The 55,912-nt window shown below is 65.4% G+C and carries 54 protein-coding genes and 1 pseudogene (2 of these 55 cut by a window edge); 23 read left to right on the top strand and 32 right to left on the bottom strand.

What is annotated here, in order from left to right; genetic code table 11:
* The 6 genes from ACZ1JS_RS05125 to ACZ1JS_RS05100 form a co-directional block, all read right to left on the bottom strand.
* Positions 1 to 361: the beginning of an SMP-30/gluconolactonase/LRE family protein gene (locus ACZ1JS_RS05125; protein ID WP_465167997.1), read on the bottom strand. The gene continues 530 nt to the left of window position 1, outside the view; 361 of the gene's 891 nt are visible here — the first part of the coding sequence; the start codon lies at positions 359 to 361; its stop codon lies off the left edge, out of view.
* A gap of 1 nt (position 362) precedes the next feature.
* Positions 363 to 1,157: an SDR family NAD(P)-dependent oxidoreductase gene (locus ACZ1JS_RS05120; protein WP_465167996.1), complete on the bottom strand. Its 795-nt coding sequence runs from the start codon at positions 1,155 to 1,157 to the stop codon at positions 363 to 365.
* A gap of 22 nt (positions 1,158 to 1,179) precedes the next feature.
* The gene (locus ACZ1JS_RS05115; protein ID WP_465167995.1) at positions 1,180 to 2,319 is read right to left on the bottom strand and encodes a fumarylacetoacetate hydrolase family protein; all 1,140 of its coding nucleotides are present in this window, start codon (positions 2,317 to 2,319) and stop codon (positions 1,180 to 1,182) included.
* 10 nt (positions 2,320 to 2,329) lie between these two features.
* Complete coding sequence (locus ACZ1JS_RS05110) at positions 2,330 to 4,111, bottom strand: IlvD/Edd family dehydratase (RefSeq protein ID WP_465167994.1); 1,782 nt, start codon at positions 4,109 to 4,111, stop codon at positions 2,330 to 2,332.
* Between the two features lie 70 nt (positions 4,112 to 4,181).
* Positions 4,182 to 5,591, bottom strand: coding sequence for a sugar porter family MFS transporter (locus tag ACZ1JS_RS05105; RefSeq protein ID WP_465167993.1), 1,410 nt, complete (start codon positions 5,589 to 5,591; stop codon positions 4,182 to 4,184).
* A gap of 105 nt (positions 5,592 to 5,696) precedes the next feature.
* The gene (locus tag ACZ1JS_RS05100; protein ID WP_465167992.1) at positions 5,697 to 6,788 is read right to left on the bottom strand and encodes a LacI family DNA-binding transcriptional regulator; all 1,092 of its coding nucleotides are present in this window, start codon (positions 6,786 to 6,788) and stop codon (positions 5,697 to 5,699) included.
* Positions 6,789 to 7,060: 272 nt separating this feature from the next.
* Here ACZ1JS_RS05100 and ACZ1JS_RS05095 point away from each other — a divergent pair, with 272 nt between their 5' ends.
* The gene (locus tag ACZ1JS_RS05095) at positions 7,061 to 9,355 is read left to right on the top strand and encodes a glycoside hydrolase family 3 N-terminal domain-containing protein (RefSeq protein ID WP_465168634.1); all 2,295 of its coding nucleotides are present in this window, start codon (positions 7,061 to 7,063) and stop codon (positions 9,353 to 9,355) included.
* Positions 9,356 to 9,392: 37 nt separating this feature from the next.
* Here ACZ1JS_RS05095 and ACZ1JS_RS05090 read toward each other — a convergent pair whose 3' ends face one another.
* Positions 9,393 to 10,904, bottom strand: coding sequence for a tryptophan halogenase family protein (locus ACZ1JS_RS05090; RefSeq protein WP_465167991.1), 1,512 nt, complete (start codon positions 10,902 to 10,904; stop codon positions 9,393 to 9,395).
* Positions 10,905 to 11,171: 267 nt separating this feature from the next.
* On the opposite strand from ACZ1JS_RS05090, the gene ACZ1JS_RS05085 reads away from it, so the two are divergent.
* Positions 11,172 to 14,537, top strand: coding sequence for a TonB-dependent receptor (locus ACZ1JS_RS05085; protein WP_465167990.1), 3,366 nt, complete (start codon positions 11,172 to 11,174; stop codon positions 14,535 to 14,537).
* A gap of 127 nt (positions 14,538 to 14,664) precedes the next feature.
* Here ACZ1JS_RS05085 and ACZ1JS_RS05080 read toward each other — a convergent pair whose 3' ends face one another.
* From ACZ1JS_RS05080 to ACZ1JS_RS05060, 5 genes are all read right to left on the bottom strand, one after another.
* Positions 14,665 to 15,036, bottom strand: a complete 372-nt coding sequence (locus ACZ1JS_RS05080; protein WP_465167989.1) for a tetratricopeptide repeat protein — start codon at positions 15,034 to 15,036, stop codon at positions 14,665 to 14,667.
* Between the two features lie 126 nt (positions 15,037 to 15,162).
* A complete protein-coding gene (locus tag ACZ1JS_RS05075; protein ID WP_242115616.1) occupies positions 15,163 to 15,591 on the bottom strand; it encodes an ExbD/TolR family protein in 429 nt (142 codons plus the stop codon).
* A 12-nt stretch (positions 15,592 to 15,603) separates the two neighbouring features.
* Positions 15,604 to 16,089 carry an ExbD/TolR family protein gene (locus ACZ1JS_RS05070; protein ID WP_242115617.1) on the bottom strand — a complete coding sequence of 162 codons (486 nt, stop codon included), beginning with the start codon at positions 16,087 to 16,089 and terminating at the stop codon, positions 15,604 to 15,606.
* 73 nt (positions 16,090 to 16,162) lie between these two features.
* Positions 16,163 to 16,954, bottom strand: coding sequence for a MotA/TolQ/ExbB proton channel family protein (locus ACZ1JS_RS05065; RefSeq protein ID WP_345876007.1), 792 nt, complete (start codon positions 16,952 to 16,954; stop codon positions 16,163 to 16,165).
* 85 nt (positions 16,955 to 17,039) lie between these two features.
* The gene (locus tag ACZ1JS_RS05060; RefSeq protein WP_465167988.1) at positions 17,040 to 17,732 is read right to left on the bottom strand and encodes an energy transducer TonB; all 693 of its coding nucleotides are present in this window, start codon (positions 17,730 to 17,732) and stop codon (positions 17,040 to 17,042) included.
* A gap of 222 nt (positions 17,733 to 17,954) precedes the next feature.
* On the opposite strand from ACZ1JS_RS05060, the gene ACZ1JS_RS05055 reads away from it, so the two are divergent.
* On the top strand, positions 17,955 to 18,812 hold the full coding sequence (locus tag ACZ1JS_RS05055; RefSeq protein WP_465167987.1) for a hypothetical protein: 858 nt from the start codon (positions 17,955 to 17,957) through the stop codon (positions 18,810 to 18,812).
* A gap of 4 nt (positions 18,813 to 18,816) precedes the next feature.
* Here ACZ1JS_RS05055 and ACZ1JS_RS05050 read toward each other — a convergent pair whose 3' ends face one another.
* Both ACZ1JS_RS05050 and ACZ1JS_RS05045 read right to left on the bottom strand, forming a co-directional pair.
* Positions 18,817 to 19,560 carry an SDR family oxidoreductase gene (locus ACZ1JS_RS05050; RefSeq protein ID WP_465167986.1) on the bottom strand — a complete coding sequence of 248 codons (744 nt, stop codon included), beginning with the start codon at positions 19,558 to 19,560 and terminating at the stop codon, positions 18,817 to 18,819.
* Entirely contained in the window at positions 19,557 to 19,928 is a 372-nt protein-coding gene (locus ACZ1JS_RS05045) for a dihydroneopterin aldolase (RefSeq protein ID WP_465167985.1), read from the bottom strand. The genes ACZ1JS_RS05050 and ACZ1JS_RS05045 overlap by 4 nt, the downstream gene beginning before the upstream one ends.
* A gap of 142 nt (positions 19,929 to 20,070) precedes the next feature.
* On the opposite strand from ACZ1JS_RS05045, the gene ACZ1JS_RS05040 reads away from it, so the two are divergent.
* Genes ACZ1JS_RS05040 through ACZ1JS_RS05025 form a run of 4 tightly spaced genes read left to right on the top strand, consistent with a single transcriptional unit; the run spans position 20,071 to position 22,955 of the window.
* Positions 20,071 to 20,568, top strand: a complete 498-nt coding sequence (locus ACZ1JS_RS05040; protein ID WP_465167984.1) for a GNAT family N-acetyltransferase — start codon at positions 20,071 to 20,073, stop codon at positions 20,566 to 20,568.
* A gap of 40 nt (positions 20,569 to 20,608) precedes the next feature.
* Positions 20,609 to 21,172 carry a DUF1285 domain-containing protein gene (locus ACZ1JS_RS05035; protein WP_465167983.1) on the top strand — a complete coding sequence of 188 codons (564 nt, stop codon included), beginning with the start codon at positions 20,609 to 20,611 and terminating at the stop codon, positions 21,170 to 21,172.
* On the top strand, positions 21,169 to 21,759 hold the full coding sequence (locus ACZ1JS_RS05030; protein ID WP_465167982.1) for a CoA pyrophosphatase: 591 nt from the start codon (positions 21,169 to 21,171) through the stop codon (positions 21,757 to 21,759). The genes ACZ1JS_RS05035 and ACZ1JS_RS05030 overlap by 4 nt, the downstream gene beginning before the upstream one ends.
* Positions 21,750 to 22,955: a CCA tRNA nucleotidyltransferase gene (locus tag ACZ1JS_RS05025; protein ID WP_465167981.1), complete on the top strand. Its 1,206-nt coding sequence runs from the start codon at positions 21,750 to 21,752 to the stop codon at positions 22,953 to 22,955. Before ACZ1JS_RS05030 ends, ACZ1JS_RS05025 begins: the two co-directional genes overlap by 10 nt.
* Here ACZ1JS_RS05025 and ACZ1JS_RS05020 read toward each other — a convergent pair.
* The 3 genes from ACZ1JS_RS05020 to ACZ1JS_RS05010 form a co-directional block, all read right to left on the bottom strand.
* Positions 22,925 to 24,658, bottom strand: coding sequence for a putative bifunctional diguanylate cyclase/phosphodiesterase (locus ACZ1JS_RS05020; RefSeq protein WP_465167980.1), 1,734 nt, complete (start codon positions 24,656 to 24,658; stop codon positions 22,925 to 22,927). The two genes, ACZ1JS_RS05025 and ACZ1JS_RS05020, sit on opposite strands and share 31 nt — an antisense overlap.
* 123 nt (positions 24,659 to 24,781) lie before the next feature.
* Positions 24,782 to 27,034 carry a DNA topoisomerase IV subunit A gene (gene parC, locus ACZ1JS_RS05015; protein WP_465167979.1) on the bottom strand — a complete coding sequence of 751 codons (2,253 nt, stop codon included), beginning with the start codon at positions 27,032 to 27,034 and terminating at the stop codon, positions 24,782 to 24,784.
* A gap of 60 nt (positions 27,035 to 27,094) precedes the next feature.
* Positions 27,095 to 27,676 (bottom strand): TetR/AcrR family transcriptional regulator, encoded by a 582-nt coding sequence (locus ACZ1JS_RS05010; RefSeq protein ID WP_465167978.1) that lies wholly within the window; start codon positions 27,674 to 27,676, stop codon positions 27,095 to 27,097.
* 145 nt (positions 27,677 to 27,821) lie between these two features.
* Between ACZ1JS_RS05010 and ACZ1JS_RS05005 the strand changes: the two genes are divergently transcribed.
* The 3 genes from ACZ1JS_RS05005 (at position 27,822) to purC (ending at position 30,455) form a co-directional block, all read left to right on the top strand.
* Entirely contained in the window at positions 27,822 to 28,688 is an 867-nt protein-coding gene (locus ACZ1JS_RS05005; RefSeq protein ID WP_465167977.1) for an alpha/beta hydrolase, read from the top strand.
* A 62-nt stretch (positions 28,689 to 28,750) separates the two neighbouring features.
* Positions 28,751 to 29,584, top strand: coding sequence for a hypothetical protein (locus ACZ1JS_RS05000; RefSeq protein WP_465167976.1), 834 nt, complete (start codon positions 28,751 to 28,753; stop codon positions 29,582 to 29,584).
* Between the two features lie 91 nt (positions 29,585 to 29,675).
* Positions 29,676 to 30,455, top strand: a complete 780-nt coding sequence (purC, locus tag ACZ1JS_RS04995) for a phosphoribosylaminoimidazolesuccinocarboxamide synthase (RefSeq protein WP_055755990.1) — start codon at positions 29,676 to 29,678, stop codon at positions 30,453 to 30,455.
* A 123-nt stretch (positions 30,456 to 30,578) separates the two neighbouring features.
* Here purC and ACZ1JS_RS04990 read toward each other — a convergent pair whose 3' ends face one another.
* From ACZ1JS_RS04990 to ACZ1JS_RS04975, 4 genes are read right to left on the bottom strand one after another with little or no spacing between them, the layout of a single operon-like run.
* On the bottom strand, positions 30,579 to 32,381 hold the full coding sequence (locus ACZ1JS_RS04990) for an acyl-CoA dehydrogenase C-terminal domain-containing protein (RefSeq protein WP_465167975.1): 1,803 nt from the start codon (positions 32,379 to 32,381) through the stop codon (positions 30,579 to 30,581).
* Positions 32,382 to 32,385: 4 nt separating this feature from the next.
* The gene (locus tag ACZ1JS_RS04985; protein ID WP_465167974.1) at positions 32,386 to 32,832 is read right to left on the bottom strand and encodes a MerR family transcriptional regulator; all 447 of its coding nucleotides are present in this window, start codon (positions 32,830 to 32,832) and stop codon (positions 32,386 to 32,388) included.
* A 32-nt stretch (positions 32,833 to 32,864) separates the two neighbouring features.
* On the bottom strand, positions 32,865 to 33,326 hold the full coding sequence (locus tag ACZ1JS_RS04980) for an EF-hand domain-containing protein (protein WP_465167973.1): 462 nt from the start codon (positions 33,324 to 33,326) through the stop codon (positions 32,865 to 32,867).
* 41 nt (positions 33,327 to 33,367) lie between these two features.
* Entirely contained in the window at positions 33,368 to 34,006 is a 639-nt protein-coding gene (locus tag ACZ1JS_RS04975; RefSeq protein ID WP_465167972.1) for a squalene/phytoene synthase family protein, read from the bottom strand.
* Between ACZ1JS_RS04975 and ACZ1JS_RS04970 the strand changes: the two genes are divergently transcribed.
* The 3 genes from ACZ1JS_RS04970 (at position 34,005) to ACZ1JS_RS04960 (ending at position 37,338) form a co-directional block, all read left to right on the top strand.
* On the top strand, positions 34,005 to 36,020 hold the full coding sequence (locus ACZ1JS_RS04970) for a pilus assembly protein TadG-related protein (protein WP_465167971.1): 2,016 nt from the start codon (positions 34,005 to 34,007) through the stop codon (positions 36,018 to 36,020). The two genes, ACZ1JS_RS04975 and ACZ1JS_RS04970, sit on opposite strands and share 2 nt — an antisense overlap.
* Complete coding sequence (locus tag ACZ1JS_RS04965; protein WP_465167970.1) at positions 36,017 to 36,610, top strand: TadE/TadG family type IV pilus assembly protein; 594 nt, start codon at positions 36,017 to 36,019, stop codon at positions 36,608 to 36,610. Before ACZ1JS_RS04970 ends, ACZ1JS_RS04965 begins: the two co-directional genes overlap by 4 nt.
* A 68-nt stretch (positions 36,611 to 36,678) precedes the next feature.
* Positions 36,679 to 37,338: a TadE/TadG family type IV pilus assembly protein gene (locus tag ACZ1JS_RS04960; RefSeq protein ID WP_465167969.1), complete on the top strand. Its 660-nt coding sequence runs from the start codon at positions 36,679 to 36,681 to the stop codon at positions 37,336 to 37,338.
* A gap of 15 nt (positions 37,339 to 37,353) precedes the next feature.
* Here the strand turns inward: ACZ1JS_RS04960 and ACZ1JS_RS04955 are convergent, their stop codons facing one another.
* The 3 genes from ACZ1JS_RS04955 to ACZ1JS_RS04945 all read right to left on the bottom strand — a co-directional run bounded on the left by ACZ1JS_RS04955 (position 37,354) and on the right by ACZ1JS_RS04945 (position 40,302).
* Positions 37,354 to 38,796, bottom strand: coding sequence for a pyruvate dehydrogenase complex E1 component subunit beta (locus ACZ1JS_RS04955; RefSeq protein ID WP_465167968.1), 1,443 nt, complete (start codon positions 38,794 to 38,796; stop codon positions 37,354 to 37,356).
* Between the two features lies 1 nt (position 38,797).
* Positions 38,798 to 39,847, bottom strand: coding sequence for a pyruvate dehydrogenase (acetyl-transferring) E1 component subunit alpha (gene pdhA / locus ACZ1JS_RS04950; RefSeq protein WP_465167967.1), 1,050 nt, complete (start codon positions 39,845 to 39,847; stop codon positions 38,798 to 38,800).
* Between the two features lie 98 nt (positions 39,848 to 39,945).
* On the bottom strand, positions 39,946 to 40,302 hold the full coding sequence (locus tag ACZ1JS_RS04945; RefSeq protein ID WP_465167966.1) for an FtsB family cell division protein: 357 nt from the start codon (positions 40,300 to 40,302) through the stop codon (positions 39,946 to 39,948).
* 61 nt (positions 40,303 to 40,363) lie between these two features.
* Between ACZ1JS_RS04945 and ACZ1JS_RS04940 the strand changes: the two genes are divergently transcribed.
* A complete protein-coding gene (locus ACZ1JS_RS04940; RefSeq protein WP_465167965.1) occupies positions 40,364 to 40,732 on the top strand; it encodes a tRNA-binding protein in 369 nt (122 codons plus the stop codon).
* Positions 40,733 to 40,877: 145 nt separating this feature from the next.
* A complete protein-coding gene (locus ACZ1JS_RS04935) occupies positions 40,878 to 43,340 on the top strand; it encodes a TonB-dependent receptor domain-containing protein (protein WP_465167964.1) in 2,463 nt (820 codons plus the stop codon).
* Between the two features lie 156 nt (positions 43,341 to 43,496).
* Here the strand turns inward: ACZ1JS_RS04935 and ACZ1JS_RS04930 are convergent.
* A pseudogene (locus tag ACZ1JS_RS04930) lies at positions 43,497 to 43,595 on the bottom strand (winged helix-turn-helix transcriptional regulator); the annotation flags it as partial.
* A 10-nt stretch (positions 43,596 to 43,605) separates the two neighbouring features.
* On the opposite strand from ACZ1JS_RS04930, the gene ACZ1JS_RS04925 reads away from it, so the two are divergent.
* A complete protein-coding gene (locus tag ACZ1JS_RS04925) occupies positions 43,606 to 43,884 on the top strand; it encodes a tRNA-binding protein (protein WP_465168633.1) in 279 nt (92 codons plus the stop codon).
* Positions 43,885 to 43,891: 7 nt separating this feature from the next.
* On the opposite strand, the gene ACZ1JS_RS04920 is transcribed toward ACZ1JS_RS04925, so the two are convergent.
* Positions 43,892 to 45,136: a hypothetical protein gene (locus ACZ1JS_RS04920; protein ID WP_465167963.1), complete on the bottom strand. Its 1,245-nt coding sequence runs from the start codon at positions 45,134 to 45,136 to the stop codon at positions 43,892 to 43,894.
* Positions 45,137 to 45,344: 208 nt separating this feature from the next.
* Complete coding sequence (gene eno, locus ACZ1JS_RS04915; protein WP_465167962.1) at positions 45,345 to 46,619, bottom strand: phosphopyruvate hydratase; 1,275 nt, start codon at positions 46,617 to 46,619, stop codon at positions 45,345 to 45,347.
* Between the two features lie 144 nt (positions 46,620 to 46,763).
* Here eno and ACZ1JS_RS04910 point away from each other — a divergent pair, with 144 nt between their 5' ends.
* The 5 genes from ACZ1JS_RS04910 to ACZ1JS_RS04890 all read left to right on the top strand — a co-directional run bounded on the left by ACZ1JS_RS04910 (position 46,764) and on the right by ACZ1JS_RS04890 (position 48,714).
* Positions 46,764 to 47,297 carry a hypothetical protein gene (locus ACZ1JS_RS04910; protein WP_465167961.1) on the top strand — a complete coding sequence of 178 codons (534 nt, stop codon included), beginning with the start codon at positions 46,764 to 46,766 and terminating at the stop codon, positions 47,295 to 47,297.
* 8 nt (positions 47,298 to 47,305) lie between these two features.
* Positions 47,306 to 47,641, top strand: a complete 336-nt coding sequence (locus ACZ1JS_RS04905) for a phage holin family protein (RefSeq protein ID WP_345876052.1) — start codon at positions 47,306 to 47,308, stop codon at positions 47,639 to 47,641.
* Positions 47,638 to 47,949 (top strand): hypothetical protein, encoded by a 312-nt coding sequence (locus tag ACZ1JS_RS04900; RefSeq protein WP_465167960.1) that lies wholly within the window; start codon positions 47,638 to 47,640, stop codon positions 47,947 to 47,949. Before ACZ1JS_RS04905 ends, ACZ1JS_RS04900 begins: the two co-directional genes overlap by 4 nt.
* 4 nt (positions 47,950 to 47,953) lie before the next feature.
* Complete coding sequence (locus ACZ1JS_RS04895) at positions 47,954 to 48,400, top strand: hypothetical protein (RefSeq protein WP_465167959.1); 447 nt, start codon at positions 47,954 to 47,956, stop codon at positions 48,398 to 48,400.
* 92 nt (positions 48,401 to 48,492) lie between these two features.
* A complete protein-coding gene (locus ACZ1JS_RS04890) occupies positions 48,493 to 48,714 on the top strand; it encodes a DUF4170 domain-containing protein (RefSeq protein WP_066687371.1) in 222 nt (73 codons plus the stop codon).
* Positions 48,715 to 48,850: 136 nt separating this feature from the next.
* Here the strand turns inward: ACZ1JS_RS04890 and ACZ1JS_RS04885 are convergent, their stop codons facing one another.
* From ACZ1JS_RS04885 to carA, 5 genes are all read right to left on the bottom strand, one after another.
* Entirely contained in the window at positions 48,851 to 49,510 is a 660-nt protein-coding gene (locus ACZ1JS_RS04885) for a rhomboid family intramembrane serine protease (RefSeq protein ID WP_465167958.1), read from the bottom strand.
* A 6-nt stretch (positions 49,511 to 49,516) separates the two neighbouring features.
* Positions 49,517 to 49,993, bottom strand: a complete 477-nt coding sequence (greA, locus tag ACZ1JS_RS04880; protein ID WP_242115654.1) for a transcription elongation factor GreA — start codon at positions 49,991 to 49,993, stop codon at positions 49,517 to 49,519.
* An 84-nt stretch (positions 49,994 to 50,077) separates the two neighbouring features.
* A complete protein-coding gene (gene carB / locus ACZ1JS_RS04875) occupies positions 50,078 to 53,410 on the bottom strand; it encodes a carbamoyl-phosphate synthase large subunit (protein WP_465167957.1) in 3,333 nt (1,110 codons plus the stop codon).
* Positions 53,410 to 53,694: a hypothetical protein gene (locus ACZ1JS_RS04870; protein ID WP_465167956.1), complete on the bottom strand. Its 285-nt coding sequence runs from the start codon at positions 53,692 to 53,694 to the stop codon at positions 53,410 to 53,412. Before ACZ1JS_RS04870 ends, carB begins: the two co-directional genes overlap by 1 nt.
* Positions 53,695 to 54,891, bottom strand: a complete 1,197-nt coding sequence (gene carA, locus ACZ1JS_RS04865) for a glutamine-hydrolyzing carbamoyl-phosphate synthase small subunit (protein WP_465167955.1) — start codon at positions 54,889 to 54,891, stop codon at positions 53,695 to 53,697.
* A 145-nt stretch (positions 54,892 to 55,036) separates the two neighbouring features.
* Between carA and ACZ1JS_RS04860 the strand changes: the two genes are divergently transcribed.
* Both ACZ1JS_RS04860 and dnaG read left to right on the top strand, forming a co-directional pair.
* Complete coding sequence (locus ACZ1JS_RS04860) at positions 55,037 to 55,489, top strand: GatB/YqeY domain-containing protein (RefSeq protein WP_465167954.1); 453 nt, start codon at positions 55,037 to 55,039, stop codon at positions 55,487 to 55,489.
* 38 nt (positions 55,490 to 55,527) lie between these two features.
* Positions 55,528 to 55,912 carry the 5' end (the start) of a DNA primase gene (gene dnaG / locus ACZ1JS_RS04855; RefSeq protein ID WP_465167953.1) on the top strand. 1,421 nt of this gene lie beyond the right edge of the window, so 385 of the gene's 1,806 nt are visible here — the first part of the coding sequence; the start codon lies at positions 55,528 to 55,530; its stop codon lies off the right edge, out of view.

Raw genomic sequence — 55,912 nt, 5'->3', positions numbered from 1 at the left:
TCGTCCCGAACCAGAGCTGGCCATTCGGCGCGACGGTCGCGTCGTTCAGCCGGTTGCCGGGCAGGTTCGGCTCCGGGTCGACCAACAATGTGAACGCGCCGGTCGTCGGGTCGAACCGGTGCAACCCGCTCTGCAGCCCGGCGATGAACTTGCCATCGGCCGAGGGCAGCACGAAACCGCATTGGCCCGGCGCGGCCCAGCTCCGCCGCTCGCCGTTCGCCGGATCGTAACGGTGGATGCGCGGCGTCTTGATACAGACGAACCACAGCGCGTTGTCGCGGTCGACCCAGTTGGGTCCTTCCAGCAACGGTGCCGACAGGTCCCAGACGCTGACCGGTTCGGACTTCTGTACCTTCGTCATTTCACCGCCACCCTGCATCCACGAAGAAGCTGTGCCCGGTTACCAGCCGCGCATCGTCGGAGGCAAGGAACAGGATCATCGCGGCAATGTCGCCTGCGACCAGGCGTCCGTTCAGGCACTGCGCCTTGACGATCTCCGCCTCCCCTTCAAGCGTGTACCATTTCAGCTGACGCGGGGTGCGGACATTGCCGGGGATGACGCAGACCGAGCGGATACCGTCGCCACCCAGTTCGCGCGCGAAGCTGCGGGTCAGCCCCTCGATCGCCGCCTTCGCGGTCTGATAAAGTGTCAGTTCCTCCAGCGCGAGGTGCCACGAGATCGACCCCATGTTGACGATCACGCCCTTGCCCCGCGCCTTCATCCCCGGGATCACCGCTTGCGCCGCGAAGAACAGGTGGCGCAGGTTCACGCCCATGCGGTTATCCCAATAGGCTTCGTCGACCTGCTCGATCGAATGGCGATCATCGCTGGCGGCATTGTTGACCAACACGTCAAACTCGCCGCCCTCCGCAATCGCCTGTTCGATCGCGGCCTTCAGCGCGGCGATGTCGGTCAGATCGACCCGCTGGAACGCCGGGGTCGGGCCGACGCCCGCCAGTTCCTCGATCAGTTGCAGCGAGTCCGCCTCGGCAATGTCGAAGAAGGTGACGTGCGCGCCCTGCCGGACGAACCCTTCGACCACGCCCGCGCCGATCCCCGACCCGCCGCCGGTGATGAGCACGCGCTTGCCGGCGAGCGAGGGATAGGAAGCGCGGACTTCGGGCGCGATCGGGTAGGCGAAATCGTCAGGCGACATGGGTGTTTCCAGCAAAGAGGTGTCAGGCGGCGATCAGGCCGCGGCGCGCGAGGTTGCGCATCAGGTCGCGAATGCCGAAACGCCACGGGTCGGCAGCCTTGGAGGTGGTGACGGTGTTCGCCAGTTCGCCGAGCGACGGGGTCGAGATCCGCACCACATCCCCCGGCTTGTGGGTGAAGCCGCGGCCCGGTTCGTCGCGGTCCTGCACCGGCGCGAAGAGCGTGCCGAGGAACAGGACGAAGCCGTCGGGATATTGATGCTCCGACAGCGCCTGCCGTACCAGATCCTCCGGATCGCGGCTGATTTCGCGCATGGTGCTGGTGCCGGTCAGGACATAGCCTTCGGGACCGTCGATGCGCAGATCGACGACCGCGTCGCGCACCGTGTCCATGGTGAAGTCGCCGTCGAACAGGCGGATGAACGGGCCGATCCCGGTCGAGGCGTTGTTATCCTTCGCCTTGCCAAGCAGCAGTGCCGAGCGCCCTTCGAAATCGCGCAGGTTGACGTCGTTGCCGAGCGTCGCGCCGACGACCTTGCCGTCGCTGGTCGCGACGACGACGATCTCCGGCTCGGGATTGTTCCACGACGAGTCCGAGCGGATGCCGACATCGGCGCCCCAGCCGACGGTCGACAGCACCGGCGCCTTGGTGAACACCTCCGCATCGGGGCCGATCGCGACCTCGAGATATTGCGACCACATGCCCGCCTCGATCAGCGCGGCCTTTAGTTCGGCGGCTTCGCTCGATCCCGGCTTCACCGAACGGATACCCCCGCCGATGCGCGCTTCGAGGTCGCCGCGAATGCCCTGCGCCGCATCGGCGTCACCGCGTGCGCGTTCCTCGATCACCCGCTCCAGCGCCGACACGGCAAAGGTCACGCCCGCCGCCTTCACGCATTGCAGGTCGATCGGCGACAGGATCGGCGGCTGATCGCCCGCCGCATCGGCCAGCGCGGCGGTGTCGCACACCACCGGACCGTCGAGCGCGGCGATATCGCTCCGCTCCAGCAAATCGGCGACGGTCGCGGCATGGGCCGACACATCGATGACCTTGCCGCCCTTCACCACCACCGGCGTCGGGCCGTCGGCCAGTTGCATCCGCCCGACCAGCAGCGCCTTGTCATGATCGGCCGGCAGCATCCGCGCGGCATGTTCGCTCTTCATGTCCGTTTCCTCAGTGATTGTGGCGCGGCGTCGTTTCCGACGTCCGGCGATATTTGAGTGCGAGGTCGAGCACGCCGCCTTCGCCAAGCTGGCCGACCTTTTCGCGGTAAATCTCTTCCCACGGCGTCTGGCTGGCCGGGACCGGCGGAATACCCTCGCCCTTGCGCCGCGCGATCTCGGCATCGTCGACCAGCATGTCGCAGCGGCCATGGTTCAGGTCGATGCGGATCGTGTCGCCGGTGCGCAGCCAAGCGAGGCCGCCACCCACCGCACTTTCGGGCGAGGCGTTGAGGATCGACGGGCTGTCCGACGTCCCCGATTGCCGCCCGTCGCCGATCGTCGGCAGGCTCTGGATACCGCGTTGGAGCAGCGCGGCGGGCGGCTGCATGTTGGTGACCTCGGCCGATCCGGGCCAGCCGATCACGCCCGCGCCACGGATGACGAGGATGCAATTCTCGTCGATGTCGAGCGCCGGATCGTCGATGCGGTGGTGGTAATCGTCCGATCCGTCGAACACGATCGCCCGCCCTTCGAAACAGCCTTCGTTGCCGGGCTGCGACAGATAGCGTGCGCGGAAATCGGGACCGATGACGCTGGTCTTCATGATCGCGACGTCGAATAGATTGCCCGACAGCACGAGGAAGCCGGCCTGTTCCTTGAGCGGCTGATCATAGGGCCGGATGACCTCGCGATCGGTGGCGACGCGGTTGGCCACATTCTCGCCGAGCGTCCGGCCGGTGACGGTCGCGACATTGCCGTCGACCTTGCCCACCGCGATCAGTTCGCTCAGCACCGCCGGCACGCCGCCGGCGCGGTGGAAGCGTTCGCCGAGGAAGCGTCCGGCGGGCTGTACGTCGACCAGCAGCGGCAGGTCATAGCCATAGTCCATCCAGTCGGACGGCTTCAGTTCGATATCGGCATGGCGCGCCATGGCGTGTAGATGCGGATGCGCGTTCGACGATCCGCCGATCGCGGTGATCAGCGCAATGGCGTTCAGGAACGACTGGCGGGTCAGGATCTTCGACGGGCGCAGATCGTCATAGGCCATGTCGACGATACGGCGGCCGGTTTCATAGGCGATCTGGCCGCGTTCGCGATAGGGTGCCGGGATCGCCGCGCAGCCGGGCAGCGACATGCCCAACCCCTCGGCGATGGCATTCATCGTCGATGCGGTGCCCATGGTGTTGCAATGGCCCGCCGACGGCGCCGAGGCGGTGGCGGCTTCGAGGAACTCCTCCTCGGTGATCTCGCCCGCCGCCAGCTTGCGCCGCGAGCGCCAGATCACCGTGCCCGACCCGACCAGATCGCCGTCATGCCAGCCGTCGAGCATCGGCCCGCCCGACAAGACGATTGCGGGGATATCGACCGTCGAGGCCGCCATGATCGCCGATGGCGTGGTCTTGTCGCAGCCGGTGGTCAGCACCACCGCGTCGATCGGATAGCCGTTCAGGATTTCGACCAGCCCGAGATAGGCGAGGTTGCGGTCGATCGCCGCGGTCGGGCGGCGGCAATTCTCGAAGATCGGATGGGTCGGGAATTCCATCGGAATGCCGCCCGCCGCCTCGATCCCGGCCTTGACCCGCTTGACCGTTTCCAGATGGATGCGGTTGCACGGCGTCAGATCCGATCCCGACTGGGCGATGCCGATGATCGGCCGTCCGCTGGTCAGTTCCTTGGGCGTGATGCCGTAGTTCATGAACCGTTCGAGATAGAGCGCGGCCATGTCGAGGCGGCCGGGCGCAGCGAACCATTCGCGCGATCGGAACGGACGGGCGGGGGTACGGGTCATCATGGCTACTCGGTCGAGAGGCCCCGCGATGCGCGGGGCCGAAGGTGGCGAAGGTTACACGTAACGCAGATTCTCAGCCCTGCATGTCCTCCAGTTCCTTGCCCTTGGTTTCATGGATGAATTTCTGGACGAGGAAGAAGCTGATGACCGCACAGGCACCATAGAAGCTGTAGGTGATCGTCAGGCCGAGGCCCGCCGCCATGACCGGAAAACTCTGCGCGATCAGATAGTTAGCGAACCACTGGGCGAAGCCGCAGATCGCCAGCGCCGAACCGCGCATCTGGTTCGGGAACATCTCGCCGAGCATGACCCACATGATCGGCCCCCAGCTGACGTTGAAGAACACGACGTAGAGGTTCGCTGCCCATAGCGCGAGCGTGCCGAGTTCGGCCGACAGCTGCAGCTTGCCCGCCGCGTCCAACGTGCCGTTGTGGAAGCAATAGACCAGCGCCCACAACGTCACCGCCATGCCCGCCGAACCGATCAGCAGCAGCGGCTTACGCCCGATCTTGTCGACCAGCGCGATGGTCACGAAGCACGCCGCGATCGACACGACACCCGACAGGATGTTGATCTGCAGCGACTGGTCTTCGGTGAAGCCGGCGAGCTGCCACAGCGTCGCGCCATAATAGAAGATCACGTTGATGCCGACCAACTGCTGGAACACCGCCAGCACGAGGCCCGCCCACACGATCGGACGGATGCCGCCCTTTACCGGGTCGAGAATGTCGCGCAGCGCCGGACGATGGTCCTTGCTGAACGAGGCTTCGATATCGCGGATCTTGATCGCGGCGGCGGCCGGACCGAACAGGCGCGTCAGCACGATGCGGGCTTCGTCCAGGCGGCCCTTCTGCACCAGATAACGCGGGCTTTCCGGGATGAAGAGCAGCGCGACGAGGAACACGGCGGCCGGGATCGCCTGCATCCAGTACATCCAGCGCCACGCCTCATAGCCGCCCCACCAGATCGAAGTGGACGCACCGGCGGCGGCGGCCAGATAATAGTTCACGACGAACGCGGCGGTCAGGCCGGTAATGATCATGATCTGCTGGATGGTGGTCATCCGCCCGCGGATGTTGGCGGGGGCGACTTCGGAGATATAGGCGGGCGACAGCACCGACGCCGCGCCGACCGCCATGCCGCCCATGAAACGGGCGATCACGAACAGCATCTGGACGTGGCTGAACCCCTGGATCAGCGCGCCGATCAGGAACAGGATCGCGGCGAGCATCATCACCTTGCGGCGACCCATCGCGTCGGCCAGCTTGCCGGCGAGGAACGCGCCGACGAAACAGCCGATCAACAGCGATCCGACCGTGAAGCCGAGCCCGGCCTCGCTCAACCCGAACGCGGTCTTCAGCCCTTCCTGCGTGCCGTTTACCGCCCCGCTGTCATATCCGAACAACAGCCCCCCGATCGTCGCCACTGCAACGATCGCGATGACGAGCGCGATGTTCACGCGCTCCCCCGTCGCCTCTACCATCCCCATCCACTCCATGTTCACCGCCGTTCGAAACGGCGTGTTAGCGGTAACGGTGGCGAATTATTACGACAAAAGCAAGCGTCCGCTATGAAAGGACCGTGCCTTTCACGCGGCCGGGCGCCGTGTCGTTCCAGGACGGCCGGCCGCCGCCGGCGCCGGTCCCGATGATTCGCGCACGATCAGTTCGTGGTCGAGCACGCGGTCCTCGCCCGCGCCCTCGTGGCCCATGCGACGGTCGCGAATCTCGGCGAGCAACATTTCCACCGCCGCCTCCGCCATCGCCGCGATCGGCTGGCGGATCGTCGTGATTTCGGGCCAGGTGGTGGTCGCCAGCGAGGTGTCGTCGAACCCGACGATGCTCAAGTCCTCGGGCACATGCAGTCCGCGACGATGCGCGACGCTGATCGCCGCTGCGGCCATGTCGTCGTTGCAGGCGAAGATCGCGGTGGGGCGGTCGTCGCGGTCGATCAGCTTCTCGCCGGCATCGATCCCCGACCGGAAGGTGAAATAGCCCTGTTCGACCGGCATGTCGGCTAGGTCGAGTCCCGCCGCCTCGATCGCCGCCACGAAGCCACGCCAGCGCTCGGCGCTCGAACCGTTATTGGGATCGCCGCGCACGAACCCGATCCGGCGATGGCCGAGGTCGATCAGATGCTGGGTCATCGCCTGCGCCGCCGTGCAATCGTCGATCCGCACCGAGGCGCGCCCCGGTTGCGCCACCCCGACCGCGACCGCGACCGATGGCGTGCCGGCGGCGTCGAGTTCGTCGCGCACCGGCACCGAATCCGACAGGGGCGGCGGCAGGATCACCCCCTGCACCGCCGTCGACGCGAAGCGCCGCGCGCCTTCGGCCTGTTCATCGGCGCTGTCGCCTTCACAGGGTTCGAGGACGAGGTGGCAGCCGACCTTGCGCGCGCCCTCCAGCGCCCCGATCAGGAAGTTCGACAGATAGGCGAGCGACGGGTTGGCGTAGAGCAGCCCGATCTGGGCCGCCTCCCCCGCCGCCAGACTGCGCGCGGCGGTGTTCGGCCAATAGTTGAGGCGCTGGATCGCCGCCAATACCGCCTCGCGCGTCGACTGGCGAACATTGGCGCCGCCATTGACGACGCGCGACACCGTCATCGCCGACACGCCCGCCGAGCGCGCGACGTCCTGCACGGTAATGCTGCCACCGCTGCGACGACTTGGCTTTTCCATGGATAAAAACCGCTCCCTTGCCGCAATGCTTATGGCGCGGAACGGGCGAATGCAAATACCGCGATCGGTTGACGGCCCGGGGCGGGAAAGATAGCTGATAGCGCTACCAAATAGCGGCGGCGGGTGAACCGGATGCCGCATGTCCCGGGAGAGAGAATGTGACCCTAGCGCCCAAGCCCGTTCGCATCGCGCTCGCCTGTCTGCTGGCGACCGCCGCGACTGGCAGCCTCGTCGCGCAGACCCGCCCCAACCGGCCGGCTTCGTCCGAGCGCATGCTGTACAAGGACGCCTCGCAACCTGTCGCCGCGCGGGTCGAGGACCTGCTGCGCCGCATGACGCTGGAGGAAAAGGTCGCGCAGATGATCGGCATCTGGGAAAAGAAGCGCGACGTCCAGGACGCGAAGGGCAATTTCTCGGCGACGAAGGCCGCGCGCGCCTTCCCCAACGGCCTCGGCCAGATCACCCGTCCGTCGGACAAGCGCGGCGTCACTGCCGGCAACAATGCGGCGGGCGTCACCGCCGATGCCGTCAACCGCACCGCGCAGGAGACCGCCGACTATATCAACGCCGCGCAGCGCTGGGCGGTCGAACAGACCCGGCTCGGCATCCCGCTCATCATGCATGAGGAAGCGCTGCACGGCTATGTCGCGCGCGGCGCCACCAGCTTCCCGCAGTCGATCGCGCTCGCCTCGTCATGGGACCCGGCGCTGGTCGAGCGCGTGTTCGGCGTGGCAGCGCGCGAGATGCGCGCGCGCGGTGCCAATCTCGCGCTCGCCCCCGTCGTCGACGTCGCACGCGATCCGCGCTGGGGCCGGATCGAGGAAACCTATGGCGAGGATCCGCATCTGGTCGGCGAGATGGGCCTTGCCGCGATTCGCGGGTTCCAGGGTACCACCCTGCCGCTCGCGCCGAACAAGGTCATGGTCACGCTCAAGCACATGACCGGCCATGGCCAGCCCGAGAACGGCACCAATGTCGGCCCGGCCAATATTTCCGAACGCACGCTGCGCGAGAATTTCTTCCCACCGTTCGAACGCGCGGTAAAAGAACTGCCGGTGCAGGCGGTGATGGCGTCGTATAACGAAATCGACGGCATCCCCAGCCATGCCAACAAATGGCTGCTCGACGACGTGCTGCGCCGCGAATGGGGCTATAAGGGATCGGTGGTCAGCGACTATTTCGCGATCAAGGAACTGAACACCCGCCACAAGATGTACGGCACCGATAGCGCCGCCGCCGGCCGCCGTGCGCTCGACGCAGGGGTCGATATGGAGCTGCCCGACGCCGATGGGTGGTCGACGCTGGCCGCGATGGTCAAGTCGGGACAGGTGCCGCAGGAACAGGTCGACAATGCCGTCCGCCGCATCCTGACCATGAAGTTCCAGATGGGGCTGTTCGAAAACCCCTATGTCGACGCCCGCACCGCCGAGGCGAAGACCGCGACCCCCGATGCTATCGCGCTGGCTCGCGAAGCCGCCGTGCGATCGATGGTGCTGCTCAAGAACCGGAACGACTTACTTCCGCTCGACCCGGCCAAGGTCGGCAAGATGCTGGTCGTCGGCACCCATGCCCGCGACACCCCGATCGGCGGCTATTCGGACGTGCCCCGCCATGTCGTCAGCGTGCTGGAGGGGATGCAGCAGGCGGCACAAGGTCGCTTCTCGGTCGACTATGCCGAGGGCGTGCGCCTGACCCGCAGCCGCCAATGGGCCGGCGACAAGGTCGAACTGGTCCCGCCGGCCGAAAACGCCCCGCTGATCGAGGAAGCGGTGCGCAAGGCGGCACGGGCCGACACGATCCTGCTGGTGCTGGGCCAGAACGAACAGTTGAGCCGCGAAGCTTGGGCCGACCAGCATCTCGGCGACCGGCAGAAGCTCGACCTGATCGGCGAGCAGAACGAGCTCGCCCGCCGCTTGTTCGCGACCGGCAAACCGGTGGTCGTCGTGCTGCTCAACGGCGGGCCGCTTGCCGCAACTTATCTGGAGGCGAACGCGCCCGCGATCGTCGAGGGCTGGTATCTAGGGCAGGAGACCGGCAATGCCGTCGCCGACGTCGTGCTGGGCCGCGCCAATCCCGGCGGCAAGCTGCCGGTGTCGGTGCCGCGCGGCGAGGGGCAGTTGCCGATCTTCTACAACCACAAGCCGACGTCGCGGCGCGGCTATCTGTTCGACAGCACCGCCCCGCTCTATCCGTTCGGCTATGGCCTGTCCTATACCAGCTTCGACGTCGGCGCGCCGCGGCTTGCCAAGGCGACGATCGGCCGCGACGAGACGGTGCGCGTGTCGGTCGACGTCGCCAATACTGGCCGCCGTGCGGGCGATGAAGTCGTCCAGCTCTATGTTCGCGACGACGAAGCGACGGTCACCCGCCCGGTGCTCGAACTGAAACACTTCCAGCGCGTGACGCTGCAGCCGGGCGAACGGCGGACGGTGACATTCGACCTGAAGCCTGCCGACCTCGCCTTCTGGAATGTCGACATGCACCGCGTCGTCGAACCCGGCACCTTCACGATCAGCGCGGGCAACAGTTCGACCGCGTTGAAGGCCACGACGCTGACGGTCCGCTGACCGACAGCGTATCCCCTCCCCTTACCGGGGAGGGGCCTTACCGGTCGTCCGCCGCGCAATAGCCGCGGATGAACGCCCGGTGCGTCGGCATGTAATCCGCCGACTTGCCAATCGCGTCGCAGATATGCGCCAGCCGTGCCCGCGTTTCGTCGAGCGAGAGCGTCCCGGCGATCGGATCATGGCTCTCGGCACGCATCCCCTGCCCGTTCATCACCGCGAACCAGCTGGTGTCGTTGAACAGTTCCTCATTCTCGCGAAACGTCCGGCCATGGGTGCGGAACACCCGCATCTTTTCGGCCAGCCGCTCGGGGACCGCCATCGTCCGGCAATGCCGCCAGAAATCCGAATCGTCGCGTTCGGTGGCGTGGTAATGCAGGATGATGAAGTCGCGGATCTCGGCATATTCGGTCGACAGGATGCGGTTGTAGCGTTCGATCTCGGCGCTGCGGAAGTGCCGGTCGGGAAACATCGCCATCAGCCGCGACAGACCCGACTGGATCAGCCAGATGCTGGTCGATTCGAGCGGTTCGAGGAAGCCCGACGAGAGGCCGATGGCGACGCAATTCTTGATCCACATCGCGTCGCGGTGCCCGGTGCGGAACGGCACGAAGCGGGGTTCGGCGAGCGGCTCGCCATCGAGATTAGCCAGCAGGATCGCCGTCGCCTCGTCGTCGCTCATATGCGCGCTGCTGAACACATGGCCGTTGCCGATGCGGTGCTGCAACGGGATGCGCCATTGCCAGCCGGCGCGCCGGGCGGTCGACCGGGTGAAGGGCGCCATCGCCTCGGTCCCTGCGCACGGCACCGCCACCGCGCGGTCGCAGGACAGCCAGTGCGACCAGTCGACGAACTTCGCGCCCAGCGTCTGTTCGATCAGCAGCCCGCGAAACCCCGAACAGTCGATGAACAGATCGCCCTCGATCCGCCGGCCGTCCGCCAGCGTCACGGCCTCGACGAACCCGTCCTCGGGGCGAAGCGCGACGCGATCGATCCGCCCTTCCTGCCGCACGACGCCGCGCGCCTCGGCATAGCGGCGCAGATAGCGGGCATAGAGCCCCGCATCGAAGTGATAGGCATAGGCGATGTCGCTGAGCGGCGAATTGCCGGCATCGATCGGGCGCATGAACTTGCCCTGTTCGCTCGCCATCGCCTGCAACGACCAGGGTTCGATCGTGGGCGCCTCGCCCAGCGCGTGCAACCGCAGCCAATAGGCATGGAACGAGATGCCGTTCATGTTGATGCCGTAGCTGCCGAACGGATGGAAATAGCGGTGGCCGATCCGCGCCCAGTCGACGAATTCGATGCCCAGCTTGAAGCTGCCCTGCGTCTCGCGCAGGAATTCCGCCTCGTCGATGCCGAGCATGCGGTTGAAGGTCGCCATTTGCGGGATGGTCGCCTCGCCCACCCCGACCGTGCCGATCGCGTCCGATTCGACCAGCGTTATGTCGCAATAGTCGGTGGTCAGCAGCTTGGCGAAGGTGGCAGCCGCCATCCACCCCGCGGTCCCGCCCCCGACGATGACGATCCGACGGATGCGATCGTCACTCATGCTGTAGTCCGTCCGCAGGTCGGCGGCATCGCGTCGGCGGACGCCCAATTACGCCATTCCATTTTCTGGGATTCCGTTTCGTTGGTTGTACAGGAGCGGGCGTCGGGCGCAGGGTCGGCGACACTTTTGCAACACATACGCACTTATTCAATATAGCTCACTTCCTAAGCTATTGCTCCATCGCAAGCTTCTCCCCTAAGCCCAACCCCGAACCAAAAATGCGCGTCGTAATGATAGCGCTACCATATTCCGGGGAGGAAGTTCTACGTGCCATTCCACGCAACCCATTCGTCGTACGGTGATCGGTCGCTCGCCGTGGCGCTGAAGGCCGGCGCGTCGCTCGTCGCGCTTTGCCTTGCCGCACCGACGCTTGCCCAGACCGCCGCTGGCGACGTCTCGCAAAGCTCGATCGCGCCGGGCCCCGACAACGCTGACAACCAGGCGGAACCGACCCAGGCTCCCGATGACAGCGCCGCCCCTGACATCGTTGTCACCGGCTTTCGCCAGTCGCTGTCGAGTGCTCAGGGCATCAAGCGCAATTCGGACGTGATCGTCGATTCGGTCACCGCCGAGGATATCGGCGCACTGCCCGACCGTTCGGTCACCGAAACGCTGCAACGCATCCCCGGCGTGTCGATCAACCGCTTCGCCGCCGGCGTCGATCCCGACCATTTCTCGGTCGAGGGGTCGGGCGTGGTCGTGCGCGGCCTCACCTATGTCCGCTCCGAATTCAACGGACGCGATGCCTTTTCCGCAGGGAACAGCGGCGGGCTCAGCTTTGCGGATGTGCCGTCCGAACTGCTCGGCGGCGTCGACGTGTTCAAGTCGCCTTCTGCCGACCGGATCGAGGGCGGCATTGCCGGCGTCGTCAACCTGCGCACGCGCAAGCCGTTCGATCAGAAGGGGCTGCTCGTCTCCGCCAATGCCGAGATGAATTACGGCGAGTTTGCGAAGAAGGGGGCACCGTCGCTGTCGGCGCTGGTCAGCAACCGCTGGCAGACCGGCATTGGCGAATTTGGCCTGCTCGGTTCGATCAGCTATTCGCAGCTTTATACCCGCGCCGACCGGCTGGGCATCTCTTCGTTCCGCGTCCGCCCGATCTACTCGGACGGCACTCGCAACGACGTCGTCGCCTTCGACGGCGCGACCCAGACCGGCGAAGGGCTGTTCCCGCGCGGCGCGGTGATCGGCAGCCAGGATTTCAACCGCGAACGCTATGGCTATTCCGCCGCCGCCCAGTGGCGGTCGAACGACGGCTCGATCGAGGCGACCGCGCAATTCCTGCGCTCCGACGCGCGGCAGGCGTGGAACGAACGCACCATCGAAATCGCGACCGACAACGTCACCACCAACGGCGACTCGCGCGCCCGCGCCGGCACGACGCTGAACTTCGACGATAGCGGCCTGTTCGAAAGCGGCATCATCACCGCGCCGACCGGCTGGCGCGCCGACCAGCAGGGCCTCGACCCGCGTACCCCTGCGTCGGGGCTGCAGTCGAACAACCAGGGTCGCGAACAGATTTCGAAGAACGTCACGACCGACTATTCCTTCAATCTGAAATGGGACGTTAGCAGCCGGCTCGGCCTGAACCTCGATTACCAGCATGTCGTCTCCGCCAACCGCACCGTCGACAACGGCCTGTGGACGTCCAGCTATCAGGACGCGCAGATCCGCCTGAATGGAAAGGGTATCCCGGAGGTCAGCTTCATCGCGCCGCAAACCTGCGACACGACCTGCGTCGGCACGCCCGGAACCGACGTCTATCCGACCTATTTAAGCGGTACGCATCAAAGCTTCATCGATCCGTACAACACCTTCTATCGCTCGGCGATGGACCATTCCGAGGAATCGGACGGCAATTCGGACGCGGTGCGGCTCGACCTCGAATATAGCTTCCCCGAATCGGGCTTCCTTCGCGCGGTCCGCGCTGGCGGTCGCTTCGCACAGCGTGACACGGTGTCGCGTTTCTCAGCCTACAATTGGGGCGTGCTGTCCGAACAATGGGGCAATAACGGCCCGGTCTGGCTGACCGACAATGTCGACGGCGATCCGACCACCGATGGCGGCGCGCCGCTGAACGTGACGCAGCCATTCTTCTACAACAATTTCCTGCAGGGTCGCACGCCCAGCCCCGCCGGCCCCGGGCGCCTGTTCTATTCGGGGCGTCCGGCCAGCAATCTCGAACAATATCGCGAGCTTGGGTTGCTGATCGGTCGCGAATGGCAACCGGGCACCACCTGTGCCGACGGCCGCGCGATCAATGCCGGCTGGAACCCGCTGAACCAGCGCTGCGACGTGGTGCCCGGCACCGACTATCTGCGCGGCGAGGTCAATCCGCAGACCGAACGCAACAAGGCCGCCTATGTCATGGCGCGGTTCGACACCGAATTCGGCAATGGGTGGAAGCTGAACGGCAATGTCGGCGTCCGCTACACCAGCACGCAGCGGATCAGCCAGGGCTTCCAGTCCTTCCCGACCGTCACGTCGCTGCCGACCGCGGCGCAATGTTCGGAAGCGATCGGTCAGGTGATTGCCGGCGAGACCGGGGCGACCGTCCCCGCCTTCTGCGCATTGCCGAGCGCCCAGCAGACAAGCTATCAGAATTTCCTGAACGGTGCGGTCGTCGCCAACAATGTCGACCTGACCTATGACTATTGGCTGCCGAGCCTCAACGTGCGGCTGGAGGTCGGCAACGGCCTGCAATTCCGCGCCGCTTATGGCAAAGGCGTGTCCCCGCCGTCGCCGGGTCTGGTGCGCAACTATTATACCGTGGGTCTCACCACCCAGTCGCAGCTCGACAGCACCGGTGCGCAGGTTCCGATCGTCGTCAATCCCGACGGCACCCTGCCCCCGAACCAGGTGCAGGTGTTCGGCCAGTTCAACGCCGGCAACCCGTATCTGCTGCCGACCGAGGCCGACAGTTTCGACCTGACCGGCGAATGGTATTTCTCGCGCGTCGGATCGATCACCGTGTCGGGCTTCTACAAGCGGTTGAGCAAGGTGCTGACCAACGATACCCAGCGTCAGACCTTCACCAACAATGGCGAGAGTTTCGAGGCGATCGTCACCACCCCGGTCAATTCGGACGCGACTGGGCATATTCGCGGGGTCGAGGTCGGCTATCAACAGACCTACGACTTCCTGCCGGGCGCGTTGAAGGGGCTGGGCCTGCAGGCCAACTACACGTTCATCAGCAGTTCGGGCGTGCCGCAGGCGGTACTGTCCGCCACCGACCCGGCGGTCGCCGCCGGTCAGCAGCCGACCATCACCGGAACCAGCTTCCCGCTGCAGGGGCTTTCGAAGCACCAGTTCAACGTCACCCCGTTCATCGACATCGGGATATTGTCGCTGCGGGCGTCGTATAACTGGCGGTCGGACTATCTGTTGACGTTGCGCGACGTCATCACCCCGTTCGATCCGATCTTCCAGCGGGCCTATGGCCAGATGGACGCATCGGCATTCGTGCAGGTTACGCCGCAATTCCGGATCGGCATCCAGGGTGTGAACCTGACCAACGCGATGACGGTCACCGAAGCCGCCGTGGCGGACCAGAATGACGCGATCCGGCGTGTGCCGCGGCAATGGTATGTGAATGACCGGCGCTACTCGATCGTCGCGCGCATGAATTTCTGACGTCGTTCAGAACGTGAACGCGAAAACGCCGCCGGGGTAACCCGGCGGCGTTTTTGTTCGTTCGTTTCGGGCGAGCAGGTCACGGCTGAAGCCGAGGTCTCGGCCGCCGACCATACGCCCGGAGAGATCAGCGCGACGTCAGCAGCACCGCGTTCGACCGATCGAGCATCCGCAGTCCGCGGCGCGCCACGTCATGGGCGCTGGCGACCTGATCCGACGGCATCAGCAGCGACGCATCTTCGCCGGCCAGCACGCGCGTGTACAGCGCACGCGCCGCATCGGGGCGGTCGGTCATCGCATAGACGGCGGCGAGGTTCAGCAGCACCTGCGGCTCGCGACTTCCCGCGCGGGCGTCGCGCTCCAATGCGCGTTCGGCGGCCGGGAGGTTACCGGCAGCAATGGCGGCGTGCGCATATTGCGCATCCTGGGCGTTCGCGCTGGCGGCGATCCCCATGGCCGCCAGCGCCGGGGCAAGCAGTACGAGCGTTCCGATTCGCATGACATCATCTCCCGTTTGTTACATCGTGATGACATCAATGTTTCACTTTTAAGACGGCTCCGCAAGACGGGCGTAAAAAAAGGGGCGGCCGAAGCCGCCCCTTTGCGAAACAGTGTTATGCGCGACTTAGAAGTCGGCGCGATACTGTTCGTTGCCGACGAAGCCGAGCTTCGTCACGTTCGCCCGCTTAACGATCGCCAGCACGCCGTCGACCACTTCGTACCGCGCCGTGGCGTCCGGCTGGAAGTGGAGTTCGGGCTGCGGGTTCATCGCCACGGTCTGGTCGAGATACTGAGTCAGCGTGACCTCGTCGACCGGTGTGCCGTTCCAGAAGGTCTGGCCCTGCGCGTTGATCGCGATCTTGTTCTTGACCGGGTCGACATTCTCGCGCGGCCGGTTGTCCGGCTGCGGCAAATCGACCTTCACCGCGTGGCTCTGGATCGGGATGGTGATGATGAACATGATCAGGAGCACGAGCAGCACGTCGATCAACGGCGTCGTGTTCATGTCCATCATCGGTTCGTCGTCTGCGCGACCGCCACCACTCATTGCCATGTCAGGCTACTCCTATTGACGCGCGCGCGGGGTGGTATTGGGGTCCGGTTCGGAAATGAACCCGACCTTGGTGAACCCGGCCGACTGCATCGTGTAGATTGTACCGCCGATGCAGCGATACGGCGTGTTCACGTCGCCGCGGATATGCACTTCGGGCAGTTCGAGGTTCGGGTTGCCGACGCCACCCTGACGGGCGACTTCGTCTTCCAGCTTCTTGACCGCGCGGGTCCGCAGCTCGTCCGCATTGACGCGGGTGAGACCCCAATAGACGGCGCACTGTCCGTCGAGGCCCTGCACCGAAAGCGACACGTTTTCGGGCTTGGTCGTCGTCGGTTCGAACACGACCTTCGGGACCTTGAGGCCGCTCACCTGCTGGACCACGACCGGAACCGCGATCAGGAAGATGATCAGCAGCACGAGCATGACGTCCACGAGCGGCGTGGTATTGATGTCCGAGAGGGGGGCTTCATCGCCGCCGCCGCCAACACTCATCGCCATGAGGCTATCCTATCCACTTATACTCAATCGAACCGCCGGGACCAGAAACGATCCCGGCGGTGTCAGCGTCGGATCAGACGCGCGGCGCGGTCGGCACGCCACCGGCCTGGCCGGCGGTGGTGCTGCCGGTCGCCGGCTTGGCGACAGGCGCCGGGCCGCGAGCGGCGACGGTCGGACGAACCGCACCGTTCGAGGCGAGATAGCCGAGCACGTCGTTCGAGAAGGCCGACAGGTCTTCCGCGATCGACTTGTTGCGGCGCTGCAGCCAGTTGTAGGCGAGCACGGCCGGAACCGCGACGACCAGACCGATGGCGGTCATGATGAGCGCTTCACCGACCGGACCGGCGACGTCGCCGATCGCGGCCTGACCGGCGGCGCCGATCTTCACGAGCGCGCGGTAGATGCCGACCACGGTACCGAACAGACCGACGAACGGCGAGGTAGCGCCGACGGTCGCGAGGAAGGCGAGGCCGCCGTTGAGCTTCGAGTTGATCGCCGCTTCCGAACGGGCCAGCGAACCGTGCAGCCAGTCATGCGCCTCGACCGGATCGGTCAGCTTGCCGTGCTGGTCCTGCGCAGCGAGGCCGTCGTCGACGATCTGGCGATAGGCCGAGTTCTTGTCGAGCTTGGCGGCGCCTTCGCGCAGCGAGTTCGACTGCCAGAAGGTGGCGCGGACGCGCTTCGCCTGGTTCATGATCTTCTGCTGTTCGAACAGCTTGGTGAAGAGGATGTAGAACGAACCGACCGACATGATGACCAGGATGCCCAGCGTGCCGAACGCAATCGCGCCGCCCTGCTGAAGCGCTTCCCAGAAGCCGAAGTTCGGAGCCCCGGCGGGCGCGCCGGCGGCAAGGATGGTGAGCATCGGATAGTTTCCTTAAAGCTGATTATGTTCTTGAAGAATTAGGCCCCGGACCGCCTCGCGACATTTCGCCGCGAGGCACCCGGTCTTACCGGTCGGCCGGCAACTGCCAGCGTACGCGACGCGACGAACTCGAACGGATCGGGTTACCCGCCTGATCGAGCGCCGGCGAGTAACGGGCGCGGCGTTGCAGGGCCGAGCACGCGGCCCGATCCAGCGCGGCCGAACCGCTCGACGACGTCACGCGGCAATTCTCGACGCGACCCTGGGCGTTGATGTCCCACGAGATCGCGGTCACACCTTCGTCACCGCTGTTCAGCGCCGACGCGGGATAGTCTTCCTGCGTAATCCACTGCGACGGGTCACCCTTCGCACCAGCAGCCTTGCTGATCACCGGAGCCGGCGGCGCGGGCGGCGCAACCGGTGCGGGCGGCGCAGGCGGACCAGCGGTCGGGATCGGCGCATAGGTCGGCGGCGGCGTCGTCACCGTCTGCATCACCACCGGCGGCGGTGCCTGCGTCTGGACGATCGGCGGCGGCGTCACGACCGGCGGCGGCGACTGCGGCTGCGGCTGATCGGGCGGCGGCGGGGGAGGAGGAATCTCCTCGGGCGGGGGTGGCGGTTCCTCGACGTCGAACGTCTCGGTATCCTCAGTCACCTTCTTCACATATTTATAGGCAAGGCCGGAGATGAACGCATACCCGATCACGACGTGGAGAATCCCCACGATGATCAGAGCGACGATCCGGCCACTACCTGCTTTTTGGTCAGCGTAAGCCATTCAGCAACCAAACTCCTCTAGCCCGGTACATTGGGTCGGTCCGTCCGGCGAAACCGGCACGCAACGACCGTCGTGTCCGGGGCTACGCGGCATTCCGGACGCGATTGTCTATCGCGGCCTTTTAAACGACGCAAACGCTTTGTCGGACGAAACAATCGTACAATCGTGCCATTACCGAAATAAGTCTGTAACCACGCATTTGCGGGCATTATGATCGGGTCGATGAAACGCTCCTTCCCCGTCGCGACCGCCATGTCGCTGTTTTTGATCGGGTGCGGCCCGGTCGTCGCGCGTCAGAACGGCACCGCCGATGTTATCGCTACCGAATCATCCGGCCCGCCCTATGCGCAGCTCGTCAGCTTGGCGCTCGACGGCGATATCGTGCTCGACGCCACGATTCGCTCCGCGGCGCGCATTCCGCCGGCCGAAGCAGTCGGCCTCGCGCCGGGGCATGTCCGCTTCTACGTCACCGCCGATGTCGGCGCATTGATCCGCGCGAACGGCCCGCTGCCGGCACGGGTCGGGTATCTGGTCGACGTGCCGTTCGATCCGCGCGGTCGCGCGCCGAAGCTCAAGCGGCAGCGGGTTATCGCCTTTGCCCGCGCCGTAGCCGGGCGTCCCGATCAGGTACAATTGCTTACGCCCGATGCACAATTTTCGTGGACGCCGACGCTCGACCAACGGGTCAGAGGGGTCGTGCGCGACGTGATCGCGCCGGATGCCCCGCCGGCGGTGATCGGGATCGGCAACGCCTTCCACGTACCGGGTACCTTGCCCGGCGAAGGCGAAACGCAGATCTTTCTGAAGACCGCGAACGGCAACCCAGTGTCGCTATTGATCCTGCGGCGGCCGGGCGAGGAGAAACGCTGGGCGTTGTCGCTGGGCGACATCATCGACGAAGCCGGCGGCGCACCGCAACGCGACACGCTGGCATGGTATCGCCTGGCGTGCGGCCTGCCGGACACGCTGCCCGACACCAGTCTCCAGTCGCAGGACGAAGGAAATGCGACGATCGCGCGCGAGGACTATGCCTTTGTGCGGCAGCAGCTCGGCCGGTGCGACGACGGCCGCGACCGCTGATCGATCAGCGGCCGAGATGGACGAAGTCGCGTTCGAACCGCACCAGCCCGGCCCCGCCATCGACGAATAGCAATTGCCCGGTCGAGGCGCTGGCGCCGGCAAGAAACAGCACCGCATCGGCGACCTGATCGGCGGTCGGGAGGCGTTCGAGCGGCATCATCGCCGCCAGCCGGTCCAGTTGTCCGGCATCATAGTCGTCGGTCGCGATGGTCAGGCCGGGCGCGACGCCATTGACGCGCACGGCCGGCGCCAGTGCCAGCGCGAGCGTCCGCGTCGCTTCGGCAAGTGCCTGTTTCGAGAGGGTATAGGCCAGCTGGTCGCGGTGCGGATGGGCGATCCGTTGATCGAGGATGTTGACGACCGCCGACCCGCCCTGCCCCGCCAACGCCGTGGCGAGCACGAACGGGGCAGCGGCATTGACCGCGAAATGCGCCGTCAGCGACGCGGCCGCGGGGTAGCTGTCGTCATCGGCGCGAAAGCAGGACGCGTTGTTGACCAGCAGATCGATCGGTCGACCGAATCGATCCGCAACCTGCGGGACAAGCGAAGCGACCGCCGCCGCATCGGCAAGATCGGCGGCGAAGGATTCATATCGCGCCGACCCGATCCCGGTGACGACCGAGGGATCAGGCTCGCTCGGACGGCTGGCGTGCAACGCGACGTCATAGCCGGCCCGTGCCAGCCGTACGGCGATATGGCCGCCCAGCCGGCGATGACTGCCGGTGACCAGCGCCAGCGGGCGGCTCACCGCCGGTGCCGGACCATGGTGACGCCGATCGATTCGCCGGCTTCGGCAATGGCCAGCTTCACGATGCGGATCTTGACCCGCTGCACGCGCGGATCGGACAGGAACAGCGTGTCGGCGATGTGATCGACCACGCCCTCGATAAGGGTAAAATGTACCCCCTGCGGCAACGCGTCGGTTGCGGCATGTTTCAGGTCCATATAGCTTTTTGATGCCGACAGCGGCGTGTCCGGCGCGAAGCGTTCGGGACAGTCGAGATCGACGGTCATCGAAATCCGCAACGGTTGCGGCAGGTGGGTCTCCTCCGAATAAATGCCGGTCAGGACATTCACCTCGATATCGTGGACTTCGAGTTGGAGCGAATCGCGCAAGCGGCACCTGTCATCTGCTGGGAATATTGGCGCGATAGCAGACGCCGGCGGCCACGAAAGCGGGCCGGTGACGAATCTTGCCCCTTGTGCCTGTCCGTCGTGGCGGTACAGGCGCGCATCCCGATTGGATTGGACCCCGCATTTGTCCGAATTGCGCCCGCTTGCCACCCTTGCTCCTGCCGACGTCGAAGCATTGCTCGACGCTGCGTTCGGGACCGATCGGCATCAGCGAACCGCCTATCGGGTGCGCGTCGGGCTGCAGCCGATCGGTTCGCTCAGCTTCGCCTGGGTAGAGGGCGATCGGCTGACGGGCTGTATCCAGTGCTGGCCGGTTCAGTTGAATGCCGATGACGGGCGCGCCGTACCGATGGTGATGGTCGGACCGGTCGCGGTCGCGCCCGATCGGCAGGGGGCCGGCATCGGACAGCGGCTGATGGCGGCATCGATCGCGGCGGCAGGCGACGATGCGCCGCTGATGCTGATCGGCGATCCCGAATATTATGGCCGCTTCGGCTTCGATGCGGCGCGGACCGGCGGCTGGCGGATGCCGGGCCCGTATGAGCAGCGGCGGTTGCTGGCGCGTGGCGTGGTGCCCGAATGCAGCGGGATGATGGGGCCGCGCGTCGCGTTGGCGGCCTGACCCCTTGTCGCGGGCGCGCGGTCCAAGCTAACGGACGGCCATGCCGATGCAGCCTCCCGCCGATTTCGCCTCGCTCTCGCTCGCCGAGGTCGCCCGCCTTGCCGCCGAAGCCAAATTGCCGCCGGTCGAACGCTGGAACCCGACCCATTGCGGCGACAGCGAGATGCGGATCGCGGCCGATGGCAGCTGGTATCATCAAGGCAGCGCGATCACGCGCGCCGAAATGGTGCGGTTGTTTTCGACGATCCTGCGGCGTGAGGACGACGGATCATACGTCCTGGTGACTCCGGTCGAGAAACTGTCGATCGTGGTCGACGACGCCCCGTTCGTCGCGGTCGAGGCGAAGCTGTCGGGTGAGGGCGAACAGGGGCGAATCGCGTTCCGGCTGAACACCGACGAACTGGTGGTGGCCGATGCGGATCATGTCATCCGTATCGAGGGAAGCGACGCAGCACCGCGCCCCTATCTGCGCGTGCGCGGCGGCATGGACGCGCTGATCGCGCGGCCGGTCTTTTATGAACTGGTCGAGCGGTTGACGACCGGACCGGACGGGCGGCGCGGGCTGTGGAGCGAGGGCGCGTTCTTCCCGTTCGAACCGGCATGACGCTGGCCGACCGGCTGCGCGCGCGGCTGGCGGACCCGGCCGAGGCACTGCTGACCGGCGACCTGAACGGCGCGGCGCCGATGCCGGCGAGCGGATGGCGGGCGGCGGCGGTGCTGATCGCGGTGACCGAGCGTGACGAACCCGGCATATTGCTGACCCAGCGGACCGGCGATCTACGCACCCATGCCGGGCAGGTGGCGTTTCCCGGCGGCAGCATCGATCCGGCGGACGGCGGCCCGGTGGCGGCGGCGCTGCGCGAGGCGGCGGAGGAGATCGCGTTGCCGACCTCGGCAGCGACGGTGGTGGCGACGCTCGACCGTTATCATACCGTGACCGGGTTCGAGGTCGTACCGGTGCTGGCGACGGTGCCGGCCGACCTGCCGCTGGTCCCGGCCCCGCTGGAGGTCGAGGCGATCTTCGAGGTGCCGTTGCGACTGTTGCTCGATGCCAACAATTTTTCGGTCGGCAGTCGCTGGCACGAGGGCACCGAGCGATTTTACTACGAACTGATCTTCGACGAGCGCCGCATCTGGGGTGCGACGGCGGCGATGATCCTCAATCTGGCGCGACGACTGACATGGCCCTGACCGACACGCTCCCCGATGCCGACTGGATGCAACGTCCGGGCCTCGACCGGCTGGCCGAAGCGCTGGGCGCGGGCGACGGCGCGGCGCGCTATGTCGGCGGGGCGGTGCGCGACACGTTGCTGGGACTGCCGGTGTCCGACATCGACGTCGCGACGATCCATCCGCCGCAGGAGGTCGTGCGCCGACTGGAGGCAGCGGGGATCAAGGCGGTGCCGACCGGCATCGCGCACGGCACGATCACCGCGGTCGCCGACGGCACCGTCGTCGAAGTGACGACGCTGCGCCACGACGTGACCACCGACGGACGCCACGCCGAGGTCGCCTTCACCGACGATTGGCAGGCCGATGCCGCGCGGCGCGACTTCACCATGAACGCCCTTTATGCCGATATGCAGGTCCACGCGCTGCACGATTATTTCGACGGCATCGCCGATCTGCGCGCCGGCCGGGTGCGGTTCATCGGCGATCCGTTGCAGCGTATCGCCGAGGATCATCTGCGCATCCTGCGCTTCTTTCGCTTCCTCGCACGGTTCGGCGATGCGCCCGATGCCGAAGGTCTGGCCGCATGTATCGACCGGGCCAACGACCTGATGGCGCTGTCGCGCGAACGAATCGCCGATGAACTGCTCAAACTGCTGGTCGCGCGCGATGCCGTCGCGGTGATGCGGTTGATGGTCGAGCATGGCATCTGGACCCCGGTCCTGCCGGAGATCGATGCCGCGGCGGTCGAGCGTCTCGCCGCGCTGGCCGCCAGCGAAGCGACCGCCGCCATCGCACCCGATCCGATCCGCCGGCTTGCGGCGCTGCTTCGCACCGGCAATGCCGAAGCGGTTACCGCGCGGCTGAAATTGTCGAATGCTCATCGCAAGCGCGTCGCGACCGCGTTGGGCGAGGACGCCGCACAGCCGCCACGGGCGCTGGGATATCGGCTGGGCGTGGAAAGTGCGATCGACCGGTTGCTGCTGTTGGGGGAGGTCGAGGCGGCGGCGGATCTGGTCGACTGGACCCGCCCTTCCCTGCCGCTGTCGGGCGGGGCGATGGTCGAACGCGGCCTTGCGCGCGGCCCCGATGTGGCAAAGGCGTTGCGGGCGGTAGAGGATCGCTGGATCGCGGAAGGGTTCCCGGACGCCGCGCGTACCGGCATCATCGCCGACGAGGTCGTCGGTCAGGCGTTGCGCGCGACCAGCATCGCATAGGCCGCATCGGCCTCGATCGGCTTCGAATAGAAATAGCCCTGACCGAAGGCGCAGCCGAGCGCGACGAGCGTCTGTTCGAGTTCCTGCGTCTCGATCCCTTCGGCGGTAGTCCGCATGCCGAGCGCCTGCGCCAAGCTCAGGATCGCGCGGACGATCGCGACCTTGTCGCGATCGGCGAGCATGCCCGAGACGAAACTGCGGTCGATCTTGAGCTTGTCGATCGGCAGCTTCTGCAGATAGGCGAGGTTCGAATAGCCGGTACCGAAATCGTCCATCGCGATCGTAGCGTGCATTTCCTTCAGCGCCAGCATCGTCTGCAACGTCCGGTCGGGGTCGACGATGAACGCGCTCTCGGTCAATTCGATGGTGAACCGGCTGCCGGGCATGTCGTGTCGCGCCAGCACATCGGCGAACATCGCGGCGATATCGTCACGCTGTAGCTGCACCGCGGACAGGTTCACCGCCATCTTGGCGCCGCACTGTCCGCCCCACTGGCGGTCCCACAGCGCCAGCGTCCGTGCGGCTTCGTCCATCGCCCAGCGGCCGAGCGGCACGATCAGGCCCGATTCCTCGGCCACGGGAATGAATTCGACCGGCGAGATGTCCTGTCCATCCGGCGTCCGCCACCGGGCCAGCGCCTCGAAGCTGTTGATGCGGCCGTTCGACAGGTCGTAGATCGGCTGGAACGCCAGCCGAAGCTGCCCCTCCTCCAACGCGCTGCGCAGGCGGGTTTCGATCGAAAACTGGCTGCGGACGATGTCGAACAGATGCGGGCGATAGATTTCGGTCTGGCCGGTACGCTTCGACCGCTTGAGCGCGAACTGCGCATGGCGGATGAGGTCTTCCGCCTCGTCCTCGGCATCCTCGCCCAGCGCGATGCCGATCGAACAGTCGACCCGGATACTGAAATCGGACAGCTGGAACGGTTGCACCAGCGCCTGTTGCAGCCGCCCGGCGACCAGCATCGCATCGTCCGGCCCCTCGCGCAGCATCAGCAACACCGCGAATTCATCGCCCCCGGTCCGCGCCAGCACGTCGCACCCGCGCAACACGCCCTTCAACCGGCGCGCGACCGAAATCAGCAGTTCGTCGCCCGACAGCGATCCCATACAGGCGTTGACGCGGCTGAACCGGTCGAGATTGATCGCCAGAACGGCATAGCGGGCGCGGTTTCCGCCCGATATCCGTTCGTCGACCAGATCGCCGAACCCCATGCGGTTGGCGAGACCGGTCAGCGAATCGGTGTTCATCTCGCGCCGCAGGCTCGCCTCGGTACGCTGTTCGGCGGTCTGGTCGAGCAGGGTGATCAGGCAGCGCGCCAGCGCGACAGCCTCGGGCCGGCGGGCCAGCGTGACGTCATAATAGCGGCTGTCGACCGAATCGCCGACCTGCAGCGACAGGCGGCAGCGCGTTTCGGTCGATTGCAGGAACGTCGCGATCTGTTCGCCGATGCCGCCGAGCAGTGCCGCCTGCCCCGCTCCGACGAAACCGGCGGCGCGAAACGCGACATTGCTGGCAATGAACACCAACCGTCCCTCGACCAGCTGCGCGATCGCGGTCGGCGCCGGGATCAGGTCGAGCGCCCCCGGATCGGGCCCGTCCGATGTGCCCGGCACATAGGCAGGTTCGACCCGGACGGCAGCGGGATCGTCCGGAAACGGATGCGCCTTGAACGCGGAAAGGAACTGCCGACCGAAAGCCATTTGCTTCGCTATAGGGCGAGAGTGGTTAAAAGCTTCTGAAGTCTGGCAAACGATTCCAAAGGATGATGCGCGAACGCACTGAACCAGCCCGGAATTGTCCGCCGTGCCGAACCGAGCGGTAGGTCAGAACCGGTTGTCGCGCGGAAAACCGTTGGGCGGCATCCGCCCGGCGGCACCGCGGGCCGCGCGCCAGGGCGCCAAGTCGCCTTCGGTGCGGATCCGCCCGGTCTCGCCGCCCATCGTCCAGCTAAGCCCATCGGCGAAACGCAACGTGCGGGCGTCCGACAGGCCACCATCGCGGAACCGCTGCAACTGGACCCCCTGCCCGCGCGCCATTTCCGCGAGTTCGGAAAGCGGGAACAGCACCAGCTTACGGTTGTCGCCGATCGCCGCGACATAATCGTCTTCGGCCGCGATCGGCCGTACGACCTTCAACTTCGCGCCCGGTCGGGGCGCCATCACCTGCTTGCCCTTGCGTGTTTCGGCGAGCACATCGGCGACCCTCACTGCGAAGCCGCGTCCATCGGTCGCTGCCAGCAGCAGCCGGTCGGACGTCGCCGCGCGCAGCAGCGCGACAATCCGGGCATCGCCGTCGAGGTCGATCATCGCCCGCACCGGCTCACCGAAGCCGCGCCCGCCGGGCAGCTTGTCGGCGCCCAGCGTGTAGAAACGCCCGCCATCGGTGGTCAGCAGCAGCTTGTCGGTGGTGTGCGCGTGGAAGGCGAAGGCCGGACCGTCGCCCTCCTTGAACCGCGCGGTATCGGCGGAGGCAAGGTCGACATGGCCCTTGAGCGCCCGCACCCAGCCGCGTTGCGACAGGATGACGGTCAGCGGCTCGCGCTCGATCATCGCCTCTGCCGGAATTTCGCGCGCCGGGGCGGCTTCCTCGATCGCGGTACGGCGCCGGCCAAGCGCCGTCTCGCTGCCATAACGGTCGCGCATCTTTGACAGGTCGCGCTTCATCCGCGTGCGCTGCCGTGCTTCGCTCGACAGCAGCAGCGTCAGTTCGGCCTGCTCCTTTTCCAGCTTGGCACGCTCGCCGCGGATTTCCATCTCCTCCAGCTTGCGCAACGATCGCAGCCGCATGTTCAGGATCGCTTCGGCCTGCCGGTCGGTCAGGCCGAACTCTGCCATCAGCACGGGCTTCGGTTCATCCTCGGTACGGATGATCGCGATCACCCGGTCGAGGTTCAGATAGGCGGCGAGATAGCCGTCGAGCAGTTCGATCCGGTCGGCGATCTTGGCGAGCCGATGTTCGCTGCGGCGACGCAGCACCACGAACTGATGGTCGACCCATGCCTTCAACGCCTCGCGCAGCGACATCACGCGCGGGGTGCGGTCCTTGTCGAGCACGTTGAGGTTGAGCGGCACGCGCGATTCGAGGTCGGTCAGCCGGAACAGCCCGTCCATCAGCACCTGCGGATCGACGGTACGGCTGCGCGGTTCGAGGACGATGCGGATCTCGGCATCCGATTCGTCGCGAACATCGGTCAGGATCGGCAGCTTCTTGTCGTTAATGAGCGCGGCGATCTGTTCGATCAACTTGCCCTTCTGCACGCCGTACGGAATTTCAGTCACGACGATCTGCCAGCCGCCGCCCTTCTCCCGCTCGATCAGGTGACGGGCACGGACCCGGAAGCCGCCCCGACCCGTGGCATAGGCCTCGCGGATCGCGGCGGGCGGATCGGCGACGATACCGCCGGTCGGAAAGTCGGGACCGCGGACATGGGCAAGCACGGCCGCATCGTCCGCTTCGGGCTGGTCGACCAGGATGATCGCCGCCTCGAACAGCCCGGCGGCGTTGTGCGGCGGCACGCTGGTCGCCATGCCGACCGCGATGCCGCTGGCGCCATTGGCCAGCAGGTTGGGGAACATGCCGGGGAACAGCTCCGGCTCCTGCTCCTCGCCATTATAAGTAGGGCGGAAATCGATCGCATCTTCGTCGAGGCCAGCCATCAGGTCGATCGCGACCTGGGTCAGCCGCGCCTCGGTATAGCGATAGGCGGCGGCGTTATCGCCATCGATATTGCCGAAATTGCCCTGCCCGTCGACCAGCGGATAACGCAGCGCGAAATCCTGCGCGAGGCGGACCATCGCGTCATAGACCGACTGATCGCCATGCGGATGGTATTTGCCGATCACGTCGCCGACGACGCGCGCGCACTTCTTATACCCCGATGCCGGGTCGAGCTTGAGCAACCGCATCGCCCAGAGCAGCCGGCGATGCACCGGTTTCAGCCCGTCGCGCACATCGGGCAGCGACCGGGCGGTGATCGTCGACAGCGCATAGACGAGATAGCGCTCGGACAAAGCGCTGTCGAACGGTGCGTCGAAGACGCCGATCGGCGTCGAAGGATCGGTCAGTTCACTTGCCATCGCGACCGCGATAGCAGGGGAACCGCGCTCCTGCGAGGGGCGAAATGGAACGAACCGGGATCAGGCGGCTGCGCGTCCCAGCTTCGCCCCATCCTGTCCCGGCTCGCCATCGGCCAAAGCGACGACATCGGCGACGATCGACTGCCATTCGGCGTCATCCATCTCCATCAGGCCGAACAGGCGCATCAGGAACGCCCCTTCCATCGCAAGGAATGCCAGCCGGAGGCGACGGCCGCGTTCGCCGGTCACGTCGATCAGGTCGACACGATCGCGATACCATTTGCGAACCAGCGTCATATGCTGCGGCGAATTGAGCAGCGTCACCAACAGACTGGGCGCGCCACGCCGCGAGCGGTCGGCATAGTCGGCGGCATAATCGATATGCTTGCGCACGGCACACGGGCCGGTGGGATCGCTGGCGCCCAGTTCGGCGATACGCTCCGCATATTCCTCCTGCCAGCGTTCGAACATCGCGGCGATCAGCGATTCCTTGCTGCGGAAACTATATTGCACGCCGCCATTGGTGATGCCCATCTGCTCGGCGACGGCAGCGATGGTCAGGCCGGCCGGCCCCTTGTCCAGCGTCACCGCCTCGGCGGCATCCAATAGCTTGTCACGCTCGATGGTACGAGTTCTACCCACGGTAACGCCCCTTTGCGGCCGGCAGATGCCCGCCATTCTCTTCCCCATTGGCTCCTTAGACCAAATTAATTCGGATGCGCGACTTTTATTATACGATTCTCTCCGTTCCGTACGTTTGCGACATCCAAAGGCTGGAGAACCCGTAATGAACGAACCCGTCTCCGTGTGGACCCCGCTTAGCTGGTCAGACCTGACGGCCAGACCGCGTGCTCAGCCCGATACGATGTTTCGCTATGGCACAGATCAATTGCAGGTGGTGGATCTGTGGCTTCCGGCCGGCGATCCGGTCGGGCGCTGGCCGACGGTGCTGATGGTGCATGGTGGCTGCTGGCAAAGCTCGATCGCCGATCGACGACTGATGGACTGGATCGCTGCGGACCTGCGCGATGCCGGCATTGCGGTATGGAACATCGACTATCGCGGCGTCGACCGCGACGGCGGCGGCTATCCGGGAACGTTTCGCGACGCGGCTGCGGCGGCCGACCTCTTGCGCGACCATGCCGACACCTGCCGGCTGAATGTCGAACGGATCGTCGCGGTCGGGCATTCGGCAGGCGGGCATCTGGCGCTCTGGCTGGCGGCACGCCGCCGCCTTCCGTCGCAAAGCCCCCTCGCGGCCGGCGACCCGTTGCCGATCGCGCATGTCGTCAGCCTCGGCGGCCTGCCCGATCTCGCCGCGGTCGAAGCCAGTCCCGACAATGGTTGCGGGACCGACGTCATCGCGCAACTGGTCGGCGGCGACCGGCCGAACCGCTTCGCCGACACATCGGTCGTCGAATTGCTGCCGGTCGGGGTGCCGATCGACCTGATCGACGGCGCGCAGGACCGCATCGTTCCGGCACGAATGGCCCCCGCCTTCGCGGCAGCAGCCCAAGCGGCCGGCGATCAGGTCCGGCAGCATCGCATCAATGATGCCGGTCATGTCGAATTGATCGCACCGGGAACGCCAGCATGGGCCGCCGCCAAAGCCGCGATCCAGGACGCGTTATCGACCGCTCGACCCATCGAATAGTGCAAGATTGCTCCTGCCTTATTTCTGCCTTATTGTGGCCGCAAATAAGGCAGGAGTTGTCGATGACCCGTTCACGTTCGACCTTCATCATCATGGCCGCCGTCTCCGCTACGCTTGCCGGTTGCGGTCGGTCCGATACCGCCAGCGAAACGGGATCGACCGAGCAGGATGTTCCGCCGGGCGTCGAAGTGACCGCCGCGCCGGGCGTCGCCTTCCGGTACGACTATGCGTTTCGCCTGCCGGCGCAGCGGATCGCGGCGGCACAGGAACGCCATGCCGAGGCGTGCGAGCGGCTGGGTCCGGACCGGTGCCGGATTACCGGGATGCGTTATCTCCGCTCGCCGAAGAACAACGTCACCGCCGATCTCCAGTTCAGCATCGTCCCCGCCCTCGCGCGCAGCTTCGGCCGGGATGCGATAGCCGTAATTGAGCGGAGCGAAGGCGGCGTGCAAAGCGTCAACGTCAGCGGCGAGAACGTCGGCGCAACCATCGACGCTGCCAGAACCGCGCGCAGCGCCGCCGTTGCCAAACGCGCCATCGTCGAGAAGCGGATCGCCGACGGCAACCGTTCGACCGCAGCCGAGCTCGAACGGCAGCGTGCCGATCTGGCGCGGACAATCCGGGACGTCGATGCGCAGGCGGCCGGGCAACGCGCGCTCCTGAATGCCACGCCGGTCGCGTTCCATTACGAGTCGGGCAACGCCGCACCGGGCTTTGAAACGCCATCGCCGCTGACCCAGGCCGGCGAACTACTCGGCTGGTCGGCCGGCGTGACGTTCAGCACGCTGCTCAACCTGCTTGGACTGCTGCTGCCGCCGATATCGTTGGCGGCGATTGTAGCCGGACTGTTCCTTGCCGGACGGCGGTTCGTGCGACGGCGTGCGCCCGCCGCCTGATTGCGCGGCCGGTCCCCTTCCGCTATGCGGCGGCTTTATCCACCGGTCGCCGGAACATCGGCGGCCGGGTAGTTTCGTCGAAGGGAATCGCATGGCTCGCCGCCGCCAGATCTACGAAGGCAAGGCAAAGATCCTGTACGAGGGTCCGGAACCGGGTACGCTGATCCAGTATTTCAAGGACGACGCCACCGCCTTCAACGCCCAGAAAAAGGGTACGATCAACGGCAAGGGCGTGCTGAACAACCGGATTTCCGAGCATGTCTTCACGCTGCTCGGCAATATCGGCGTGCCGACCCACTTCATCCGCCGGCTGAACATGCGCGAGCAGCTGATCCGGCAGGTCGAGATCGTGCCCATCGAGGTGGTGGTGCGCAACGTCGCCGCCGGTTCGATCAGCAAGCGGCTGGGTATCGAAGAGGGCCAGCAGCTTCCCCGCACCATCATCGAATATTATTACAAGGACGATGCGCTCGGCGATCCGATGGTATCGGACGAACATATCCTTTGCTTCGGCTGGGCGGCGCAGGACGAACTGCACGAGATGGCCGACATGGCGATCCGCGTGAACGACTTCCTGTCCGGCATGTTCGCGGCGATCAACATCCGACTGGTCGACTTCAAGCTCGAATTCGGGCGCATCTGGGACAATGATTTCAGCCGGATCATCCTGGCCGACGAAATCAGCCCCGATGGTTGCCGCCTGTGGGACATGACCACCAACGAGAAGCTCGACAAGGATCGCTTCCGCCGCGATCTGGGCGGCGAGGTCGAGGCCTATCAGGAAGTCGCGCGGCGGCTGGGCCTGTTGCCGGAGGGTGCGGATTCGGCGGTGCTCGATCTGGAAACCCATCGCAAGAAGCGTGAGAAATAAGGCGAAATAGCCCCGACAACCAACACGTACCCCCGCGCAGGCGGGGGTCCAGAGCGGCAAACGATACGGCATCGCCTTTGACCCTGGACCCCCGCCTGCGCGGGGGTACGCATGAAGGCACGATTACCCTCGCGCGAACAGTGCCGGATCGAGTGCCATCACCGCATCGGCGCCACCCTCGATCTTGCGCCGCAGGGCGCCGGTATCCGGAATGATCCGCTCGGCATAGAAGCGCGCGGTCACCCGCTTGCCCTCGACGAATTTCGGATCGCCCTCGCCCGAGGCCGACAGCGCCTCGGCAGCGGTCAGCATCCGCAGCCACATCAGGCCAGTGGCGACGATTCCCATGATGTGCATGTACGAATGCGCGCCCGCGCCGACATGGTTCGGGTTCTGCATGCCATTGCCCATGAACCACATCGTCGCCGCCTGAAGATCCTTCAGGCCCCGCTCCAGCCGCTCGGCGAAGTCGCGCGTCGCGTCCGCACCCTTTGCAGTCGCAATCTCCTCACCGACGATGCGGAAGAAATGCTGAATCGCCCGGCCACCATTCTGCGCCAGCTTGCGCCCGACCAGATCCATCGCCTGCACGCCATTGGTGCCTTCGTAGATCATCGCGATCCGGGCATCGCGCACATATTGCTCCATGCCCCATTCGGCGATGTAGCCATGCCCGCCATAGACCTGCTGCGCATTGGTCGCGACGTCATAACCCTTGTCGGTGCCATAGCCCTTGATGACCGGGGTCAGCAGCGACACCAGATCGTCGGCCAGTTCGCGCGTCGCCGCATCCTCACTCATATGGGCGAGATCGACCTGCAACGCCCCCCACAGGCACAATGCGCGCAACCCTTCGGTCAGCGCCTTGCCCTCCATCAGCATCCGGCGGACGTCGGGATGGACGAACAGCGTGTCGGCCTTTTCGTCCGGTTGCGCCGGGCCGGTCAGCGCCCGCCCCTGCCGCCGGTCGCCGGCATAGATCACCGCGTTCTGGTAGGCGGTCTCGGCAACCCCCAACCCCTGCAACCCGACGCCGAGGCGCGCCGCGTTCATCATGATGAACATCGCGGCGAGCCCCTTCATCTCCTCGCCGACCAGCCAGCCCTTCGCGCCGTCATAGTTCATGACGCAGGTCGAATTGGCATGGATGCCCATTTTGTGCTCGATCGATCCGCAGGTGACCGGATTGCGTTCGCCCAACGAACCGTCGTCATTCACCAGGAACTTGGGCACGACGAACAGCGAAATGCCCTTCGAGCTTTCCGGCGCACCAGGCGTCTTGGCAAGGACGAGGTGGATGATGTTCTCGGTCAGGTCATGCTCGCCCGACGAGATGAAGATCTTGGTACCGGTAATCGCCCATGACCCGTCGTCGTTCGGCACGGCGCGCGTCTTGATGAGGCCGAGGTCGGTGCCGCATTGCGGTTCGGTCAGGTTCATGGTGCCGCCCCATTCGCCCGACACCATTTTAGGCACATACATCGCCTGCTGCTCGGGGCTGCCCTTCACCAGCAGCGCGGCGATCGCGCCGTGCGTCAGCCCCGGATACATCGCAAACGCCATGTTGGCGGAAATCAGATATTCCTCGAACGCGGTCGCCACGACATGCGGCATCGCCTGCCCGCCGAACTGCTCGGGTGCCGACAACGTCCCCCAGCCCGATTCGACGAACTGGCGATAGGCGTCCTTGAACCCGTCCGGCGTCGTCACGCTGCCATCGGCGTGACGCGTACAACCCTGCTGGTCTCCCGAAGCGTTCAGCGGGAACAGCACCTCCGCGACGAACCGGCCGCCCTCTTCCAGCACCGCCTCGACCGTGTCGGGCGTGGCATTGGCGAAGCCAGGCAGCGCGGCATGGTCGCCGATCTTGAGGACGTGGTCGAGAATGAAGCGGGTATCGCGGACCGGCGGCGTATAGCTGGGCATCGGGTCAATCCTTCTCCGGGGATGCGCCCTCTGACGGGGCGGTCTGGTTCGGCAGCGCTTCGATGGTGATCACGAAGTCGCTGAGTTCGGCGATGGCGGCATCGATGTCGCGCCGCTGATTTTCAAGCAACGCGATCCGGTCGCGGCACTTCTGGACCGTCACCTGCCGCTGGACGACACGGCCATCGCCGATATCGTACAGGTCGATCATCTCGCGAATGTCGGCGAGGCTGAACCCGACCCGCTTGCCGCGCAGGATCCACGCCAGCCGCGCCCGGTCGCGCTGCGAATAGATGCGCGACAGGCCGCGTCGTTCGGGCGCGATCAGCCCCTCATCCTCGTAGAAGCGCAGCGCGCGGGCGGTCACGCCGAACTCGCCGCACAGGTCGGTGATCGAGAAGCGATCGGCTTCCCCGGACGACTCGGACGATGAAGCGGTTGCAGCGATCATGTCCACGATACTAGTTTACGTTGACGTGAACGTCAACTATCGTCGGCAGGGGGCGATGCCGGCGGACAGTCGGCCCGCTTCGCCGGCTTGCGTTTGACCGCCGTCGTCGCGAACTCGGCGGCGTCCAGCACGCCGTCGCGCCCCTTGTCGGCGGTCGCGAACTTCGTCGTGGTCTTGGCCGCCCATTCGTCGAAGCTCAGCCGCCCGTCGCCATTGGTGTCGAGCTTCGCATAGGCCTTGCGCCGCGACGCCAGATATTCATCGCGAGTGATGCGGCCGTCGCGGTCCTTGTCATAGCGATCGAAGCGCTTTTGCTCGCGCGTCCGCGCCGTTGCGGCGGGCGGTTCGGGAACTTCCGGGTCGGCGGTCTGGCCGATGGCAGGCGGCGCAGGCGGTGGCGGCAGCTTCTCGGTGGCAGCGTCCCCCCGGAACAGGAACAGTCCCACCGCGACCAGCGCCAATGCCGACCCAACCCCGGCCAGGAACCGCCACATCGCTACCCCCCAAGCTGCCCGTGGCCTGTATCGGACAGCCCCTATCGGCCGGCAAGCCCGAACCAGGCCAGCCGCGCCGCGCGCTTCGGGCCGCCGGGCGCGACCTGTGCCAGATCGAGCCGGGCGGACAGTGCCAGCAGGCCCAGCGGCCGGGCGACGCCGTGCAAGCCCATCACCAGCGCTTCCCGGGCGAGCGTACCCGCCGTCTCGGCAACACGCGTGTCGTCGAGATGCCGCATCAGATCGACCAGCGCCCATCCCTGCCCCAGCGTCGCCGCCCGTCCGGCATCCCCGCCGAGGATCGCTGCCGCCTGGCGGAACAACTGCCCGCCCCGCTCCGCCCCGAACCGGTCCAGCGCGTCGCGATCGAGCGTTTCCTCCTCGATCAGCACTTCCCACCCCTCGACCACCTTCGCCAGCGCGGTGCCGGTCACACCGCGCGGCAACACGGTGTCGGCAAGCATGGCCAGGACCGGCATCGCCGGCGGCGGCGCATGGTCGAGGTTCGCCAGCTGCTCGCGCCACCATGCCAGCCGGATCTGTCCGATCGCAGGCTGGGTCGTGGTACGCACGACATCGGCCAGCGCAGCGTCGAGCGCGAGCAGCGCCGACAGCGCCGCCCGCCGCCCATCGTCGGGGGCGTAGGCGAGAGCGAGACTGCGTTCGGGATCGGTCTCCATGGTCACCGTCCCAAGCCGTGTCTTAACCGCCCGTCAACCCCAACCTGCGATGCAAATCAGGGAATTGCGGTTTCGCGGTGTGAGCAGGACGGGCGGGCACAGAATGAACGGGCGACGGCATGATCGGTGTCCAGATGGCCTTCTGACGCGACTGGCGCGGGATCGCCGTGGCAGCACCCTGGCCATGATGGCGATCGCGCTCATTCCCATCACCGCGCTCGGCGGGTCCGCCGTCGACGTCGCCCGGGTCTACATGGTCAAGAACCGGCTGCAACAGGCGTGCGACGCAGGCGTCCTGGCCGGCCGCAAGTTCATGGACGACACCCAGGGCACGACGCTGGACGAAAAGGCGACGAAGCAAGCCAACGCGTTCTTCCTCAGCAACGTCGCCAATGGCTGGCTCGGCATCACCGATGCGAAGTTCACTCCGCGCCGCACGGGCGACAGCCGCGTCGCCGGCGATGCGCAGGTCGTCGTCCCGATGACGATCATGAAGATGTTCGGCGCGCCGGACGTGACGCTGGCGGTCGCATGCGAAGCGCGTCTCGATATCGCCGATACCGACGTCATGTTCGTCCTCGACACCACCGGATCGATGGCATGCCTGCCGAGCGACAGCCAGTCGGATTGTTCGAAGTACAAGGCCGAGCAGATCAGCTACGATCGCCCAGGCAGTTCGACGGCCGATACGACGCCAGGCTATGCCGGCAGCACAGGCTATGCGCTGAAGGAGAAGAAAGGTTCGCGGATCGCGGCATTGCGGACCGCGGTCGTCGATTTCTACGATACGATGGAGTCGGTGAAGCAACCGAACACGCGCATTCGTTATGGCTTCGTGCCGTACGCCACGGGCGTGAATGCCGGCGCCGCGATCCGTGCAATGTCCGCCAGCTACCTCGTCGGCAGCAACGGCCACGATGACACCGCAAGCTATCAGACCAGACATATCATCGACGAATATGAATATGACTCGCACAGCGATCCGGTCAAAGCGTCACGGGAAAGTTGCGAAGCCTTTGAGCCTGTTCGGGACCCGAAAACCCGTCTGACCTTCGATTCGAACGGCAACGCCACGCTTACGAAGCGCGAATGGAACAGCGATAACGGACGTTGCGACCAAATCCGGTCGTCGCTGGGCCCGATATGGGCATATGAGCCCTATTCGATCGATGTCAGCGACTATATGTCCGCCGCTTCGGCCCGCAATCCGACGCGGGTCAAACCGACCGATAACGCATGGCTCGGCTGTGTCGAGGAAACCGACCGAAGCACCACCGGTTCGCGGCAGTTCGACGCCAACCGACTGCCCCCCAATCTCGATCCGACGCTGAAACCGTCGGGGCAGGACCGGTGGCAGCCGCTATGGCCGGAAGTCGCCTATTATCGCTACTACAACAACAGAAGCTACCGCGGCACGTTGTACGGTTATGGCGAACCCAGTGCGCAATATTGGGTGGGTTCCGAACCCAATCTCAAAGCCGGCTACGCAAGCTGTGGCAAGCCCGTGCAGCGTTTGTCGGCGCTGTCCCGGGATCAGATAAGAACCTATATCAACGCCGCCGATTTTGCGCCCTCGGGGGGCACCGAACACGATACCGGCATGCTGTGGGCGCTGCGGTTACTGTCGCGCGACGGGATATTCGCCAGCGACAATGGCGGACAAGGCACTCGCCCGGCTGCGAAGCAGGTCGTCGTCTTCCTCACCGACGGCGACATGAGTCCCTATGACACAACCTATGGCCTGTACGGCATGGAATTCTGGGACCGCCGCATCGCGGATGGCGACAGCGATTTGAAGTCCTACCACAATGCCCGTTTCCTCGCTTTGTGCGACAAGGCGCGGGCGATGGGGATCGACGTTTGGACGGTCGCCCTCGGGATGAGCAGCACTACCGAACTGAAAAGCTGCGCCTCTTCGTCGGATCAGGCGCTGGCGACCACATCGGGCAGCGGGTTGTCCGACGCGTTCAAGAAGATCGCGCAGGCCGTGGCCATGCTGCGGATTTCACGATGATCGCGCGCGCGCCTCGCCGCCTGTATCGTGATCGCCGCGGCGTCAGCGTGATCGAATTCGCGCTGCTGGCGCCGGTCCTCATGATGCTGCTCATGGGGCTCGGCGACCTGCTCTACCAACCCTATGTCCAGGCCATCCTCGACGGCGCCGTGCAGAAGGCCGGACGCGATTCGACGCTGGAGGAAAACGCATCGGACCAGCAGGCGATCGACGATCAGGTAAAGGCTGCGGTCGGCAGCCTCGCACAGAACGCGACCTTCACGTCGACGCGCGAAAGCTATTCGGCCTTCGCGTTGATCAAGCCCGAACCGATCCAGGACGGCAATGGCAATGGCAGGCTCGATTCGGGCGATTGCTTCGACGATATCAATGGCAATGGCGTCTACGACACCAATCCGGCCCGTAGCGGCCAGGGTGGGGCCGACGACGTAACCCGTTATACGATGCGTGTCGTCTATACCCGCCCGTTCCCGGTCGCGGAACTGTTCGGCTTCTCCCCAACGCTGACGATCGAGTCCTCCACATTGCTGAAGAATCAGCCCTATGCTCGCCAGACGGTACGTTCGATACCGCGCGTGTGCCTGCCATGACCGTACCATCCCGGACGGTACCTCGGTTGCTTGCTCGTTCCGTGCTTCGCGACCGGCGTGGCGTCGCCATGCTGGAATTCGCGCTTGGCCTGCCCGTGCTTCTGGGCATCGGCCTCTATGCCACGGAGACGGCCAACCTCGCGCTGACCACCATGCGCATCAATCAGATCGCGCAGAACCTTGCCGACAACGCATCGCGCGTCGGCGACATGAACAACGACAGCATCAAGCAGTTGCGCGAGATCGATATCAACGACGTGCTGACCGCCACCCGGCTACAGGGCGACCGGATCGAGCTGACGACGCGCGGTCGGATCACCATTTCCAGCCTCGAACAGGCTTCGGGCGGCGAGCAATATCTGCACTGGCAACGCTGCATCGGCCTGATGAGCGGACCCGACTATGATTCCAGCTACGATCGCACCCACGGCACCATGGACCGGGACGACGGCATCGGCACCGGTTCGCAGAATGCGGGAGTGAAGATGCCGAACGGCATGGGCGACCAGGATCCCAAGGTCCAGTCGCCGACCGGGTCGGGCGTCATGTATATCGAAGTGAACTACGAATATCGCCCGATCGTCGGTACCGCGTGGCTACCCGGCGGATCGGCACGCATTCATGCGACGGCGGCGTTCGTCGTGCGCGATCGGCGCAATTTCGACCAGATCTACAATCCGAACCCCGCCGCGCCGCGTTATTACTGCGATGCGTATAGCGCGACGTGACGGGGTCGATCAGGATCAGTTCTTGTAGGTGACTTTCTTCACCGCTGCGACAACCTTGTCGCTGGTGATAAGCGCCAGCTTTTCGAGGTTCGCGGCATAGGGCAGCGGCACGTCCTCGTTGGTGACGCGCAGCACCGGCGCGTCGAGGTCGTCGAAACCCTGTTCCATGACCACGGCGGCAATTTCCGACGCGATCGAGCAGGTCGGCCAACCTTCCTCGACCACGACCAACCGGTTGGTCTTCTTCAGCGACTTCAGCACCGTCTTGGTATCGAGCGGGCGCAGCGTGCGCAGGTCGATCACTTCGGCATCGATGCCCTCGCCCGCCAGCTTCTCGGCGGCTTCGAGCGCGAGGCCGACGCCGATCGAATAGCTGACGATCGTCACGTCCTTGCCCGGCTTCATGATCCGCGCCTTGCCGATCGGCAGGACGAAATCGTCGAGCTTGGGCACGTCGAACGAACGGCCGTACATCAGTTCGTTTTCGAGGAACACGACCGGATCGGTCGACCGGATCGCCGCCTTCAGCAACCCCTTCGCATCCGCCGCATCATAGGGCGCGATCACGATCAGGCCGGGAACGCTGGCATACCACGGGCCGTAATTCTGCGAGTGCTGCGCACCGACGCGGCTCGCCGCACCATTGGGCCCGCGGAACACGATCGGACAGCGCATCTGGCCGCCCGACATGTAATTGGTCTTGGCCGCCGAATTGATGATGTGGTCGATCGCCTGCATGGCGAAGTTGAACGTCATGAACTCGATGACCGGACGCAACCCACCCATCGCCGCACCGGTACCGATGCCGGCAAAGCCATATTCGGTGATCGGGGTGTCGATGACGCGACGGTCGCCGAATTCGGCGAGCAGGCCCTGGGTGACCTTGTACGCGCCCTGATATTCGGCGACTTCCTCGCCCATCACGAACACGCGGTCGTCGGCGCGCATCTCCTCGGCCATCGCGTCGCGCAGCGCGTCGCGGACCGTGGTCTTGACCATCTCGGTGCCGGCCGGGATCTCGGGATCGGCTTCGCCTTCCTGATCGGCGGCGTCGAACAGCTGGCGCGCGCCGGTTTCGGCATGCTGCTGCGACGTACCTTCGGGGGTCGGCGGCGCCTTGTTGTCGTTCTTTTCGTCGGCCTTGGGCGTCGCGACGGCGGCATCGCCGGCGCGCGCCTCGGTCGGCTGTGCCGACTTGGCGGCGTCGACGTCTTCGCCTTCGCCCGCCAGGACCGCGATGACCGCGCCGACCTTCACATTGTCGGTGCCCTCGGCGACGAGGATCTGGGCGATCGTGCCTTCATCGACGGCTTCGAATTCCATCGTCGCCTTGTCGGTCTCGATCTCGGCCATGATGTCGCCCGACTTGACCGTGTCGCCTTCCTTGACGAGCCACTTGGCCAGCGTGCCTTCTTCCATCGTGGGCGACAGCGCCGGCATCTTCAGTTCGATCGGCATCTCAGTAGGTCTCCACCAGCACGTCGGTGTACAGTTCTTCCGGGTTCGGTTCGGGCGCGCTTTCTGCGAAGTCGGCGGCTTCGTTGACGACCTTGCGGATGTCCTGCTCGATGGTCTTCAGCTCGGCCTCGGTGACGCCGGCGGCTTCCAGCTCGCGCTTCAGCCCCTCGATCGGGTCGGACTTGTCGCGGACCGCCTGCACTTCGTCGCGGCTGCGATACTTGGCCGGATCGGACATCGAATGACCGCGATAGCGATAGGTCTTCATCTCGAGGATGATCGGCCCCTTGCCCGCGCGCACCCACGCCAGCGCCTCCTCGGCGGCCCCGCGGCACGCCAGCACGTCCATGCCATCGACCTGGATGCCCGGAATGCGGAAGCTTTCACCGCGCTTGTACAGCTGGTCCTCGGCCGAAGCGCGATTGACGCTGGTGCCCATGGCATATTGGTTGTTCTCGATCACGAAGATGATCGGGAGCTTCCACAGCTCGGCCATGTTGAACGATTCGTACACCTGGCCCTGGTTCGCGGCGCCGTCGCCGAAATAGGCCATGCAGACGCCGCCGTCGTTGCTGTACTTGTGCCCGAATGCGAGACCCGCGCCCAGCGACACCTGCGCCCCGACGATGCCGTGACCGCCATAGAATTTATGCTCGGTCGAGAACATGTGCATCGATCCGCCCTTGCCGCGGCTGATGCCGGCTTCGCGCCCGGTCAATTCGGCCATGATGACCTTGGGATCGATGCCGTACGCAAGCATATGGCCATGGTCGCGATAGCCGGTGATGACCGAATCCTTGCCGGATTCGAGCGCCGACTGCAGGCCCACGGCAACGGCTTCCTGACCGATATACAGATGGCAGAAACCACCGATCAGGCCGAGGCCGTACAATTGGCCCGCTTTCTCCTCGAAACGACGGATCAGCAGCATCTCCTTGTAGAAGGAGAGCAATTCCTCTTTCGACGCCTCGTACCGCTTTGGCTCGCCCGGCCGTTCGCGATTGGGAATGACGGGTTCGCTGGTGCGGCCTTGCGCCGGTGCTTTTGCCACGGTTCGGATGCCTCGTTCCTGAAAGGATGGGTAGGAAGCGCCGCCTATGGCGCGAATTATCCCCTCGCGCAACCGAGCCAGCCCGATCCGGTCCGGATTCAGTCGTCGATGCGGATTCCACAGCGGCTGCGCGCCGCCGCCTCGCCACCGATCGGCACGATGAACTCATCCGGGTGGGCGACGTTCAGCTTCCGCCGGACCAGTTCGTCGACCATGTCGGGATCGGCATGGCGCGGATCGAGCAGCTCGACCCGGTTGCGCAGATCGGCGCGCACCTTCTCCAGACAGGCATATTGCGCCTTCCGCACCGCCAGCTTGCGTTGATAATCGCGATAGGCGAGCACCCCGTTCGGCCCCAGTACCGCGTGATAGGCGAAGAACCCGATGACGAGGATCACCAGCGCCGGCCAACCGGCACGTCTCAGCATCTGACGAAGGGGCGAAGAACGCGACATGGCGCGTATGTCGTTTATACCCCGCCCCCACGCAACCCACCTGCCGCCCCAAGGAGCCGATATGCACCTGCTGCACGACCCCGCGACACTCGCCGACCCGATCGATTTCGACGCCTTTCTGCGGGTCGACATCCGCGTCGGGACCATCGTCGCCGCCGAACCCTATCCCGAGGCGCGCAAGCCCGCGATCAAGCTGGTCATCGATTTCGGCCCCGTGCTCGGCCGCAAGCGGTCGAGCGCGCAGATTACCGAGCATTATGACTGCGACGAATTGATCGGGCGACAGGTCGCGGCGGTGGTCAACTTCCCGCCCCGGCAGATCGGCAAGTTCGTGTCCGAGGTCCTGACGCTCGGCTTTCCCGACGACGCCGGCGCGGTGGTCCTGTTCGCCCCGGATCGGCGGGTGCCGGATGGCGGGCGGCTGTTCTAGAGCCGATCTACCCCTCGGTCATTTTCGCGAGCCGTGTCGGGCGCGCGCGCACGTCAACCCATCCTTAAACCGATTGTAATAGGCGCAGCCCGATCATTTTGCGGGGAGGATCAGGGAATTGCGCCTATTCTATACCACAGCCTGCGTGCTGCCACTCATCGCCGGGACGTCGGCGCATGCGCAGTCGACAACGGCGGGTAATGACAAGCCGGCCGAGCAGACCAGGGACGCCGCCAAGCCGGCGGGCGACATCATCGTCACCGCGGTCGCGCGGGGTCGCGACCGACTCGACAGCGCCATTTCCACCAGTTCGCTCCGCGAAGCCGACATACTGAAGGCCGCGCCGCGCTCGACCGCGGAGATTTTCCGCAACGTACCGGGCATCCGTTCGGAAAGCTCGGGCGGCGAAGGCAATGCGAACATCTCGATCCGCGGCCTTCCGATCGCTTCGGGCGGGGCGAAGTTCCTGCAACTGCAGGAGGACGGCCTGCCCGTGCTCGAATTCGGCGACATCACCTTCGGCAATGCCGACATCTTTCTGCGCGCCGACCTGAACCTGTCATCGGTCGAGGCGATCCGCGGCGGTTCGGCCTCCACCTTCTCGTCCAATTCGCCGGGCGGCGTGGTCAACCTCATTTCCAAGACCGGCGAACAGGAAGGGGGCGCGCTGCAATTCGGCGCGGGGCTCGACTATCAGGAATATCGCGTCGATTTCGACTATGGCGGCAAGATCGACAGCAGCCTGCGCTATCATGTCGGCGGCTTCTACCGTCAGGGCGAAGGGCCGCGCCGGGTCGGCTATGACGGCAATCGCGGCGGTCAGTTCAAGGCGAACCTGACCAAGACCTTCTCGGGCGGCTATATCCGCTTCTACGGCAAATATCTCGACGATCACGCCGTCGGCTATCTGCCCAATCCGGTGCGCGTCACCGGCAGCAATGCCGATCCGCGCTATACCAGCCTGCCCGGCTTCTCGATCACGCGCGACGCGCTGTTGTCGCGCAATTTCAGCACCAACCTGACGCTCGACGGCCAGAATAATGTCGTCACGCGCGACCTTCGCGACGGCCAGCATCCGGTGGTCAAGGCGTTCGGCGTGGAAACGCAGATCGACCTGTCCGGATGGACCGTGACCGACCGGTTCCGCTATGCCGACATCAGCGGCGGTTTCTCGTCGAACTTCCCATCCAACGTGGCCGCCGCGTCGGATATCGCGACCGCGCTCGGCGGCGCCGGGGCGACGCTGCGCTTCGCTAGCGGCCCTTGGACCGGACAGGCGATCACCGACCCCGCCGCGCTCAACGGCAACGGCTTGCTCGCACAGATCGTAGTGTTCGACGTGAAGCTGAACAGCCTCGACAACGTCACCAACGACGTGCGCGCCAGCCGGGTGTTCACGCTCGGCGGCGGCGACCTGACGACGACGGCGGGCTTCTACAAGTCGCGCCAGGCGATCGAAACCGACTGGCTGTGGACGTCGACGCTGCTCGACGTACGCGGCGATGGTCGCGCCGCGCTGGTCGATGTGGTGTCGGCGGGCGGCACGCCGGTGACGCAGAACGGCTTCTACGCGTACAGCGCCAGCTATTTCGGCGACTGTTGCCGCCGCAGCTACCGCGTCGCCTATGACGTCAACGCGCCGTTCGCCTCGCTGAACTACAAGGTTGGCCGCGTCGCGCTGGGCGCCAGCGTCCGCTACGATTTCGGCGACGCATCGGGCTCGATCTACGGCGCGGACCTCGGCGGCGGACGCACCGGCCTCGTCGCGCGCGACATCGATGGCGACGGCATAATCTCCGCGGCGGAACGGCGGGTGGCGGTCATTCCGCTCGGCCAGCCGGCACCGGTCGACTATGGCTGGAACTACCTGTCCTATTCGGCGGGCATCAACTTCCGCATCGCCGAGCCGTTCGCGGTCTTCGCCCGCTACAGCCGCGGCGGCCGTGCCAATGCCGACCGGCTGTTGTTCGGTCCGGCGGTCAGCACGACCGACGGCTCGCTGCTCAGCAAGTCCGCCGCCGTCGACTTCGTCCGCCAGGCGGAGGCAGGCGCCAAATATCGCCACAACGGGCTGGTCCTCAACCTGACCGGCTTCTGGGCACGGACCGAGGAACAGAATTACGAAGCGACGCGGCAGGTCTTCATCGATCGCGAATATCGTGCCGTCGGCCTCGAATTCGACGGCGGTTACCGGGTCGGCGCGTTCGGCATCACCGGCGGCGCTACCTGGACCGATGCGAAGATCGTGAGCGACGCGCTCAACCCCGGCGTCATCGGCAACACGCCGCGTCGGCAGGCGCGGCTGATCTTTCAGGCGACGCCGCAGGTGGAGATCGACCGGTTCACGGTCGGGGCCAATGTCATCGGCACGACCAGCAGCTATGCGCAGGACAGCAACCAGCTGAAGCTGCCCGGCTACACCGTCGCCAACGCCTTCGTCCAATATCGCCCGACCAGCCGCCTGCTACTGTCGCTGAACGCGAACAATCTGTTCGACGTACAGGGCTTTACCGAGGCGGAGGATGCAGTGATCCCGGCCAGCGGCATCGTCCGCGCGCGCTCGATCAACGGCCGCACGACGTCGATGACGGCACGTATCCTGTTCTGAGCCGATCGCCGGGCCGCGTATCTGCGTGGCCCGGCGTCCTTCGCTACGCCCATCCCCGCCCGCATCATAGCGCAGGCGAGCGTCGCGAATATTCGTCCGGTTCGCATCGGCCCACATGGTCAGCGCCATGACCGGCGCAAGCAGCGACCTGCCGATATCCGTCAGTTCATACTCGACCCGCGGCGGGATGGTGGGGAACATGGTCCGCCGCACCATACCGTCGCGCTCGAGCCCGCGCAGCGTGATCGTCAACATTCGCTGCGAGATGCCGTCGATCTTCCGCCGCAGTGCGTTGCCCGCGATCAAACTGGTCATCGATTTCGGCCCCGTGCTCGGCCGCAAGCGGTCGAGCGCGCAGATCACGGAACATTATGATTGCGACGGATTGATCGGGCGACAGGTCGCGGCGGTGGTCAACTTCCCGCCCCGGCAGATCGGCAAGTTCGTGTCCGAAGTCCTGACGCTCGGCTTTCCCGACGACGCCGGCGCGGTGGTTCTGTTCGCCCCGGATCGGCGGGTGCCGGATGGCGGGCGGCTGTTCTAGGGCACGCTCAGCGCAAAATGTTGACGTGTACCCGCGAGGTCGTCGCCACATCGTCGATACGCGCGGCGTAGTCGAACCAGACAGGGCCGATATATCCGCCCGCCGGAATGACGGCCACGCCGCCATTGTCACTCCGAACCACGCTGAAAAGTCCTGCAAAACGCGGATCCAAACTGATGCCGGTCAAGGTTTTAGGAACGGTCCGGGTCGTCCGCGGAACGCGCCCTGCGTCATTCCGCAGGAACCTCTCTGCCGCGAAGTCCATGCGGCCGTTAACCTCGATATAATCCGGCAGGGCATAGGGCTGGCCATTGACGACGGGGCGCGGCGTGTCCGCAAGCCTCGTGACCGCTGCCGACATATCGGCTTCGGTGATGGTGTTGAGACGATCCAGTCCGGTCGCTGGACTACCGGAGAATGCAGCGTTGATATTGACCTGCGCGAAGAATCGGAAACCGAGCGTGTACCGATACAGCGTCGCCGCGTCCGTCATCGTCGTCGGTGTGATCCGCATAAACCGCACGAACAGTTGTGCAGCGGTACGCGCCGCATCGGAACCATAGTAGGAAGCCGATCGGGCGTCGTTGAGGACCGATTGGACGAAATAGCGGTCCGTAAAGTCTGCTTTGCGGGTGTTTCTGATGTAGTCGGCCATCCACCCCCATGCTTCTGGGCCCAAAGAGGAACTGTAGTCTGGCGAAGCCGGAAGCCGACTTGCAACCTGCAACAGGGCGAGCAGCCGGAAATTAACGGCAGTGATGGCCGCAGCATCCGTCGCAACCGCCGGATCGGCGTCGCCTAGACGCTGCGCGGCCGGGAACGTCAGCAGATCGGTCGTGCCGCGCACCGGGAAGCGGCCGGTGGACAAACCCAGTGCCTGACGCACCAGTGCCTGATCCCCGACCCTATCGATCAACGTCGTCAGCGGGGATACCACCGTCGCACCTTTCGGCGCAGTCAGGTCACCTACGAAGAAGCCTGTCGCGCTATCCGCGCCGCTGGCCAGCAGCCGGGTATCCGCGCCCATCGGCAAGGACCCGTTTCCGGCTGCCAGCCCGGTAATGCCGCTCCCGACCCGACCGGACTGGTCCGTCACTGCAAAGGTTTCGCTCGATTCCGGGAAACCATTGCCATTGGCATCGAAGGCGATCGTGCCTAGCAGTGGCCCGGTACCACCCGCGTAGAAGACCGTTGCGGTCGGCGTCGGCGTGGGTGTCGGGGTAGGCGTAACGCTACCGGACGGGTTGGACACCGACCCAGCCCCGCCTCCGCATCCAGCGACGAGCGCAAAACACAGAAAAAGTGCCGGACGCGCACATACTATGCTCATGGTACCCCCGTTTGTTCACGGGTAGCGGCCAAATATTATACTATTAAGTCAGTCGTAACGGATATGGCTGACGTCGTCCGCCATGAAGCGCCCGAACCAGCCATGCCGGTTCGGGCGGCCCAATTTCCGATCAACGCAGGATCGAACGCCCCGCATAGCGCGCCGCGCCGGCCAGCTCTTCCTCGATCCGGATGAGCTGGTTGTACTTGGCAAGCCGGTCCGATCGCGCCAGCGACCCGGTCTTGATCTGGCCGCAGTTGGTGGCGACCGCGAGGTCGGCGATCGTCGCGTCCTCGGTCTCGCCCGAACGGTGCGACATGACCGCGGTATAGCGGTTGCGCTGGGCGAGGTTCACCGCCTCCAGCGTTTCGGTCAGCGTGCCGATCTGGTTGACCTTGACCAGCAGCGAGTTGGCGAGGCCCTGCTCCAGACCCAAGGCCAGTCGCTTCGGATTGGTCACGAACAGGTCGTCGCCGACCAGCTGCACCTTGTCGCCGATCTTGTCGGTCAGCGCCTTCCAGCCTTCGAAATCGTCTTCCGACATGCCGTCCTCGATCGACAGGATCGGATAGCGCGCCGCGAGATCGGCGAGGTAATCGGCCATCTCGACCGGCGACAGCGACTTGCCCTCGCCGACCATCTCGTACCGGCCGCCCTTGAAGAATTCGGTCGCCGCGCAATCGAGCGCCAGCATCACGTCGTCGCCGGGCTTGTAGCCGGCGCGCTCGATGCTCTGCATGATGAAGTCGAGCGCGTCGATCGTGCTGTTCAGCGCCGGCGCGAACCCGCCTTCGTCGCCGACCGAGGTCGCGAGGCCCTTTTCGGACAGGCCCTTCTTCAGCGTGTGGAAGATTTCCGAACCGCAGCGGACCGCCTCGGCAATGCTGTCGGCACCGACCGGCATCACCATGAATTCCTGGAAATCGATCGGGTTGTCGGCATGTTCGCCGCCATTGATGATGTTCATCATCGGCACGGGCAGCAGATGCGCCGACACGCCGCCGACATAGCGGTACAGCGGCAGCCCGCGCGCATCCGCCGCGGCCTTCGCCACCGCAAGGCTGACGCCGAGGATCGCGTTGGCGCCCAGCCGGCCCTTATTGTCGGTACCGTCGAGCTGGATCATCGCATTGTCGATGTCGCTCTGGTCCTCGGCGTCCATGCCCAGCACCGCTTCGGCGATGTCGCCGTTCACCGCCTCGACCGCTGCCAGCACGCCCTTGCCCAGATAGACCGACTTGTCGCCGTCGCGCTTTTCGACCGCTTCGTGCGCGCCGGTCGACGCGCCCGACGGGACCGCGGCGCGGCCGAAGCTGCCATCCTCCAGCAGCACGTCGACCTCGACGGTCGGATTGCCGCGGCTGTCGAGGATTTGGCGGCCATGCACCTGAATGATTGCGGTCACGTAACGACTCCCTTTATGTCCGTGCGGAACGGCGTGGTCGCGGTCCCTGTATCCATTCGGCCCGCGCCTCGCAAATCCTGTGCGCGCAACGGAACCCGACCATTGCCGCATGGTTATCGTCCCGAAACGAAGAAAGGATTCGTTATGACCGACTTCAATCGGACCGGCGGCTCGCCGACCACCAGCGACACCGCCGTCGACTTCAACGCCGACATCATCCCCGCCACGGGTGGCACCGTCGAATTCACCCCGGCCGCCACGACCTCGTTCGATTCGGAGGCGACCTCCACCGGTGGCGCCAAGCAGACGCTCAAGGACGAAGCATCGAAGCTGACTGCCAAGGCGACCGAGAAGGCACGCGGCCTCGCCGATGAAGGCAAGCTGCGCGCGACCGGCGCACTCGACGAATTCTCGAAGCTGATGGAAGACGCCGCGGGCACCGTCGATGAAAAGCTCGGCGAGCAATATGGCCAATATGCCCGTTCGGCCGCCCAGGCGATCTCGGGCTTCTCGGACAATCTGCGCGGCAAGGAGGTCGACGACCTGATCGCCGACGCCAGCGATTTCGTTCGCAAGAGCCCGGCGATCGCGATCGGTACCGCCGCCGCGCTCGGCTTCGTGCTGGCGCGCATCGTCAAGGCGGGCACCGACGCCGACACCCCCGTGGTCAAGGGCTGAGCCCGATCATGGGGGACGAGGGGCTGGGAACGGTCGTCGGTCGCGTCGTCGAGGATGCGAAGGCCTATGCCCGTGCCGAAGTCACGCTGTGGAAGACGGTCGCCAGCACGCGCGGGTCGCAGGCCGGCATCGCCGCCGGCCTTGCGGTCGGTGCGGTGGTCATCGCCTTGTCGGCGGTGACCGCGTTGCTGGTCGGGGCGATCCTGTCGCTGCGGCCGGTAATGGGGCCAGGCTGGGCGACGTTGCTGGTCGTCGTCGTGGCGCTCGGGATCGCGGCCATTCTCGCCAAGATCGCGCTGGCGAGCTTCAAGCGCGTCGTTGCGCCACTCGGAGACGGCCGATGATCCCTCCGACGCTCGCCGCCGCCCGCGCCGATGCGCTGCTCAAGCGCGCCCGGTTGCAGGCCAGCCTTGCCGAAGCCAAGCACCGCCTGTCGCCATCGACCATCGCCTCGAACGTCGCCGACGACCTGCGTGACAAGGCGGAGGACGGCGTCGCGGTTGTGATGGAGCGTCCCGGCGTCGCGGCGGGCATCGCCACCGGCGTCGTCGCGCTGCTCGCCCGCAAGCGCATCGCCCGTCTGTTCCGCAAGGCACCGCCGCCGCCCCCCGCCCCCATCGCCCCGCCCCCGCCCGTCCCGAACAAGGAATGACATCATGAGCGAACTGAAGACCGCCCCGCACGAATCCACGGGCACCATCGATACGCTGAAGGAAAAGGCGTCGACCGCCGCTCACGCGACCAGCGACGCCGCGCACGACGCAGCCAAGCGCGCGTCGGACGCCGCCCATGACGCGGCGCAGCGCGCGTCGGAGACGATCGAGACCAATCCGCTCGCGGTCCTCGCCGGCGGCCTCGCGCTCGGTGCCGTTGTCGGCGCGCTGCTGCCGCGTACCGCACAGGAAACGAAGACGCTCGCCCCGCTAGGCAAGAAGCTGGCTGCCGCCGCCACCGCCGCTGCCGCCACCGCGCGCGACGTCGGCAAGGAACAGCTGACGGCCGCGCTGCCGAGCAAGGACGGCGCCAAGGAACAGCTGCGTTCGGCGTTCAGCACGGTGGTGCAGGCCGCAGCCGACAGCGGCAAGGCTGCGGTCAAGAACTGATCGGTCGCGCAAATCCCAGATTTTGGGTTGAAGGGTACGCCCGGTCCGCTATGCGGGCTGGGCGTATCTTTTTTTGCACTGCGGGAACGACCATGAGCAAACTTCACCTCGTCTTCGGCGGCCGTGTCTCCGATCCGCGCACGCTCGACTTCGCCGATCTGAAGGCGATCGACGTCGTCGGCATCTTCGGCGACTATGCCAGCGCCGAAAAGGCATGGCGCGCCGCGGCGCAGCGGACCGTCGACGATGCCGAGATGAAATATGTGGTGGTGCATCTGCACCGTCTGCTCGAACCGGAACTTCCCGCGGCGTAAAGCCCCAGCCGCTCCCGTTGGGTTCGAGCAGCTTCGAGTGAAGTCGAGAAGCGTCCGTCGAGAACGTCCGTCTAGGGCACCCCTTCTCGACTGAAGTTCTCGACAAGCTTGAAGCGAACGGAAGGTGGTACGAGGCTCAGTCGGCCTCGGCCACCCGCCTACCCCAACGCCACCGCAACAACGGCCGCAGCAACAGCATGCCCGCGATAAACCCGCCAGCATGCGCCGCCCCGGCGATCGGCATCTCGCTCCCCGCACTCGCCCAGCCGATCGCGAGGTTGAGCAAAGTCCAGCTCACCCCCAGCCACACCGCATGGACGACATGCGCCGGCACCGGTCCGATCGCCTTCGCCTTGCCCCCGCCGAACAGCAGCGCATAGGCGCCGATCAGCGCCGAGATGGCCCCGCTCGCCCCGATCATCGGCGCGGGCGAGCTCGGTCCCGCCAGCCACTGGGCTGCGACCGAAGCATAGGCGCCGACGACCAACAGCACGATCACCCCGCGCAGTCCCACCGCCCGCTGCGTCGGCGTACCGACGATCGCAAGGCTGAGCAGGTTGAACGCCAGATGCATCCACCCGTCATGAATGAACGCGGCGGTGATCGGCGTCAGCCATAGCGGCACGAACGGCGCAAATCCCTCGATCGAGGCCACATTGCTGGTCATGCGCAGCGGCACGAAGCCCGCCGCGATCGCCGCGCTCCACACGCCACCGGTCAGGATCAGCCATGCGCTCACGCACGCGATCAACCCGCCGATCGCGAGGATCGACGGGGAAGGACGCCGTTCGAACATAGGGGTTTAGATGAACTCGATCTTCGAGATCTGGTAATAACGGTCGCCCGACGGAACCGTCACCTCGACATCGTCATCGACCTTGCGACCGATCAGCGCACGGCCCATCGGCGAGTTGTACGAGATGCGGCCCGACTTGGCGTCCGCCTCGGTCTGGCCGACGATCTGGTAGGTGACCGCCTTGTCATCCTCGTCGAGCAGCGTGACGGTCGCACCGAACACGACCTTGTCACCCGACAGGTCCTTCGGATCGATGACCTGCGCGCGGCTCAGCTTGTCCTCGATATCGGCGATCGACGCCTCGATCTGGCCCTGCCGCTCCTTCGCCGCATGATATTCGGCGTTTTCGGACAGGTCGCCATGAGCGCGCGCTTCCTCGATCGCATCGATGATCTGCGGCCGTTCGACCTTCAGTTGCTTGAGGTGCGCCGTCAGGCGATCATAGCCCTCTTGCAACATCGGCATCTTTTCGACCGTCGCCATCGCGCGCGCGTCCCTTTTGTCATTACCCCCGCCACACGGACGGGCCTCCCTGCCCGTCCGCGCGCAACATTCCGCTGATGGGGATCAGTTGTGCGATTGCGAATAATAGGACTGCAGCGGCCGCACTTCAAGGGAGCGGGCACCCAGCGCCTGAATGGCCTGCGCCACCGCGACGCTGGCGGGCGCCGTGGTGAAATAGGGCACCTTCTGCGACTGTGCCGAAGCGCGGATCGATTCGGAGTCCTTCAGCGACTGCCAGCCTTCGGTGGTGTTGAAGATCATCGCGATATCGCCGTCGAAAATCTTGTCGACGATATGCGGACGACCCTGCGCCACCTTGTTCACGCGCACGACCGGCACGCCATGGTTGACGAGATAGTCGGCGGTGCCGCTAGTCGCGACGATCTTGAAGCCCATCTCGACCAGCAACTGCACGCCCGGCAGGATCACCGGCTTGTCGCTCGACTTGACCGACACGAACACCGTGCCGCTCTTGGGCAGGACGATGTTGGCGCCCATCTGCGCCTTGGCAAAGGCGGTGGCGAAATCGCCATCGATCCCCATCACTTCGCCGGTCGACTTCATTTCCGGCGACAATACCGGATCGACGCCGGGGAAACGGCCCCATGGGAATACCGCTTCCTTGACCGCGACATGGTCGATGTCGCGATCGATGCTCGGCAGATTGGCGAGCTTCTCGCCCGCCATCACCCGCGCCGCGATCTTGGCGACCGGCGTCCCGATCGCCTTGGCGACGAACGGCACCGTGCGGCTGGCGCGCGGATTGACCTCGATCAGATAGACCTTGCCGTCCTTGACCGCGAACTGGATGTTCATCAGCCCCTTGACGTTCAGCGCCTTGGCCAGCGCCACCGTCTGCCGCTCGATCTCGGCAATGACCTCGGCGGTCAGCGAATAGGGTGGCATCGAACAGGCGCTGTCGCCCGAATGGACGCCCGCTTCCTCGATATGCTGCAACACGCCCGCGACGACGACATCGTCGCCATCGGCGATCGCATCGACATCGACCTCGATCGCATCGCGCAGATACTGGTCGATCAGCACGGGCGAGTCCCCCGACACCTGCACGGCGGTCTGGATATAGTCGTCGAGCTGCCCGAGCGAATCGACGATCTCCATCGCCCGCCCGCCCAGCACATAGCTCGGCCGCATCAGCACCGGATAGCCGATCCGCTCGGCGATCACCGCCGCCTCGTCGCGGCTGCGCGCCAGGCCATTGGCCGGCTGCAACAGACCCAGCGAGTTGACCAGATCGGCGAACCGCTCGCGATCTTCGGCCAGATCGATCGAATCGGGTGTGGTGCCGAGGATCGGGATACCGGCGGCTTCCAGCGCGCGGGCGAGGTTCAGCGGCGTCTGCCCGCCAAACTGCACGATCACACCGACCAGTTCGCCCTTGGACGCTTCGACATGCAGGATTTCCAGCACGTCCTCGGCGGTCAGCGGTTCGAAATACAGCCGGTCCGACGTGTCGTAATCGGTCGACACCGTCTCCGGGTTGCAATTGACCATGATGGTTTCATAGCCGGCATCGCTCAGCGCGAAGCAGGCGTGGCAGCAGCAATAGTCGAACTCGATCCCCTGCCCGATCCGGTTCGGACCGCCGCCGAGGATGACGATCTTCTTGCGGTCCGACGGCTGGCTTTCATCCTCCGGCTCGCCAAAGGTCGGCGCTTCGTAGGTCGAATACATATACGGCGTCTTCGCCTCGAACTCGGCGGCGCAGGTGTCGATACGCTTGAACACCGGCCGCACGCCCAGCTTGTGCCGATGTTGACGCACCTCGTCCTCGGTCACGCCGCCGGTCATCATCTTGACGACTTCGTGGATCAGGCCCGACCCGCGCGCGATGCCGCGTTCCATGCCGCGCAGATTGGCCGATTGCAGCGCCAGCCACGCCAGCCGCTTGTCCGAAAAGCCCATCGCCTTCAGCTTGCGCATGCCCGCGGCATCCTGCGGCAAGCCGTTGGTGCAAACTTCGGTTTCCGCCGCGACGATTTCCGCCATGCGTTCGAGGAACCACGGATCGTACTTTGCGATGGCATGGACTTCGGCGACGGTGAAGCCTTCGCGCAGCGCCTGTGCCGCAACCAGCAGCCGGTCGGGCGTCGCGACGGCCAAGGCCGCCTCGATCTCCGCGCGCGGCGCACCGGCAAGGCGTTCGACGGTGTTGAAGCCCGACAGCCCGGTTTCCAGCCCGCGCAGTGCCTTCTGCATCGATTCATGGATGTTGCGGCCGATCGCCATGACTTCGCCGACCGACTTCATCGCGGTCGACAGCACCGCCTCTGACCCCTTGAACTTTTCGAAGGCGAAGCGCGGAATCTTGGTGACGACATAATCGATCGTCGGTTCGAACGACGCCGGCGTGGCGCCGGTAATGTCGTTGGTGATTTCGTCGAGCGTATAGCCGACCGCCAGCTTCGCCGCGACCTTGGCGATCGGGAAGCCGGTTGCCTTCGACGCCAGCGCCGACGACCGCGACACGCGCGGGTTCATCTCGATGACGATCAGGCGACCGTCCTTCGGATTGACCGCGAACTGTACGTTCGAACCGCCTGTTTCGACGCCGATTTCCCGGAGTACCGCGATCGACGCATTGCGCATGATCTGATATTCCTTGTCGGTCAGCGTCAGCGCCGGGGCGACGGTGATCGAATCGCCGGTATGGACGCCCATCGGGTCGATATTCTCGATCGAACAGACGATGATGGCATTGTCCGCACGATCGCGGACGACCTCCATCTCATATTCCTTCCATCCGAGCAGCGATTCCTCGATCAGCACCTCGGTAGTCGGCGACGCGTCCAGCCCTTCGCGGACGATGCGCTGAAACTCGTCGCGATTATACGCGACGCCGCCGCCGGTCCCGCCCAGCGTGAACGACGGGCGGATGATCGCGGGCAATCCGACATGCTCCAGCCCGGCCAGCGCCTCCGCTTCGGTATGGGCAATATGGCTGCGCGCGGATTCGAGGCCGATCTTCTCCATCGCGACCTTGAACTTTTGACGGTCCTCTGCCTTGTCGATCGCCTCGGCATCGGCGCCGATCATCAGCACGCCGAACTTTTCGAGCGTACCGTCATTCGCCAGCGCCAGCGCGGTGTTCAGCGCGGTCTGTCCGCCCATCGTCGGCAGCACCGCATCGGGGCGCTCCTTCTCGATGATCTTGGCGACCACCGCCGGGGTGATCGGCTCGACATAGGTCGCGTCGGCCAGTTCCGGGTCGGTCATGATCGTCGCGGGGTTGGAATTGACGAGGACGATGCGATAGCCCTCCTCCTTCAACGCCTTGATCGCCTGCACGCCCGAATAATCGAACTCGCAAGCCTGGCCGATGACGATCGGCCCCGCGCCGATGACGAGGATGGACGAAATGTCGGTGCGTTTTGGCATTAGTGATCCAGTCCGTTTGCTGGGGCCTCGTTACCGACGAACCCAAGGTCCATCGGGAGTCCGCTGTTTTTCAATTGGCTAAGTACGCAATCGATCTGCTTGAAAGATCCGCCACGGGAAGGCCGTACGTGAACCCGGTTACCGCCCAGATGCTTCAACCAACTCCGAGGAGCATTGCATCGCTGCGTCATTCGATCGAGCTTCGCCTGCGTCACCGCGGCGGCATCGGTCGAGCCGACCGATGCGCCAGCCTGAGCGGCGAAGAGGAAAGCCAGCGCGAACAATCAGCGAGCCTTCATCATCCCCACGAACCGCTCGAACAGATAGAAGCTGTCCTGCGGTCCGGGCGACGCCTCGGGGTGATACTGGACCGAAAATGCACGGCCGCCGTCAACTTCGATGCCGGCGTTCGACCCGTCGAACAGCGACACATGCGTCTCGACCACACCCTCCGGCAGGCTGTCGCGTTCGACCGCGAAGCCGTGGTTCATGCTGGTGATCTCGACCGCGCCGTCCGACAGCCGCTTGACCGGATGGTTCGCGCCGCGATGGCCCTGATGCATCTTCGTCGTGGTCGCACCGACCGCGAGACCCAGTAGCTGGTGGCCGAGGCAGATGCCGAACAGCGGCTTGCCGGTGTCGAGCAGCTTGCGGATCACCGGCACCGCATATTCGCCGGTCGCGGCGGGATCGCCCGGACCGTTCGACAGGAAGATGCCGTCGGGGTTCGCCGCCATCACCTCTTCATAGGTCGCGGTGGCCGGTAGCACGGTTACTTCAGCACCGGCGTGAACAAGGTTACGGAAGATATTGCGTTTGCTGCCATAATCGATCGCAACGACATGCGGACGCGACGTGCTTTGCGTGGCACCTTCGTCACCTTCCGGTCGGGTGCTGTCGTCATAGCCCTTGCCCAGATGCCACGCCCCGCCGGCCCAGCCATAATGGGTCTCGCACGACACCGTCTTGGCGAGGTCCATGCCCTCCAGCCCCGGCCATGCCTGTGCCTGTGCCAGAAGCGCCGGAATGTCGAACTCGCCGCTCGCCGAATGCGCGATCACCCCGTTGGGCGCCCCGCCCTGCCGGATGCGGCGGGTCAGCGCCCGCGTGTCGATCCCGGCCAGCCCGATCCGGTTGTGACGGGCCATCCACGCGTCAAGATGCTCGTTCGACCGGAAATTCGACGGCGCGGTCACGTCCTGGCGGACGATCATGCCCAGCGCGTGCGGGTCGTTCGCCTCGACATCGTCGACATTGGTGCCGACATTGCCGATGTGCGGGAAGGTGAAGGTGATGATCTGCCCGGCGAAGGACGGATCGGTCATGATCTCCTGATAGCCGGTCACCGCGGTATGGAAGCACACCTCGCCCACCGCTGCGCCCTCGGCCCCGAAGCCACGGCCCCACAGCACGTCGCCATTGGCAAGGACAAGGACCCCGGTAGCTCCTTCGGGCATGGCAAATGGCTTGGCGTCGGCCATGATGGGCGGGCACTCCTGGGTTTGTCTGATGATGTCGCTAAGCGGTGGCGGCTAGTCCCAACGTCCCGCGCCGTCAATCCTGTGATCGCGGTTCGATTGCGGCTATGCGTGATCGCTTATCCGAATGAGAGAAACTGGAACCGCCATGATTCGCGACACCATCAAGGACGCCCTCGTCACCGCCATGAAGGGCGGCGACAAGGAGACCACGGCCACAATCCGCCTGATTCAGTCGTCGATCAAGAACCGCGATATCGAAGCCCGCACCGGCAAGGCCCCCGACAGCGACGACGCGCTGGTGGTCGAGGTGCTGCAGAAAATGGTCAAGCAGCGCCGCGAATCGATCGAGATGTACGAAAAGGGCAACCGTCCCGAACTCGCCGCCGGCGAAGCACGCGAAGTGACGGTCATCGAACGCTTCCTGCCGCAGCAGATGGACGAAGCGCAGACCGCCGCGGCGATCGAGGCGATCAAGGCCGATCTGGGCGCCACCGGTATGAAGGACATGGGCCGGGTGATGGCCAAACTGAAGTCCCGCCACGGCAGCGAACTCGACATGAGCAAGGCCAGCGCGGCGGTGAAGGCAGCGCTGAGTTAAGCGTTGCCGTACCCATTCCGTTCGGGGCATAAAGAGCCATGACCCTATCGCCCCAGTTCCTCGACGAGTTGCGCACCCGCACGACGCTGTCGGCGCTGGTCGGCAAATCGGTGAAGCTCCAGCGCTCGGGCAACGAGCACAAGGCCTGCTGCCCGTTCCATACCGAGAAGACGCCGAGCTTCTGGGTCAATGACGACAAGGGCTTCTACCACTGCTTCGGCTGCGGGGCGCATGGCGATGCGATCCGCTGGATGACCGATCAGCGCGGCCTGCCCTTCATCGACGCGGTGAAGGAACTGGCCGCCGCCGCCGGCATGGAGATGCCCGCGCAGGACGCCCGCTCGGCGCGTCAGGCGGAGCGGGCCAAGGGCCTGCATGAACTGATGGCCGACGCGCAAAGCTGGTTCGCGGAGCGGCTGGGCG

The organism is Sphingomonas sp. BL-S-05 (genome assembly GCF_055521695.1).
This window is presented reverse-complemented; position numbering and strand designations above follow the sequence as displayed.

What these genes read in the sequence shown, in the direction of transcription:
- ACZ1JS_RS04955 (WP_465167968.1), bottom strand. Translation starts at nt 38,796, where the DNA reads ATGCCGATCGAACTGAAGATGCCGGCGCTGTCGCCCACGATGGAAGAA.
- carB (WP_465167957.1), bottom strand. Translation starts at nt 53,410, where the DNA reads ATGCCAAAACGCACCGACATTTCGTCCATCCTCGTCATCGGCGCGGGG.
- ACZ1JS_RS04980 (WP_465167973.1), bottom strand. Translation starts at nt 33,326, where the DNA reads ATGTGGCGGTTCCTGGCCGGGGTTGGGTCGGCATTGGCGCTGGTCGCG.
- ACZ1JS_RS04975 (WP_465167972.1), bottom strand. Translation starts at nt 34,006, where the DNA reads ATGGAGACCGATCCCGAACGCAGTCTCGCTCTCGCCTACGCCCCCGAC.
- ACZ1JS_RS05095 (WP_465168634.1), top strand. Translation starts at nt 7,061, where the DNA reads ATGCTGTACAAGGACGCCTCGCAACCTGTCGCCGCGCGGGTCGAGGAC.
- ACZ1JS_RS04900 (WP_465167960.1), top strand. Translation starts at nt 47,638, where the DNA reads ATGATCCCTCCGACGCTCGCCGCCGCCCGCGCCGATGCGCTGCTCAAG.
- ACZ1JS_RS05090 (WP_465167991.1), bottom strand. Translation starts at nt 10,904, where the DNA reads ATGAGTGACGATCGCATCCGTCGGATCGTCATCGTCGGGGGCGGGACC.
- greA (WP_242115654.1), bottom strand. Translation starts at nt 49,993, where the DNA reads ATGGCGACGGTCGAAAAGATGCCGATGTTGCAAGAGGGCTATGATCGC.
- ACZ1JS_RS04990 (WP_465167975.1), bottom strand. Translation starts at nt 32,381, where the DNA reads ATGCCCAGCTATACGCCGCCGGTCCGCGATACCCGCTTCATTCTCGAC.
- ACZ1JS_RS05035 (WP_465167983.1), top strand. Translation starts at nt 20,609, where the DNA reads ATGCCGATGCAGCCTCCCGCCGATTTCGCCTCGCTCTCGCTCGCCGAG.
- ACZ1JS_RS05115 (WP_465167995.1), bottom strand. Translation starts at nt 2,319, where the DNA reads ATGAAGAGCGAACATGCCGCGCGGATGCTGCCGGCCGATCATGACAAG.
- purC (WP_055755990.1), top strand. Translation starts at nt 29,676, where the DNA reads ATGGCTCGCCGCCGCCAGATCTACGAAGGCAAGGCAAAGATCCTGTAC.
- ACZ1JS_RS04965 (WP_465167970.1), top strand. Translation starts at nt 36,017, where the DNA reads ATGATCGCGCGCGCGCCTCGCCGCCTGTATCGTGATCGCCGCGGCGTC.
- ACZ1JS_RS05120 (WP_465167996.1), bottom strand. Translation starts at nt 1,157, where the DNA reads ATGTCGCCTGACGATTTCGCCTACCCGATCGCGCCCGAAGTCCGCGCT.
- carA (WP_465167955.1), bottom strand. Translation starts at nt 54,891, where the DNA reads ATGGCCGACGCCAAGCCATTTGCCATGCCCGAAGGAGCTACCGGGGTC.
- ACZ1JS_RS05075 (WP_242115616.1), bottom strand. Translation starts at nt 15,591, where the DNA reads ATGGCAATGAGTGGTGGCGGTCGCGCAGACGACGAACCGATGATGGAC.
- ACZ1JS_RS04945 (WP_465167966.1), bottom strand. Translation starts at nt 40,302, where the DNA reads ATGTCGCGTTCTTCGCCCCTTCGTCAGATGCTGAGACGTGCCGGTTGG.
- ACZ1JS_RS05025 (WP_465167981.1), top strand. Translation starts at nt 21,750, where the DNA reads ATGGCCCTGACCGACACGCTCCCCGATGCCGACTGGATGCAACGTCCG.
- ACZ1JS_RS04885 (WP_465167958.1), bottom strand. Translation starts at nt 49,510, where the DNA reads ATGTTCGAACGGCGTCCTTCCCCGTCGATCCTCGCGATCGGCGGGTTG.
- ACZ1JS_RS05030 (WP_465167982.1), top strand. Translation starts at nt 21,169, where the DNA reads ATGACGCTGGCCGACCGGCTGCGCGCGCGGCTGGCGGACCCGGCCGAG.
- ACZ1JS_RS04960 (WP_465167969.1), top strand. Translation starts at nt 36,679, where the DNA reads ATGCTGGAATTCGCGCTTGGCCTGCCCGTGCTTCTGGGCATCGGCCTC.
- ACZ1JS_RS05065 (WP_345876007.1), bottom strand. Translation starts at nt 16,954, where the DNA reads ATGCTCACCATCCTTGCCGCCGGCGCGCCCGCCGGGGCTCCGAACTTC.
- ACZ1JS_RS04890 (WP_066687371.1), top strand. Translation starts at nt 48,493, where the DNA reads ATGAGCAAACTTCACCTCGTCTTCGGCGGCCGTGTCTCCGATCCGCGC.
- ACZ1JS_RS04985 (WP_465167974.1), bottom strand. Translation starts at nt 32,832, where the DNA reads ATGATCGCTGCAACCGCTTCATCGTCCGAGTCGTCCGGGGAAGCCGAT.
- ACZ1JS_RS05060 (WP_465167988.1), bottom strand. Translation starts at nt 17,732, where the DNA reads ATGGCTTACGCTGACCAAAAAGCAGGTAGTGGCCGGATCGTCGCTCTG.
- parC (WP_465167979.1), bottom strand. Translation starts at nt 27,034, where the DNA reads ATGGCAAGTGAACTGACCGATCCTTCGACGCCGATCGGCGTCTTCGAC.
- ACZ1JS_RS05005 (WP_465167977.1), top strand. Translation starts at nt 27,822, where the DNA reads ATGAACGAACCCGTCTCCGTGTGGACCCCGCTTAGCTGGTCAGACCTG.
- ACZ1JS_RS04940 (WP_465167965.1), top strand. Translation starts at nt 40,364, where the DNA reads ATGCACCTGCTGCACGACCCCGCGACACTCGCCGACCCGATCGATTTC.
- ACZ1JS_RS05105 (WP_465167993.1), bottom strand. Translation starts at nt 5,591, where the DNA reads ATGGTAGAGGCGACGGGGGAGCGCGTGAACATCGCGCTCGTCATCGCG.
- ACZ1JS_RS04905 (WP_345876052.1), top strand. Translation starts at nt 47,306, where the DNA reads ATGGGGGACGAGGGGCTGGGAACGGTCGTCGGTCGCGTCGTCGAGGAT.
- ACZ1JS_RS05000 (WP_465167976.1), top strand. Translation starts at nt 28,751, where the DNA reads ATGACCCGTTCACGTTCGACCTTCATCATCATGGCCGCCGTCTCCGCT.
- ACZ1JS_RS05055 (WP_465167987.1), top strand. Translation starts at nt 17,955, where the DNA reads ATGAAACGCTCCTTCCCCGTCGCGACCGCCATGTCGCTGTTTTTGATC.
- ACZ1JS_RS05100 (WP_465167992.1), bottom strand. Translation starts at nt 6,788, where the DNA reads ATGGAAAAGCCAAGTCGTCGCAGCGGTGGCAGCATTACCGTGCAGGAC.
- ACZ1JS_RS05020 (WP_465167980.1), bottom strand. Translation starts at nt 24,658, where the DNA reads ATGGCTTTCGGTCGGCAGTTCCTTTCCGCGTTCAAGGCGCATCCGTTT.
- ACZ1JS_RS04925 (WP_465168633.1), top strand. Translation starts at nt 43,606, where the DNA reads ATGCCGTCGATCTTCCGCCGCAGTGCGTTGCCCGCGATCAAACTGGTC.
- ACZ1JS_RS04910 (WP_465167961.1), top strand. Translation starts at nt 46,764, where the DNA reads ATGACCGACTTCAATCGGACCGGCGGCTCGCCGACCACCAGCGACACC.
- ACZ1JS_RS05110 (WP_465167994.1), bottom strand. Translation starts at nt 4,111, where the DNA reads ATGATGACCCGTACCCCCGCCCGTCCGTTCCGATCGCGCGAATGGTTC.
- ACZ1JS_RS04860 (WP_465167954.1), top strand. Translation starts at nt 55,037, where the DNA reads ATGATTCGCGACACCATCAAGGACGCCCTCGTCACCGCCATGAAGGGC.
- ACZ1JS_RS04970 (WP_465167971.1), top strand. Translation starts at nt 34,005, where the DNA reads ATGGTCACCGTCCCAAGCCGTGTCTTAACCGCCCGTCAACCCCAACCT.
- ACZ1JS_RS04895 (WP_465167959.1), top strand. Translation starts at nt 47,954, where the DNA reads ATGAGCGAACTGAAGACCGCCCCGCACGAATCCACGGGCACCATCGAT.
- ACZ1JS_RS05070 (WP_242115617.1), bottom strand. Translation starts at nt 16,089, where the DNA reads ATGGCGATGAGTGTTGGCGGCGGCGGCGATGAAGCCCCCCTCTCGGAC.
- ACZ1JS_RS05080 (WP_465167989.1), bottom strand. Translation starts at nt 15,036, where the DNA reads ATGCGAATCGGAACGCTCGTACTGCTTGCCCCGGCGCTGGCGGCCATG.